Annotated in this window: 54 protein-coding genes and 1 tRNA gene (2 of these 55 only partly in view); 35 read left to right on the forward strand and 20 right to left on the reverse strand. The window is 38.4% G+C overall.

Going from position 1 to position 57,671, the window contains the following annotated elements; all coding sequences use genetic code 11:
- The 3 genes in view from K0B81_00745 to ribE are tightly spaced (at most 24 nt apart) and all read right to left on the reverse strand, a layout consistent with a single transcriptional unit that may run on beyond the window.
- Positions 1 to 156: the 5' end (the start) of a glycosyltransferase gene (locus K0B81_00745; protein MBW6515127.1), read on the reverse strand. 735 nt of this gene lie to the left of the window's left edge; the window shows 156 of its 891 coding nt (coding positions 1–156); its start codon is at positions 154 to 156; its stop codon lies off the left edge, out of view.
- Positions 157 to 180: 24 nt separating this feature from the next.
- Positions 181 to 642 carry a transcription antitermination factor NusB gene (gene nusB / locus K0B81_00750; protein MBW6515128.1) on the reverse strand — a complete coding sequence of 154 codons (462 nt, stop codon included), beginning with the start codon at positions 640 to 642 and terminating at the stop codon, positions 181 to 183.
- 2 nt (positions 643 to 644) lie between these two features.
- On the reverse strand, positions 645 to 1,112 hold the full coding sequence (gene ribE, locus K0B81_00755) for a 6,7-dimethyl-8-ribityllumazine synthase (protein MBW6515129.1): 468 nt from the start codon (positions 1,110 to 1,112) through the stop codon (positions 645 to 647).
- A gap of 229 nt (positions 1,113 to 1,341) precedes the next feature.
- Here ribE and K0B81_00760 point away from each other — a divergent pair, with 229 nt between their 5' ends.
- From K0B81_00760 to K0B81_00805, 10 genes are all read left to right on the forward strand, one after another.
- A complete protein-coding gene (locus K0B81_00760; protein ID MBW6515130.1) occupies positions 1,342 to 2,871 on the forward strand; it encodes a PDZ domain-containing protein in 1,530 nt (509 codons plus the stop codon).
- Between the two features lie 78 nt (positions 2,872 to 2,949).
- Positions 2,950 to 4,266, forward strand: coding sequence for a hypothetical protein (locus tag K0B81_00765; protein ID MBW6515131.1), 1,317 nt, complete (start codon positions 2,950 to 2,952; stop codon positions 4,264 to 4,266).
- Positions 4,267 to 4,452: 186 nt separating this feature from the next.
- The gene (locus K0B81_00770; protein MBW6515132.1) at positions 4,453 to 5,961 is read left to right on the forward strand and encodes a hypothetical protein; all 1,509 of its coding nucleotides are present in this window, start codon (positions 4,453 to 4,455) and stop codon (positions 5,959 to 5,961) included.
- A 187-nt stretch (positions 5,962 to 6,148) separates the two neighbouring features.
- Entirely contained in the window at positions 6,149 to 6,499 is a 351-nt protein-coding gene (locus K0B81_00775; protein ID MBW6515133.1) for a metalloregulator ArsR/SmtB family transcription factor, read from the forward strand.
- Position 6,500: 1 nt separating this feature from the next.
- On the forward strand, positions 6,501 to 7,787 hold the full coding sequence (locus K0B81_00780) for a permease (protein MBW6515134.1): 1,287 nt from the start codon (positions 6,501 to 6,503) through the stop codon (positions 7,785 to 7,787).
- Between the two features lie 130 nt (positions 7,788 to 7,917).
- Complete coding sequence (locus K0B81_00785; GenBank protein ID MBW6515135.1) at positions 7,918 to 8,319, forward strand: putative zinc-binding protein; 402 nt, start codon at positions 7,918 to 7,920, stop codon at positions 8,317 to 8,319.
- Positions 8,320 to 8,451: 132 nt separating this feature from the next.
- Positions 8,452 to 8,682 carry a TM0996/MTH895 family glutaredoxin-like protein gene (locus K0B81_00790; protein MBW6515136.1) on the forward strand — a complete coding sequence of 77 codons (231 nt, stop codon included), beginning with the start codon at positions 8,452 to 8,454 and terminating at the stop codon, positions 8,680 to 8,682.
- 9 nt (positions 8,683 to 8,691) lie between these two features.
- Entirely contained in the window at positions 8,692 to 9,672 is a 981-nt protein-coding gene (locus tag K0B81_00795) for a thioredoxin family protein (protein MBW6515137.1), read from the forward strand.
- Positions 9,645 to 10,127 carry a hypothetical protein gene (locus K0B81_00800; protein MBW6515138.1) on the forward strand — a complete coding sequence of 161 codons (483 nt, stop codon included), beginning with the start codon at positions 9,645 to 9,647 and terminating at the stop codon, positions 10,125 to 10,127. The genes K0B81_00795 and K0B81_00800 overlap by 28 nt, the downstream gene beginning before the upstream one ends.
- 25 nt (positions 10,128 to 10,152) lie before the next feature.
- The gene (locus K0B81_00805; GenBank protein MBW6515139.1) at positions 10,153 to 10,872 is read left to right on the forward strand and encodes a sulfite exporter TauE/SafE family protein; all 720 of its coding nucleotides are present in this window, start codon (positions 10,153 to 10,155) and stop codon (positions 10,870 to 10,872) included.
- Between the two features lie 87 nt (positions 10,873 to 10,959).
- On the opposite strand, the gene arsB is transcribed toward K0B81_00805, so the two are convergent.
- A complete protein-coding gene (gene arsB, locus K0B81_00810; protein MBW6515140.1) occupies positions 10,960 to 12,021 on the reverse strand; it encodes an ACR3 family arsenite efflux transporter in 1,062 nt (353 codons plus the stop codon).
- Between the two features lie 58 nt (positions 12,022 to 12,079).
- Positions 12,080 to 12,400 (reverse strand): metalloregulator ArsR/SmtB family transcription factor, encoded by a 321-nt coding sequence (locus tag K0B81_00815; GenBank protein ID MBW6515141.1) that lies wholly within the window; start codon positions 12,398 to 12,400, stop codon positions 12,080 to 12,082.
- Between the two features lie 254 nt (positions 12,401 to 12,654).
- Between K0B81_00815 and K0B81_00820 the strand changes: the two genes are divergently transcribed.
- Positions 12,655 to 12,888 (forward strand): TM0996/MTH895 family glutaredoxin-like protein, encoded by a 234-nt coding sequence (locus K0B81_00820; protein MBW6515142.1) that lies wholly within the window; start codon positions 12,655 to 12,657, stop codon positions 12,886 to 12,888.
- A 19-nt stretch (positions 12,889 to 12,907) separates the two neighbouring features.
- Positions 12,908 to 15,256, forward strand: coding sequence for an ATP-dependent DNA helicase (locus K0B81_00825; protein ID MBW6515143.1), 2,349 nt, complete (start codon positions 12,908 to 12,910; stop codon positions 15,254 to 15,256).
- 827 nt (positions 15,257 to 16,083) lie between these two features.
- On the opposite strand, the gene K0B81_00830 is transcribed toward K0B81_00825, so the two are convergent.
- Entirely contained in the window at positions 16,084 to 16,278 is a 195-nt protein-coding gene (locus K0B81_00830; GenBank protein ID MBW6515144.1) for a hypothetical protein, read from the reverse strand.
- A gap of 353 nt (positions 16,279 to 16,631) precedes the next feature.
- On the opposite strand from K0B81_00830, the gene K0B81_00835 reads away from it, so the two are divergent.
- From K0B81_00835 to K0B81_00915, 17 genes are all read left to right on the forward strand, one after another.
- Complete coding sequence (locus K0B81_00835; GenBank protein MBW6515145.1) at positions 16,632 to 17,534, forward strand: phosphate butyryltransferase; 903 nt, start codon at positions 16,632 to 16,634, stop codon at positions 17,532 to 17,534.
- Between the two features lie 89 nt (positions 17,535 to 17,623).
- Positions 17,624 to 18,067, forward strand: a complete 444-nt coding sequence (locus K0B81_00840; GenBank protein MBW6515146.1) for an RpiB/LacA/LacB family sugar-phosphate isomerase — start codon at positions 17,624 to 17,626, stop codon at positions 18,065 to 18,067.
- 2 nt (positions 18,068 to 18,069) lie between these two features.
- Entirely contained in the window at positions 18,070 to 19,383 is a 1,314-nt protein-coding gene (locus tag K0B81_00845) for a serine hydroxymethyltransferase (protein MBW6515147.1), read from the forward strand.
- 206 nt (positions 19,384 to 19,589) lie between these two features.
- The gene (locus tag K0B81_00850; GenBank protein ID MBW6515148.1) at positions 19,590 to 21,329 is read left to right on the forward strand and encodes a chitobiase/beta-hexosaminidase C-terminal domain-containing protein; all 1,740 of its coding nucleotides are present in this window, start codon (positions 19,590 to 19,592) and stop codon (positions 21,327 to 21,329) included.
- Between the two features lie 161 nt (positions 21,330 to 21,490).
- Positions 21,491 to 21,922, forward strand: coding sequence for a pyridoxamine 5'-phosphate oxidase family protein (locus tag K0B81_00855; GenBank protein ID MBW6515149.1), 432 nt, complete (start codon positions 21,491 to 21,493; stop codon positions 21,920 to 21,922).
- 896 nt (positions 21,923 to 22,818) lie between these two features.
- A tRNA-Thr gene (locus tag K0B81_00860) sits at positions 22,819 to 22,894 on the forward strand.
- Positions 22,895 to 23,181: 287 nt separating this feature from the next.
- The gene (locus tag K0B81_00865; protein MBW6515150.1) at positions 23,182 to 23,589 is read left to right on the forward strand and encodes a DUF2141 domain-containing protein; all 408 of its coding nucleotides are present in this window, start codon (positions 23,182 to 23,184) and stop codon (positions 23,587 to 23,589) included.
- Positions 23,590 to 23,663: 74 nt separating this feature from the next.
- Positions 23,664 to 24,083 (forward strand): nuclear transport factor 2 family protein, encoded by a 420-nt coding sequence (locus K0B81_00870; GenBank protein MBW6515151.1) that lies wholly within the window; start codon positions 23,664 to 23,666, stop codon positions 24,081 to 24,083.
- A 9-nt stretch (positions 24,084 to 24,092) separates the two neighbouring features.
- Complete coding sequence (locus K0B81_00875) at positions 24,093 to 25,046, forward strand: SDR family NAD(P)-dependent oxidoreductase (GenBank protein ID MBW6515152.1); 954 nt, start codon at positions 24,093 to 24,095, stop codon at positions 25,044 to 25,046.
- 49 nt (positions 25,047 to 25,095) lie between these two features.
- On the forward strand, positions 25,096 to 26,694 hold the full coding sequence (locus K0B81_00880; GenBank protein ID MBW6515153.1) for an NAD(P)/FAD-dependent oxidoreductase: 1,599 nt from the start codon (positions 25,096 to 25,098) through the stop codon (positions 26,692 to 26,694).
- 285 nt (positions 26,695 to 26,979) lie between these two features.
- Positions 26,980 to 27,705 (forward strand): NAD(P)H-dependent oxidoreductase, encoded by a 726-nt coding sequence (locus tag K0B81_00885; GenBank protein MBW6515154.1) that lies wholly within the window; start codon positions 26,980 to 26,982, stop codon positions 27,703 to 27,705.
- A gap of 77 nt (positions 27,706 to 27,782) precedes the next feature.
- A complete protein-coding gene (locus K0B81_00890; GenBank protein ID MBW6515155.1) occupies positions 27,783 to 29,084 on the forward strand; it encodes a thiosulfate sulfurtransferase in 1,302 nt (433 codons plus the stop codon).
- Positions 29,059 to 30,096 (forward strand): L-histidine N(alpha)-methyltransferase, encoded by a 1,038-nt coding sequence (gene egtD, locus K0B81_00895; protein MBW6515156.1) that lies wholly within the window; start codon positions 29,059 to 29,061, stop codon positions 30,094 to 30,096. The genes K0B81_00890 and egtD overlap by 26 nt, the downstream gene beginning before the upstream one ends.
- An 8-nt stretch (positions 30,097 to 30,104) precedes the next feature.
- Positions 30,105 to 31,319, forward strand: a complete 1,215-nt coding sequence (locus tag K0B81_00900) for a SufS family cysteine desulfurase (protein ID MBW6515157.1) — start codon at positions 30,105 to 30,107, stop codon at positions 31,317 to 31,319.
- A gap of 10 nt (positions 31,320 to 31,329) precedes the next feature.
- The gene (locus K0B81_00905) at positions 31,330 to 31,740 is read left to right on the forward strand and encodes a SufE family protein (protein ID MBW6515158.1); all 411 of its coding nucleotides are present in this window, start codon (positions 31,330 to 31,332) and stop codon (positions 31,738 to 31,740) included.
- Positions 31,741 to 32,163: 423 nt separating this feature from the next.
- Positions 32,164 to 32,667 carry a hypothetical protein gene (locus K0B81_00910; GenBank protein MBW6515159.1) on the forward strand — a complete coding sequence of 168 codons (504 nt, stop codon included), beginning with the start codon at positions 32,164 to 32,166 and terminating at the stop codon, positions 32,665 to 32,667.
- A 121-nt stretch (positions 32,668 to 32,788) separates the two neighbouring features.
- Positions 32,789 to 32,974 (forward strand): zinc ribbon domain-containing protein, encoded by a 186-nt coding sequence (locus K0B81_00915; protein ID MBW6515160.1) that lies wholly within the window; start codon positions 32,789 to 32,791, stop codon positions 32,972 to 32,974.
- Positions 32,975 to 33,084: 110 nt separating this feature from the next.
- Here K0B81_00915 and K0B81_00920 read toward each other — a convergent pair whose 3' ends face one another.
- From K0B81_00920 to K0B81_00940, 5 genes are all read right to left on the reverse strand, one after another.
- A complete protein-coding gene (locus K0B81_00920) occupies positions 33,085 to 33,399 on the reverse strand; it encodes a nucleotidyltransferase domain-containing protein (GenBank protein MBW6515161.1) in 315 nt (104 codons plus the stop codon).
- Positions 33,400 to 33,414: 15 nt separating this feature from the next.
- Positions 33,415 to 33,861: a nucleotidyltransferase domain-containing protein gene (locus K0B81_00925; GenBank protein MBW6515162.1), complete on the reverse strand. Its 447-nt coding sequence runs from the start codon at positions 33,859 to 33,861 to the stop codon at positions 33,415 to 33,417.
- Between the two features lie 123 nt (positions 33,862 to 33,984).
- Positions 33,985 to 34,686, reverse strand: coding sequence for a hypothetical protein (locus K0B81_00930; protein ID MBW6515163.1), 702 nt, complete (start codon positions 34,684 to 34,686; stop codon positions 33,985 to 33,987).
- A 179-nt stretch (positions 34,687 to 34,865) separates the two neighbouring features.
- Complete coding sequence (locus tag K0B81_00935; GenBank protein MBW6515164.1) at positions 34,866 to 35,114, reverse strand: DUF2628 domain-containing protein; 249 nt, start codon at positions 35,112 to 35,114, stop codon at positions 34,866 to 34,868.
- 44 nt (positions 35,115 to 35,158) lie between these two features.
- Positions 35,159 to 35,476, reverse strand: a complete 318-nt coding sequence (locus K0B81_00940; protein ID MBW6515165.1) for a hypothetical protein — start codon at positions 35,474 to 35,476, stop codon at positions 35,159 to 35,161.
- 732 nt (positions 35,477 to 36,208) lie between these two features.
- On the opposite strand from K0B81_00940, the gene K0B81_00945 reads away from it, so the two are divergent.
- Together K0B81_00945 and K0B81_00950 are read left to right on the forward strand one after the other, a co-directional pair.
- On the forward strand, positions 36,209 to 40,423 hold the full coding sequence (locus K0B81_00945) for a tetratricopeptide repeat protein (protein MBW6515166.1): 4,215 nt from the start codon (positions 36,209 to 36,211) through the stop codon (positions 40,421 to 40,423).
- Between the two features lie 113 nt (positions 40,424 to 40,536).
- Positions 40,537 to 41,430 carry a GNAT family N-acetyltransferase gene (locus K0B81_00950; protein ID MBW6515167.1) on the forward strand — a complete coding sequence of 298 codons (894 nt, stop codon included), beginning with the start codon at positions 40,537 to 40,539 and terminating at the stop codon, positions 41,428 to 41,430.
- A 134-nt stretch (positions 41,431 to 41,564) separates the two neighbouring features.
- Here the strand turns inward: K0B81_00950 and K0B81_00955 are convergent, their stop codons facing one another.
- Positions 41,565 to 41,993: an OsmC family protein gene (locus K0B81_00955; GenBank protein ID MBW6515168.1), complete on the reverse strand. Its 429-nt coding sequence runs from the start codon at positions 41,991 to 41,993 to the stop codon at positions 41,565 to 41,567.
- Between the two features lie 161 nt (positions 41,994 to 42,154).
- Complete coding sequence (locus K0B81_00960) at positions 42,155 to 43,348, reverse strand: glycine C-acetyltransferase (GenBank protein ID MBW6515169.1); 1,194 nt, start codon at positions 43,346 to 43,348, stop codon at positions 42,155 to 42,157.
- 630 nt (positions 43,349 to 43,978) lie between these two features.
- Here K0B81_00960 and K0B81_00965 point away from each other — a divergent pair.
- The 4 genes from K0B81_00965 to K0B81_00980 are packed head-to-tail and all read left to right on the forward strand — an operon-like array spanning position 43,979 to position 46,977.
- Positions 43,979 to 44,896, forward strand: a complete 918-nt coding sequence (locus K0B81_00965) for a molybdopterin-dependent oxidoreductase (protein MBW6515170.1) — start codon at positions 43,979 to 43,981, stop codon at positions 44,894 to 44,896.
- Complete coding sequence (locus K0B81_00970; protein MBW6515171.1) at positions 44,884 to 45,330, forward strand: hypothetical protein; 447 nt, start codon at positions 44,884 to 44,886, stop codon at positions 45,328 to 45,330. Before K0B81_00965 ends, K0B81_00970 begins: the two co-directional genes overlap by 13 nt.
- A gap of 4 nt (positions 45,331 to 45,334) precedes the next feature.
- Entirely contained in the window at positions 45,335 to 46,333 is a 999-nt protein-coding gene (locus K0B81_00975; GenBank protein MBW6515172.1) for a hypothetical protein, read from the forward strand.
- Between the two features lie 8 nt (positions 46,334 to 46,341).
- A complete protein-coding gene (locus tag K0B81_00980; protein ID MBW6515173.1) occupies positions 46,342 to 46,977 on the forward strand; it encodes an MBL fold metallo-hydrolase in 636 nt (211 codons plus the stop codon).
- An 83-nt stretch (positions 46,978 to 47,060) separates the two neighbouring features.
- Here K0B81_00980 and K0B81_00985 read toward each other — a convergent pair whose 3' ends face one another.
- The 7 genes in view from K0B81_00985 to K0B81_01015 are tightly spaced (at most 54 nt apart) and all read right to left on the reverse strand, a layout consistent with a single transcriptional unit that may run on beyond the window.
- A complete protein-coding gene (locus K0B81_00985) occupies positions 47,061 to 49,328 on the reverse strand; it encodes a T9SS type A sorting domain-containing protein (protein MBW6515174.1) in 2,268 nt (755 codons plus the stop codon).
- A gap of 21 nt (positions 49,329 to 49,349) precedes the next feature.
- Positions 49,350 to 51,398, reverse strand: a complete 2,049-nt coding sequence (locus K0B81_00990; protein MBW6515175.1) for a hypothetical protein — start codon at positions 51,396 to 51,398, stop codon at positions 49,350 to 49,352.
- A gap of 51 nt (positions 51,399 to 51,449) precedes the next feature.
- A complete protein-coding gene (locus K0B81_00995) occupies positions 51,450 to 52,895 on the reverse strand; it encodes a hypothetical protein (GenBank protein ID MBW6515176.1) in 1,446 nt (481 codons plus the stop codon).
- Positions 52,892 to 53,431: a TlpA family protein disulfide reductase gene (locus tag K0B81_01000; protein ID MBW6515177.1), complete on the reverse strand. Its 540-nt coding sequence runs from the start codon at positions 53,429 to 53,431 to the stop codon at positions 52,892 to 52,894. Before K0B81_01000 ends, K0B81_00995 begins: the two co-directional genes overlap by 4 nt.
- Before the next feature lie 15 nt (positions 53,432 to 53,446).
- Positions 53,447 to 54,547, reverse strand: coding sequence for a hypothetical protein (locus K0B81_01005; GenBank protein MBW6515178.1), 1,101 nt, complete (start codon positions 54,545 to 54,547; stop codon positions 53,447 to 53,449).
- 47 nt (positions 54,548 to 54,594) lie between these two features.
- Positions 54,595 to 56,331, reverse strand: a complete 1,737-nt coding sequence (locus K0B81_01010) for a thioredoxin family protein (protein MBW6515179.1) — start codon at positions 56,329 to 56,331, stop codon at positions 54,595 to 54,597.
- A 54-nt stretch (positions 56,332 to 56,385) separates the two neighbouring features.
- A protein-coding gene (locus K0B81_01015) for a hypothetical protein (protein ID MBW6515180.1) crosses the window boundary here: on the reverse strand, positions 56,386 to 57,671 show its 3' portion. It continues 445 nt past the right edge of the window; the window shows 1,286 of its 1,731 coding nt (coding positions 446–1,731); its start codon lies off the right edge, out of view; it ends in the stop codon at positions 56,386 to 56,388.

Genomic DNA, 57,671 nt, shown 5'->3' on the forward strand with positions numbered 1-57,671 from the left:
ATCAGAACCATCTGTTGAGTCACTTGAAATAACTATGATTTCCGCTATTTCTACCTTTTCCAGCTTCTGATTAAGCAAAGCTTTCAGTAGTTTACCAATGTTTTCGGCTTCGTTATGTATCAAGATACCGATGCTGCATCTGAGTTGGTTTTTCATCATCAGTAATCCATAAAATAACTATTACTCAGTCTTATGAGGTTGCTGTGGCAAATCTTTGGCTATATGATCCAAAACTCCATTTATCAATTTACTCGATTTGTCACAGCAGAACTTTTTGGCTATTTCAACAGCTTCATCAATTGCTATAGGTGGTGGTGTATTCTGATACAAAATATCGGCTATAGCAAGACGTAGCAGATTTCTATCGAGTACACCGAGTTTATCAATATTCCAATGCTCAAGATGAGTTTTAATCAAATTATCTATTGTCTGCAGATTTTCTATAACAGAAACTATCAGCTCATTACAAAACGGGTAGATTCTGCTGGTCGGTTTAATAGAATTAGTCTCGAAGATGTTATTTAAGATCGGTTCGAACATCTCCCTATCTACCTCTCTTTCGGTAAGAGCAGATTCATGGTCGAAATCGAGACTATACAACGTCTGTAAAACGATCTCTCGTCCTTTGCGGCGTAAACCCATCCCTATTTTATACTCCGGTAGAGATTTACCATTTCGATCGCTGAAAGAGCTGCATCCCAACCTTTATTTCCGGATTTAGTACCTGCTCTTTCGATTGCTTGTTCAATGGTATCTGCAGTTATAACTCCAAAGATTACTGGAATACCCGATTGTAGTGCAACCTGAGCTATTCCTTTGCTCACTTCAGATGAGACATATTCGAAATGGGGAGTTGAACCACGAATAACGGCTCCTAAACATATTATTGCTTCATATTTACCGGTTTTAGCCAGTTTTTGCGCTACTGCTGGAAGTTCAAAAGCACCAGGTGTCCAGACAACCTCGATCTCTTTTTCAGCTACATTATGACGCTGTAAACAGTCTAAACTCCCTTCTAAAAGTTTGTTGCCGATAAACTCATTGAAACGACTGATCACGATACAGTATTTTGCCTTATCGGATACTAGTTTACCTTCATAGATCTTATACATAGGTACTCCTTGTCAAAAGAATATATTTCTATATATTAATGATAACAAAAATATCCGACTATATTAAGCAAGATATTTTTCTTCCCAAACTATCAAGACCGCTGACAGTTAGAGAAAAACTTAATATTTCAATACTACGATGATGATCTTCTAATATATCATTTAATTAACTAATTTATATTGACGTGTTTTTTATCGTATCGACTTCTCTATCCAATTGGGAGGTTTTATGAAGCGTTTCTTGTGTCTAACGATACCAGTACTTATTCTTTGTATTGTTTGCCAGATAACTGCAATGAGTTTAGAGCAATTTGTAAAGGAGCAATATAATAACGAATCGATAAGTTCTGATTCTCTTTATACCGTTTTTAAAAACTACACAGATTTTGAGCAACCTGAAGAATTAGCAATTCTTATTAAGGATTACCACACAATCAATGATACTCTACAAGCACCTTTTGTTTACTACCTGCCATCAGGTTATAGAGCAGATAAGAAAACTCCGCTCTTGATATATCTTCATGGCGGAGTATCTCGTCCTGAGTTTATCGAAGATTATTATGATAACTTACATCATAGCCCCTTCCTTAAAATAGCCAATGAAAAGAATTGGATTCTACTCTTTCCCATGGCTAATATTCAGACGGCTTGGTGGTCTGAAAAAGGTATAGAGAACATCATGTATCAGATCCGGTTTTTAAAAGAGAGATTTAATGTTGATGACAACAGGATTTATCTAAGCGGTTTTTCTGATGGAGCTTCCGGTTCCTTTCATCTCGGCATGACTACTCCCAACGATTTTGCAGCTTTTTATCCCTTGAACGGTAATATGCTGGTTGGAACAATAGTAACAGGATATCCTACCTACACAACTAATCTGCGTAACCGTTATCATCGAGTAATCAATACCGATCTAGATTTTCTTTATCCTGCTGATAAGATGCGGTTATTAATCAAAACAGCTCAAGATATGGGGGCAAATATCTTTTACTTGGAGTATTGGGGAATAGGGCATACTTACGACTACGCAGAGTACGATCTTCCACTAATGATCGAGGATATGGAAAAACAAGTTCGTAATATCTTTCAACCATCACTCTACTGGGAAACTACAGATCCAAGATGGGGGAGATGCGACTGGTTAGAGATTCTTGAGATCGACACATTAAGTGCAGCTCAGGATTGGCATTGTCATAATACAGTTCTCCTACCCGATGACAGAGTTACCTTTGGATTCTATGACGACAACGATTTTACAGGATATGGAGTGAGAATATCTAATATTGTCGATAATTCGGTTTCTGAAGAGATCGGACTTATAAGTGGTGATGTCATAATTTCTATGGATGGTATAGAAACTGAAACAATTAATGATTTACTGAATATTCGCAATGATAAGAAACGGGGAGATGAGTTTCATTTGACTATCATCAGAGACCAAGAGGAAATTATTCTTGAAGGTGCTTTCCCTCCCGTTACCTATCATGAGCATTTTAATTATCAACAGAAGTCCGGAGCTTTGAAAGCTCTTTATAGAGGCAATGTTTTCCATATTGAAAGTTCCCGTGTTGCAAAACTAGCTGTCTATATTCATCCTGGAATGGTAAATCTCGATATACCTATAAGAATATTTGTGAACGAAAGAGAGATTTTTAATGATTTCATCGAGATCGACAGAGAGTTCATGACGGTTAATTTCCTTAACAATAAAGATCGTTCTGTACTTTGGATAAAGAAGCTAGTTCTTAAAATCCCATAAAAAATTTAAGATATTTATTCAGTCAATCCAGCAACGACCTAAACTGGAATTGATGGTTTAGCTAGAAGCACGGGAGATATGACATATCCCTATGCATCCAATACCTATGTCGGTTGGGATTTTGTAGATACCTGGCAAGAGGACCCTCTCTACCTGAATGATGGTTATCCATACTTAGAGTGGCAAACTTTCGAAATTTATCCAGAAGCGGAAGCTCCTACTGCTGGAGATGGAACACCAAGCAACCCCTATGAAATTTCTTCTCTCGAAAATCTCTACTGGATAGCGGCGAGCGAAGACGTTGTCCCCGATCCCGATCAGGCAACACGGTGGTCAAGTCACTATATTCAAATTGCTGATATTGATGCTTCTTCAACGAGCGGTTGGTTTGCAGGTCAGGGGTGGACTCCCATTGGTGATAATAGTGATATTAGTAATGAAACGAGATTTACTGGTACTTATGACGGGCAGGATTACACTATTAACGGTTTGTTTATCAATCGTCCTGATATGGATCATGTCGGTCTGTTTGGCTATGCGTCGGGATCTTTATTAGAGAATATTGGCACTATTGATTTTAACATTAATGGTCACTACTATGTGGGAGGTCTGGTCGGTATGACCGAAAGTTATACATTGATCAGTAATTGTTTTAGTGATGGTATAGTAAATGGTGATTATTATGTCGGTGGACTTGTCGGAGCTCATACATTTCATTCCACGGTCAGTAATAGTTTTAGTTCCTGTAATGTTTCGGGGTATTCAGAGGTTGGTGGTTTATCTGGTCGCACTGCTCAATCTACCCATAGCAACAGTTACAGCATCAGTAGTGTTGGCGGCAATTCATATGTTGGTGGTTTTATAGGGCGTGATCTGGGTTATTGTACAATAGTTAACTGCTATAGTAAAGGTAGTGTAAATGGAATATCTTGGGTTGGTGGTTTTATTGGTCATCAGTTTGGCACCACTTTTACCAACTGCTATTGGGATATGGAAACATCCGGACAGCCGAGCTCTGCAGCAGGCGAAGGGCGAACAACCGAGGAGATGACTTACACATATGCAGCTAACACTTATGTTGACTGGGATTTTATAAATACCTGGAAAGCTGATCCTCAATATCTCAACGATGGCTATCCTTATCTGCATTGGCAAGACTCCGGAATTGAGTTATTAACCCCGGAAAATCTAATTACTAATATTGCTGACGGGTACATCTATCTTCATTGGGAGGCAGTCGAAAATGCAAACTCCTATAAGGTCTATGCATGCTATGATCCTTATTCGGAAGATTGGCAATTGTTAGATGTTGTTCATGAACCTATTTTTTCGGAATCGATCTCAGGGGCGATGAAGTTTTATAGGATAGTAGCTTCGACAGAAACTATGGAATAACAGTTGCTCATTAATCATTGTGCAAGTGTTAGAGGTGTCTTATTATTAGGTTATCGTATAAGCCAGAAATCAGCGATAATTTTTCTATACCAAGTAGGGTGGGAGAGTCCTTAAGGTATTATTTGAGTTGACAGATTTCTCTTATTTCGCATTAATAATACCTAATATAATAACAAGGGGTATTGCATGCAAAGTTTAAACAATCTCATGATAAACGACAAACTCTTCATGGTTCTTATCATTCTGTTCGCATTTGTACTAACACCTATCCTGATACATTCTCTGGAGTTGTCATATATAGAAAAATTTCATTGGATACGAGAAACATTCGAAGAGAATGATGCCGGAGCACAGTTGATTATTGAACAGAAGGGTCATGCAGAGTTTCAGAAGCACAATGAAATTTATGAAGAGAGATTACAGGAAGTTGAGACACTCTCTGAAGCTGTAGCGATCTATCGAGAATGGTTAAGATTCTTCAGACCATGGCATCACGCCGTTAGTATTAATTGGGAAGTAGTCGAGAGAGAACTTAGTGATCCGGTTGATCCGACAGGTTGGGAGAGATATGAGATCAATGAAGAGGATTTTGTAGAATATCTATCAAGTTTGGAAGAAGCCGGTTTTGAAGGTGTTTGGATTTCTCAGCCCTACACTATTGGAATAATCATTCATGACGATGAATATCTTGGTTTTGTTATTGACGAAGGGAGTACAAGATGGCAGAAGCAGCATATTAAATTGAGATTTACCCCACCTGAGCAGGATGGATCAACCAACGGTATTTGGTACATGGGTGACTATTCCCCTTTCGAATTTACTTCGGCTGAATTGCTTGGAAATAATAATCTTCTTTTAGGCAGGTTTAATCTGAAAAGATCCTTTCCGGACTATCCTGTTACCGAAGATGATCAACAAGTTAGCTTCCATTTCGAACTAATGAATGTCAACACTCCAGTTTTTATGGAATTATCGGATGACACCATACTTCTCCGTTTTCCCTCTTTTTTGATCGAACATAAACCTGTTGTGGATGAATTCTTGGTTCAACATCACGAAAAAATTATTAGTACCCCAAACCTGATCATAGATATACGAAACAATGGAGGTGGTTCTGATATGACATATAGAAATCTTTTACCCTATCTTTATACCAATCCGATCAGAGCATACGGTACTGAGTTTTTGGCGTCCCCCTTGAACATTATATTCATGGAGAATCAGTTGGCAAATATTCCTGCAGATCAAACAGAATTGAGAGAATTGCTTACAAAGAAACTCGCTGAATTTTATGATAACATAGGTGAGTTTGTCAACCTGTATGATATTGAAGTATTTGATATTGAATTAGAGGACAAGTACCCCTTACCTGAAAGAATTGCTGTTATCATCAACGAAAATGTCGGTAGTGCTGCCGAACTATTTGCCTTCGAAGCAAGGCAGAGTAGCAAAACAAAACTTTTCGGCAGAACTACTGTCGGGGCTCTCGATACGGCAGATATGATCTCAGTTGATTCCCCCTGTGGTGAAATAAGCTTATCATATTGTATTGCCAGAAGCTTGAGACTCCCTGAACAGGTTTTCGATAATATCGGCATTCAACCGGATATCTTTATCGACAGAACTGTCCCAGATCATAAATGGATCGATTATGTAAAGGGGATTTTAACTTATGAACTAGAAGGGGAAAAATAGCGATTTTTTCTGTTATTAAACCATCAATAAGATTACAAGATATGACCCTTCTTTTAATATACAATAGAGAGTATATCCAATAGATACGATATCTTTAAAATCTCATCAAAACAGCCCCAAACATTACAAAACCTCTTGACAGTATTTGGCTCTTTGACCAAATATCTTCTCAATAAAACTTGAGGTAATGATGCAGAATTTGAAGAGTAAGGCGTTGATTTATAAGGCATTAGGGCATCCGACCCGTCTGTTTATCATTGAGTATCTTAATAATAATGGAGAACGTTGTGTCTGTGAATTAACAGATATACTTCGCTTTGATATTTCGACCATATCTAAGCATCTCGATGTGTTACGGAAGGCAGGATTAGTTACGAGCCGTAAAGATGGTCAGATGGTTTTATATAAGTCGAATATTCCTTGTCTTAACGAAATACTCGATTGTGTAGAGTGTGTCAGTCAGCAGGAATGCACCAGGAAAGTGATGACTAATGAAAAACTTATAATGAATAAAAGAAGGATAAATAGTAGAGGTTAATATGGATTGGAAGCAGGAGTGGAAAACACTTTTAATCATGGCAGCTGTTTTCTTAGGTGCTTATTTTATGCCTGTAGGAACAGCTCGTTTTGATTTTGCTTTTCGTGAGGGGCTCTTTCTCTTAAAGGATTATGCTCGGGAGCATATACTACTTTGCTTGATCCCGGCTTTCTTCATTGCCGGAGCAATATCTGTCTTTATCAGTCAGGGTGCGGTAATGAAGTATCTGGGGAGTAAGGCAAAAAAAGTAATAGCTTATTCAGTCGCTTCAGTTTCGGGGAGTATATTGGCAGTTTGTTCCTGTACAGTATTACCATTATTTAGCGGAATTTATAAGAGAGGAGCGGGATTAGGTCCGGCAACAACTTTCCTCTATTCGGGACCGGCGATAAATATTATGGCTATCATTCTGACCGCAAGAGTACTGGGGATGGAATTGGGAGTAGCCAGAGCAGTCGGAGCTATCTTGTTCAGTATCATTATCGGCTTAATGATGCAATTGATTTTCCGGAAAGAGAAGACAGAAGAGGGTGGTTTCGTTATGCCTGAAAACGAAAAACCACTTTGGCAGAATGTTTCTTTGATGGTTCTGCTGGTTTTGATCCTGGTCGCAGTCAATTGGGGAAAGCCAGTTGATGATGTAGGTGTCTGGAGCTTTATCTATCAGATTAAATGGTTGATAACAGCAGGATTAGCGCTTATGTTGGGAGTTGTATTAATAAAATATTTTGCTATGAAATTATGGAAGATTGGTGTATCTGCAGGGATAACGTTACTGTTTGCTGTTATTTTGCCTCAATTTCCGACCATCGCCTTTGCTGCAGCATTCATAAGTTTATCTTTTTTCATCAGCAGAAAAGAGGATGAATTGGGTGATTGGTTTTTAGCTACCTGGGATTTTGCTAAGCAGATACTACCGTTGTTGCTCTTTGGTGTACTAATTGCCGGAATGCTACTCGGTAGACCGGAAGAAGAGGGATTGATCCCCTCCCAATGGGTATATGCAGCAGTAGGGGGTAATTCCCTGGGAGCAAACTTCTTTGCTGCTATTGCCGGTGCATTTATGTACTTTGCTACTCTGACTGAAGTGCCGATCTTACAAGGTCTGATAGGCAATGGTATGGGGAAGGGACCAGCGTTGGCTCTGTTGTTAGCAGGACCTGCACTCTCACTGCCTAATATGTTAGTGATCAGAAGTGTTCTCGGAACTAAAAAAACTCTTGTTTTTGTTACTTTGGTAGTTGTGATGTCAACGATAGCAGGTGTAGTCTATGGTTATCTGTTTTAGAAAGACTTGTAATCTACTTATCCTTATCATATTTTATGAACAGAATTATGAGAGTATCCATAACATGGTAATTGTATAGATAATATCTTTAAAAGCAACTATTTATTAAAGAAATTTTATGGAGAAAAATATGACTGAATGTAATTGCAGTTGCTCGAGTGCTTGTGCTGTTAATACAGCTCATAGTAATGTGTATGCCTGTGCCGGGGCGAGTAATGTCGGCAAGATATCTGTGGAGTTAGCAATAGCCCTGCACAAAGCAAACAAGTATCGAATGGGTTGTGCTGCAGGGGTAGGAGCAGACATTTGCGGTTTTAAAGAAGCTGCCGAAGAGACCGAGACAGCTAATCTAGTAATTGATGGATGTGCTGTATCCTGTTTGAAGAATATGTTTGATAAGAAAGAGATTGGAAACTACCAACACATTATTTTAACCGAGTTCGGTATAGAGAAAGAACCACATTTTGACTATGATCAGAATGTTATTAAACGATTAGTTGAGCAGATAGATGATGTAAAGAGAGCAAAATAGCTTGTAGATATCTAATGACAAACAAGTAATGTCACTCATTAGTTAGGATTCTAAAAGAAGCTATATATATTTACTTGTAGGTTTGCTATAGATCTTTTGAAACACGAAAAAAAACTCAGATATGGAGGAAAAATGATTATTAAAGTACTTGGTTCGGGTTGTCCGAAATGCAAGAAACTGGAAGAAAATGTCCGTAAGGCGTTAGAAGAGAAAGGAATTAAAGCTCAGGTCGAGAAAGTGACAGATATTACTAAGATCATGAATTACGGAGTAATGATGACTCCAGGGTTGGTGATTGATGAGAAAGTTGTTTCGGTCGGTAAGGTTCTGGGACCTGATAAAATTGTTCCCTTATTGAAGTGAGGTTTTTGGATGCGTTCAAAGTTAAAACCTACATTAGTAATATCTAAGAAATTTCTGAATCTGCTCCAGATTCTTTTTCTCGTTACTTTAACCATTACAATTGCCTGTAGTAAAGTAGAGAGTAAGACAAGAGAAGGTAATCTGCAAGGAACAGTCGCTGAAAACTATCCTCTGCTTTCATCAACACCATTGGCTTCTGCAACTTTTACCAAGTTACCGAATGATCTTCTTCTTCGTTCGGTTGATATCACTATAACCAAACAGGAGATAGATAATGATCTAGCACAAACAAGGGCAAATATCAGAGAACAACTCCAAGATAATGTTTTTTTCATCTTAGAGCAGAAATTCACTGAAAAAGTAATACTTCAAGAGAGTCGCAATTCTCTGACTAAAGATGGTCATGACATAACAAATATATCTGATATGGATGTTATCCAAACATTTGTCTATGGTTTGGTTAAAGATATTGAACCCTCGGAAGCGGAGATCAATGAATTTTATGAAGCCAATAAGGCGTTAATGGGTGATATGCCTTTTGACCAAGTTCGCGGGCAGATTGTAGGATTTTTGAAGCAACAACAACAACAAGAGTATGTACAGGAATACATAACAAATATTTTATCTAATAGAAAAGTCGAGATCTCGGGTAGTTGGGCTGCTGAGAAGATCAGTTTAGCAATGAATAATGATGTTGATCAAGCCAGATTGAGTAGTATTCCTACTATGGCAAACTTTGGTTCAGACAGTTGTGTTCCCTGTCAAATGATGATACCGGCAAGAGAAGCTGTAAGAGAGTCGTTTGGCGATACTGCTCATGTTGTGTATGTTCATACAGACAGAGACCAGATCCTCTCCAGCCGCTACGGGATCCAGAGTATTCCTACTCTCATCTTCTTCGATAAACAGGGTGCAGAAGTACACAGACACGTTGGGATAATGAGTCAGGATGAAATGGAAGAATGGCTAAACAGGTTGCTCAGGGATTAGTTTTGAAGATCATCAGAAATCTGTTGCTCGCCTTTATCATCTTCAGCATCGGTTTTGCTATAGGCAAAGAATTTGCTTTGAGAGGAGTTCAAAGTGATCTAACCTCTCTGACAGGAAGAGATAAAAAAATAGTCGTTTATTATCTTCGTTCAACTTTTCGTTGTTGGCAGTGTAACATGATAGAGATCTACACAGATAAGCTGATCAGAATAGAATTTGCTGAATACCTTGAAGACAGAAGACTCGATTGGAGAGTCGTTGATTATCTGCAAGATAGTCAATTAGCAAATCGCTATAATATCTCCGGTAATACGATTATAGTAGCCAGATTTGAAGATGGGGTAGAGGTAAGTCATACCCGACTCGATCAGGTCATGGAGAAAGTACTCAATCAATATGAATTTATGAATTACTTGCGAAATGCCATTAAAGAACAGTTTGAAGACAAGAAGTAACAAACTGAATAAGAGGAATTAACAGATGACTTCGATTTTGGTTATGTGGAGTGCTTTAACATTGGGGGTTATAACTTCTATCAGTCCCTGTCCGTTAGCCACTAATGTTGCTGCGATCTCTTTTTTAAGTCGTTCATTGAACAATACCCAAAGAGTCTTATTGTCAGGTTTATTATATACACTGGGAAGAATGTTCGTCTATGTCGGGATAGGGGTTCTCATCTTAATTTTCTTCCAGACCTCATCTCCTTCTGAAGCAACATTAGTGTCTAATATATCCCGTTTTCTACAAAGTTATATGGGGATTTTTTTAGGACCATTACTTATTTTAGCCGGTATGTTCATCTTGGGTATGCTGCAAACATCCGTCTCTTTCAGTATGAATGGACAATCTTTGCAGAGAAGATTTCAAGATGGAGGTATTATTTGGTCATTTCCCATGGGAGTGGTTTTTGCCCTCTCTTTCTGTCCGGTTTCTGCGAGTCTCTTTTTTATAGGTTTATTAGGGCTTTCTACCCAATATTCATCTCCAGTTTTGTTACCTACTCTGTTTGGGATCGGTACGGCACTTCCGGTCATTATTTTTGCTTTGATCATTGCCTTTGCCGGTAAAATGGTAGGGAAAGCTTTTAACCGACTCTCTCAGATCGAAAGATGGGTCAGGATCGTCACCGGGATGATCTTTATTGGAGCCGGGATCTATTATATTCTCACCCACATTTACGGATTGTCACTTCTAATTTAGAGTTTATCACTTACTATCTGGAGACTGATCAAGCAACAGACGAGTTTTAGGCTCGTCTTTTGAATTTATAAGAGCTTTTCCGGAAGTTTAACTTACTACTCTTTCAGCCGGGAAACAGTGCGTAGTTTTATTAGCTATCTTAACTAATGTCAGCATCACCGGTACTTCTACCAAGACACCGACTATGGTGGCAAGGGCAACCGGAGAAGCAGCTCCAAAAAGTGCGATGGCTACTGCCACTGCTAATTCGAAGAAATTGGAAGCCCCGATCATACCGGCTGGTGCAGCGATACAATGCCGAAGCTTGAGTTTCATTGCTCCAAAATAAGCAATTGCGAAGATAAGAAATGTTTGAATGGTCAAAGGTACTGCGATCAGAATGATATGAAGCGGGTTTTGCAAAATAACTCTTCCTTGAAATGAGAAGATGATTACTAAAGTTAAGAGTAGTCCACCGATCGTAATGTTGTTGAACTTAGGCAGAAAAGTGCCGGTAAAATATTCAATTCCTCTCGATTTGATGATACTAACTCTGGTTATAACACCACCGGCAAGCGGAATAACAACAAACAAGACTACCGAAAGTATCAAAGTATTCCAAGGGATACGGATACCGCTGATCCCTAATAATAGTGCTACGATAGGAGTAAAAGCAAAGAGGATTATTAAGTCGTTCGTAGCAACTTGAACTACTGTATATGCAGGATTACCTTTGGTCAAATGACTCCAGACAAAGACCATGGCTGTACAGGGTGCAGCTCCCAAAAGAATTGCCCCGGCTAAATAATCTCTCGCCAGATCACCCGGAATAAAACTTCTAAAGATATAGAAGAAGAAGAGGTAAGCTATCCCATACATAGTAAAAGGTTTGATGAGCCAGTTCACTACCCAAGTTAAATAAAGACCTTGGGGATTTTTACCTACATTCTTGATACTGGTAAAATCAACTTTCATCATCATCGGATAAATCATTAGCCAGATCAGGACCGCTATCGGTATTGAGACATTGGCATACTCGAATTTTCCTAAAAATCTCGGAATGAATGATAAGTATTGACCAATAAGTATTCCTGCCACCATACAGCCAGCAACCCAGATAGTTAAATATCTCTCAAAAAAACTAATACCACTTATTTGTTTATTCTTCATATACTTTTCCTACCGTTATCATAGATTAACGATTTCTGTTTTTGTTTCATTATCGTGTTCATCGTCTATTCTCTTCCGAATTGCTATTGCAAATGCAGTTCTCTTTCGGCAGAGTTATATTGTCTAAAAGATCATGTAAATCCTTAACTCTTGCTTGATCCAATGAGTAATGCATCCAAGTTGATTTTTTTTCGCCGATAACCAAACCACAATCCATCAATACTTTCATATGATGGGAGAGAGTAGATTGACTGATCCGTAAACTCTCTAAAATATCACAAGCACAGAGAGTACCGCAGGATAAGATATCCAGTATTTGTATACGTGTCGGATCACTCAATACCTTGAAAAGTTTTGACAGATCATTATATTTATCCATTAATAGCTCCTTTGCAAATCAAAATCAAGAAAACCATTATATCGACACCTGTCAATATTTATCTTCATCGATATTGACGTTACTTTGATCAACAACCAGGTAATATTTTAACCGATAAACAACAGGACATCTAAGTTCCTTACTTACATTAAATGGGCTCAATAACTCCCTGAAAAAATAATAATAGTTGACTACTTAGCGGATTAGTGATTATAATGTTTGAAATGATTATTGATGATAATCAGGAGTTAGATATGGTCATCAAGATATTAGGTGGCGGCTGCAGTAAATGCAAGAAGCTTGAGCAGAATGCCATCAAAGCAGCCGAAGAAGCCGGATTAGACTACAAGATCGTGAAAGTAACCGATATGAATGATATAATGGCTTATGGTGTGCCAATGACTCCCGCTCTCATTATAGATGAAGTAGTCAAGTCAGTTGGTCATGTAATTTCGTCAGATAAAATCAAACAATTCTTCAACAAATAATTACTGATGAGAGGTGATAATGAAGATCTCAGTACGTAATTTAGTCGAGTTCGTTTATAGAACAGGCGATATCTCCTTTGAATTTTCCAGTTCCTCAAGAAACACTGCCGGAGTCAAAGGTCATCAGAAGGTACAACGCAATAGAGGAGCCGGATATCAGGCAGAGGTTGCTCTTGAGCATACTGCAGTATATGACGGACTAACCATCAGCGTTGGTGGGAGATTAGACGGTCTATGGCAGACAGATGAAGGCGTGATCTTAGAAGAGATCAAGACAACAACCCTTCCCCTGAAAGAGATTCTCTCCGATTCGTTCTTTCTGCATTGGGCTCAAGTCAAGACCTATGCCTATATCTACATGGTGAAGGAAGAGTTAAAATCCATAGCAATTCAACTGACTTATTATAACATTGATACTGATCAAACTAAAGAATTCCGGGAGAAGATCACACTCAAAGAGGCCACCTCTTTTTTCCAAAAAATGGTAAAAAAGTACATCGCTTTTGCTCAGAAAGTCGAAAACCGCAAGAGGACAAGAGACATCTCAGCAGCTTCTATGACTTTTCCCTTCAAGAAATATCGTCCCGGTCAGAGAGAGCTGGCAGTTACTGTTTATAAAACTATTGAGCGGAGTGAGAGGTTTTTCTTCCAAGCAGCGACCGGGATCGGTAAGACTGTTGCTGTTCTCTTTCCTGCCTTTAAGGCGCTCGGCAATAATCTCTGCGATAAGATCTTCTATCTGACAGCCAAGACAATGGGCAAGACCATAGCTGAACAGTGTTTGGGACTACTTGGCGAGCAGGGATTGAACTCTCTGGCTGTGACTCTAACAGCCAAGGACAAAATATGCTTCAAACCTGATGCTGCCTGTCACCCCGATGAGTGTGAATATGCTAAGGGTTATTATGATAGAGTAAGAAAAGCGATCAATGATGGTTTAGGTCTTAATATTGTAACCCGCCAGAAGATCATCGAAATAGCAGAAAATCACCAAGTTTGTCCTTTTGAGTTTTCGTTAGATCTTTCGCTTTGGGCTGATATAATCATCTGCGACTATAATTACGCCTTTGATCCACGTGTTTATTTACGACGTTTCTTTCAGGATGAAAGAGAATCTTATACTTTCCTGATCGATGAAGCTCATAATCTTGTAGATCGTTCCAGAGCTATGTACTCAGTAGAATTGTTCAAGAAAGATTTTCTTGCCGTTCGCAGAAGTATCAAAAAATCATCACCCGGTTTATATAAACAACTAACTGCTCTTAATACTTATCTACTCAATCTAAAGAAAGATCTTGTTGCCAATAAAAAGGAGCTCTCTATTAACAGGGTAATTCCCGATGATTTACTCAAATTATTACGCCAGTTCTGCTATACTGCTGAGGCACAGCTTGTCAAAGACAAGATCAAAACAGGGAAAGATGAACTTATTGATCTCTATTTCGCAGTGACTGCGTTTCTCCGCATTAGTGAGATCTTCGATAATTATTTCGTCTTTTATTACGAGTTAATGAAAGAAAATGATCTGCGAATAAAGATCTTTTGTCTCGATCCTTCCAAAGTGATGAAAGAGAATCTGAAGAGAGCTAAATCTTCCATCTTCTTTTCTGCAACAATGACTCCGCTCGGATATTTTAATGAACTTCTTGGTGGTGAACCGGGAGACAGAAAGAGTATTATCAATTCTCCATTTCCTCTCGATAACAGAGAAGTTATTATCTGTCCTCAAGTAGTCACGATCTACAAAAAAAGAAAAGAGACCTTACAGGATGTTGCCGACTATATCAAAGCGGCAGTTTCAGCTAAAAAAGGAAATTATATCACATACTTCTCCTCGTATGAGTATATGAATCAGGTATTAGAGATCTTGTCTGAGGATAAAGATGATCCTGACCTGCAGATGAGTATTGTGCAGAAGCAGGATATGACAGAAGAAGCCAGAGAAGAATATGTCACTCAATTCAATAATGGAAAGGGTGAAAATCTCCTCGCCTTTGCTGTATTGGGTGGTGTCTTCGGAGAAGGTATCGATCTGATCGGAGATAAGCTGATTGGTGCCATTATAGTCGGGGTTGGACTGCCACAGTTATCATTGGAGAGAGAACTGATCAGAGAGTTCTTTCAGGCAAAAAACGGTAAAGGTTATGATTATGCTTACAAGTTCCCCGGTATGAACCGGGTATTGCAGGCAGCAGGGAGAGTGATCAGATCGGAGAATGATACCGGAGTGGTCATTCTGCTTGATCAACGGTTTGCTAATCTGGAGTATCAAAGACTATTTCCTAATGAATGGTCTAATTTTGTTGCTGTTCAGTCTCCGGAAACTTTATACAATGTACTGCTCGGTTTTTGGGGCAAGAAGGAGTAGTTTATCGAGAGAGAGAGGGAGAGAGTGATTGAGGGAGCGAACATAAAGAAAGAATAGCAAGTCCATTGGGTGCAGAGCAAGAAATAAAAGGGTTTTTTCATGCCCCGAATGGGGTATGACATAAGATAGCCAGACACTTCAGTGCCTGGTCATGGATCGAATCCCGCCCACCACCCAATGGGTCTTCGACCCATTACCAGCGGTTAAAACCGCTTGCTATCATATGGCACCCGTCGCTCTGCTCAGGGTGCAGAAAGATGCAAAGCAAGTCCATTGTGTGCAGAGCAAGAAGTAAAAAAGGGTTTTTTCATGCCCCGAATGGGGTATGAAATAAGATAGCCAGACACTTCAGTGTCTGGTCATGGATCGAATCCCGCCCACCACCCAATAGCTCTACGACCCATTACCAGCGGTTAAAACCGCTGGCTATCATATGGCACCCGTCGCTCTGCTCAGGGCGCAGAAAGATGCAAAGCAAGTCCATTGGAAGGATAGCTTCGAAGAGGTAAATAACCACAGAACCGAGGAAATCGCTTCTTCGTGGCTGCATCCGAGCTCGGCGAAGCCATCCACGGAGAGCACAGAGGACACGGAGAAAAATAGGTTCTAGGTTTTAGGTGTTAGAACATTAGGTTAATAAATTAAAGGAAGAAATTCTTCATCTGGGTAGTTGACAGACTATTGTCATCCTGAGTATTCTGCTGGTTTCTTCTTGCTTCTCCTAACAGCAGAATGTATCGAAGGATAGCTAATTCTGATAAGTTTTCATTATTCTTCACCCTTCGATACAATTCTTGGGAATCTAAAGCAAGAAAACATTCCAAGAATCACTCAGGGTGACATTTATTGGTAATAAAGACTTCAGTCTGTGCTTTGTTCCGCCTTCCAGACCGGCTGAAGCCGGTGATACTGCCGGCTAAAGCCAGCGTTCTGATCTTCATACTATTCTTCCGCAGGTTTTTCCCTTCACTCATAACACGTAACACGTAACCTTTTTTACTAATAGCTACATAGCTAATCACTAATATCTATTTTCCTTGCTTATCCTCCCTTTGGTTTTTCCCTTCACTCATAACACGTAACACGTAACCTTTTTTACTAATAGCTACATAGCTAATCACTAATATCTATTTTCCTTTCTTATCCTCCCTTTGGTTTTTTTTCTGATCACTGATTACTGATCACTGATCACTCTTTTCCCCTGCTTCTCCTTCCTGTGGAACCTCTACCTTTTTCTCCGTGTCCTCCGTACCTCTGTGGTAATAATATTTTTTTTCCAACTTTACAGCGGCGAATATTTACCTAAAGTCAATAAAGTTCTTGACCTGCAGATAGATGAAGAGTTTTTTGCTAAAAAAAATCTTTTGGAGGAATAGTGAACATCAGGAAATTGGACGATATGTTCGAGTATCTAAAAGCTCGTCCACGCAAACGGTTAATAGTAGCTTATGGTCAGGACCCTTATACGATAGGAGCCGTTCATGACGCAGTAACAATGGGATTAATAGACGCTACTATTGTCGGTGATGAAACCAAGATCAAGAAATTATGTGAGAAGAAGGGGTTTGATGCTGCGGTTTTTCATATAGTGAATGAAAAGAATGAGGCTAAATCGGGAGTTGTTTCTGTAGATTTGATAAATGCAGGTGAAGGTGATTTTCTGATGAAGGGCTTGATCGGTACCGAAAAATACATGCATGCTATCCTCAACAAGCAGAAAGGTCTGTTACCGCCCGGTGGAGTTTTAAGCCATATCTCCGTTTTTGAATGTCCTCGCTATCATAAATTACTCATAGCTAGTGATGTTGCCGTTATTCCTGCTCCCGATCTGCAACAGAAGATCGCTATTGCCAACTATCTGGTCGGAGCTGCCAAATCTCTCGGAATAGAAAAACCGAAAATTGCCGTTATTAGCGCTACCGAGAAAGTCAATTATAAGATGCCCTCCTGTGTTGACGGGGCAATTTTATCTAAGATGGCACAGCGAGGTCAGATAAAGGATGCCATCATTGACGGACCCTTTGCTCTTGATGTAGCAGTAGATAAAGAGGGAGCCGATATTAAGGGTATTAATAGTCCCGTAGCAGGTGATGCCGATTGCCTTCTTTTCCCGAATATAGAAGCCGGTAATGTCTTTTATAAGACCATGACCAAACTGGCTAATTCGGAAGTAGGTGCCTATGTCGTTGGTGCAAAAGCTCCGGCAATTCTTCCTTCACGTGGTGATTGCGAAAAGAGCAAGCTCTATTCGATAGCTTTATCTGCCTTATACGCCTAAAAATCATTTATCAAATATAGAATAAGTATTTATCTGGCTCTAAGTTACTTAGAGCCAGTAATTTCTTAATCTATGGATCGGGAGAAATAATGAAAATAGCTTTAGCGTCAGATCATGCCGGATTTGAGATGAAAGTTTTTTTAAAGAAGAATCTGGTAAAAGAACATGAGATCACTGATATTGGAACTTTTAGTTGTGAACCGGTAGATTATGCACCCTTATCAATCAGAGCAGCAGAAGAAGTCGCTGCAGGACGTTGCGAAAGAGCTGTGATAATCTGCGGAACCGGCATTGGCAGCTCGATTGCAGCCAATAAGGTGAAAGGGATCAGAGCTGCTCTCTGTCACTGTAAGGATTTTGCCTTACTGAGCCGCGAACATAATAACGCCAATGTGCTTGTCTTACCGGGCAGATTTATCGCTCATCAACTCGCTGCCGAAATAGTATCGCTATGGCTCGCAACTCCCTTTAGTAATGCAGAAAGGCATATTAAACGTATCGAACAAATAAAAGATTATGAAGAGAGGAGATAATTATGAAACATATCAAAATGCAGGATCCTGAAATTTTTGCAGCTATTTTGAATGAAATAAATCGTCAGACCGAGAATCTGGAACTCATCGCCTCTGAGAACTTCGTTTCCAGAGCAGTTCTGGAAGCAGCTGGTTCAGTTCTGACCAATAAGTATGCTGAAGGTTACCCCTATCGCTGGAGTAAAAAGACCGGACAAATAAATTATAATCTTTACGGCAGATATTACGGTGGTTGTGAAAATGTCGATGTCGTAGAACGATTAGCGATTGAGCGAGCTAAGGAGTTGTTTAAAGCCGAGCACGCCAATGTTCAACCACATTCCGGCTCACAGGCAAATATGGCTGCCTACTTTGCTCTTGTTAAACCGGGTGATACAATTCTAACTCTGGAATTGGCTCATGGTGGACATCTAACCCACGGACATCCCCTCAGCTTCTCCGGGGCATTATATAACGTTATCCATTATGGTGTTAATAAAGAGACCGAAGTTTTCGATTATGACCACCTGATGCAAATGGCTCAGGAAGTGAAACCGAAGATGATCTTAGCCGGAGCAAGTGCCTATCCGAGAGCAATGGATTTTGCTAAATTCAGAGAGATAGCCGATAGTGTCGGAGCGACTCTGATGGTTGATATGGCTCATATTGCCGGACTCGTAGCTGCCGGTCTACACCAGAGCCCGATACCTTATGCTGACGTTGTTACCACTACGACTCATAAAACCCTCAGAGGACCTCGTTCAGGGCTGATCCTCTGTAAAGAGAAATTTGCCAAAGAAATTGACAGAGAAGTTTTCCCCGGTGTTCAGGGCGGTCCTTTAATGCATGTGATCGCTGCCAAAGCAGTTGCCTTCAAAGAGGCACTATCACCCGAATTCAAGCAATATCAGCAGCAGGTCAAGAATAACGCCGCAGCACTAGCTGAAGCGTTGAAAGATAAAGGGTTCAAACTCGTTTCCGATGGCACAGATACTCATCTTATGCTGATCAATCTCGGCACAGAAGAAGAGGGGGGACCATCCGGGAAGGTAATGGAAGGGGCATTAGACAAAGCTTCTATCACATCCAATAAAAATACAGTTCCCTTTGATACCAGAACTCCTTTTGTTGCCTCAGGTATCAGATTAGGTACTCCGGCAGTTACTTCACGCAAGATGAAAGAACCGGAGATGGTCAAAATTGCCGAGTTCATCAGAAAGGTCTATGATAACTTCGAGAATGAAGAGATCTTACAGAATATCAAGGGTGAAGTAAACGAATTCTGTTATAAATTTCCCCTTTATGATGATATATTGGAAGAGTTAAAAGAGGTCTGATAACGACTACAACAAAAAGAATATTGACTACTGACAAGTAACTATTACATGATTAATAGTTAGTTTATGTAATTAGTATCATTATCAATAAGAGTCTCTTTTGTCAGAAGATTGACACTTGACAAAAAAAATGTCGTAATGATACTAAGTAATAAGTTGAACATATTAGGACGAAGATAATCAATAATAGCAAAAAGGAGTTAGCTATGAAAAAAATCATTTTTACTCTCATCAGCTTAGGATTGTTGACCATGATGTTTGCCTCTGTCGCAACGATAGAGGGCATTAACAACTCATCAACAATGGATTTAAGACAAGAATATTTCGTTGATTTTGAGGGTCCCGGGGAAACTAAAACCAGTTATGCTGCCGGGAATGTTAACCTGAGTGGTAAAGACTGGCATCTTGATAATGTTCTTATTGGAACAGATAACAATGACATGAAATTCGATTCTCGATCAGCCAGATTTAGACACCAAGAAGCTTTAGCAGCTACTATGACAATGTTGGAAGATAAAGCAAATGGTTTAGGGACTATCTCTTTCTACTATGCCAGATCAAATTTCTCCAATGATAGACAACCGACTGCTCCGATTTTTGTTGTCGAGTACAGCTTAAATCAGGGTAGCACATGGACTCAGATCGGAAACGATATCAATCTTGACGGCATTGATCAGCTTACCCTCTTTTCCCAGACGGTCAATGTTGAAGGTAATGTCAGAGTCAGATTCCGCTCAATTTCAGGAACAGATGGTAGAAGATTTAATATTGATAACATTCTGCTCACCGACTTTGGTGATGAAGAAGCTGTTGCTCCACCTGCTTTCAGTCCACCCGGTGGTTCCTATTTCGGTTCGATCATGGTCTCGATAACAACTGTCACTCCCGATGCCACTATCCATTATACAATGGACGGAACAGATCCGACTGACCAATCTCCTATCTTTACCGATCCGATTGAGGTTACCGATGACGTCACCATCAAAGCACGCGGCTATGCTACAGGATTGAATCCCAGTATCATTTCTACTGCCAATTATACAATTGAAGTTCCGATTGATGTTGATAATATTGCTGAGCTGAAAGCCAGTCCTCAAGGTGAAATCTACCGACTGACCGAAGAGGTCATTCTTACCTATCAACAGACTTTCCGTAATCAAAAGTATATTCAAGACGATACAGGAGGAATTCTCATCGATGATAATACTGGTATTATTACTACTCAATATCAAGTCTATGATGGCATTACAGGTCTAGTGGGAACTTTGGGTGAATATGGAAATATGATCCAGTTTGTTCCTGCTCAAAACGGTCCACCGGCTTCTTCTCACGATAATGTTGTTCATCCGATTGTTATTACTATGAATGACTATCTCAATGACTTTATGACTTATCAGTCATGGCTGGTCAAGATCGAAAATGTTTACTTCCCTGATGCCGACGGGTCTGCAACTTTTGCCAATGGGCAGGTTTATACACTAAGTGACGGAACTAATACAATTGACTTCAGAACTACATTTTACGATGTAGATTATATCGGTGATGTCATTCCGACAGATACTATTGACCTGACAGGAATTCCAAATTCCAGAACTGAAGGACATTTTATTACCTCTCGAGATACTAATGATCTCTATTCGGTTACATCTATTGATCTGCCTTTCACTCAGCCATTAGAGTTGAAAGGTAACTATCCTAATCCTTTCAATCCTTCAACCTTGATTCATTTCACACTACCGGAAGAAGCAGAGATCAACCTCACGATCTACAATATCAGAGGTCAAAAGATCAGAGAATTGTATAACGGTTACCTTCCTGCTGGTGAACATCGGGTTGAATGGAACGGTAGAGACGACAGCAACAGAATTCAGTCTTCTGGTGTCTATTTCTATCAGCTCCAGTCGGGAGACCAGACATTGATCCGCAAAGCGCTTATGATCAAGTAATGTTCTTGATGTGTAGGATATCAGGTTTGCTGTATGAAATAGTTTAACTCGGCAGTATGGACAAATCTGCACAAATGACTATTAAAAATAGAAGAGGGGCAAGTTTATTACTTGTCCCTTTTCTTGTTTGAGTTATCTTTTAGACAGGAGAATTGAAACAAATGGAAAAACATGACGAAGCAATAAGAAATGAGGTTTGGCAGTTTTTTAAACCTCTGCAGATTGTCTATTTTGCTACGGTAGATAAAAACGAACCCAAAGTAAGACCGGTGACCATGCTTTACCTGGAAAAGAGATTTTGGATCTTGACCGGAACTATAGATCAAAAGGTAATCCAGATTAAAGGTAACCCAAATATCGAACTCTGCATACCATTGTATCAGGACAATCATAACGGCTGTATCCGTCTTGCCGGTAAAGGGTACATTGTCGAAAGCAAAGAAACAAGAGCCAGAATTGCCGGACAATGTGAATATTTCCATAACTACTGGCAGGATACCAATGACCCTAATTACACCCTGATCGAACTGGAATTCTCCGAAGTTGATTACCTAAGACCCGGAGAAATGGAAACCCACCGCTTCAACATCTAAAACTTCATGTTTAACTTACAGCTTCCAATATCACTTCCCGTAGGTTTTTAACTATTGACCAACAATAGATACTCTTTGTAGGGGCGGTTGTCTTCGTCGAGCTCGAGAGCAGCATCAATGAAGCGAATCCTCGGTTCACGAACCGCCCTTTTTCAAACAGCTAATCACCGAAGATCTTTCCGAGTTATCACCACAATTCTCCTTATCCCAACTCTCATTCTTAACTCAACATCATTTTTCGTAGGTAGTTGCAATCGCTGATAACAATTAGAACTTCTTTGTAGGGGCGGTTCACGAACCGCCCTTTTTACATAATGATATCAACCGACCATCGTATGAACTTAAGATCACTACCTTCTTGATTCCGCCTGCATCGTTTTTTAAAAACTCCCCCCATCTTTTTATCTATAATCAATCAATAGTCATCTATATAGTCGGATCTATCCGACTATATCCCTCCCTAATGATACAATACTACTAAAATCCTTTATTAGCTTGTATAGTAACCCTTTTTGATGTTGTCATAATTTATTGGTTATTTTGTATCCAAATGATCTATCTCTTGATAGTTACCAAACACTTGTCACCCTGAGTGATTCTTGGAATTACTTCTTGCTCTGTCCTAACAAGAATCGTATCGAACCGAGGAAAACACTTCTTCGTGGCTACTTCCGAGCTCGGCGAAGCCAACAAAGGGTCTCTTCCCTTTGTCTCGTGGCTGCTTCCGAACTCGACGGAGTCAACTAAGGATAGATCAATCTAACAAACCTTGGTAAGAGATATAGAATCAAATAACGCTGTGATTGGAATTGACAAATAACACGAAATATTCCAACCCCAGAATTGGATTGACAAAATACTTTCCCTTTTTTGATTAAATCAAACCTTTCAGGAAAGCTAAAATAGCTCAGTCGGTAGAGCAACTGATTCGTAATCAGTAGGTCGGGGGTTCGAATCCCCCTTTTAGCTCCATCTGTTCTGGTCTATTTTGAGTGCTTCGAACCTCGTTATATAAAGTATAACAATCTGTTACTTGCCCTATATACTCAAATTACCTTTATGGGAAAAATCTGAGATGTTTGTTAAGTTAGTACTCTCTATATACCCTTTGTAATGGTGCTGGTCTAGAGAGTGCTTCATTCTTTACTGCTGTAACTTTAAAAAATCTTGGTTCAGTAATTGGAGTCATTGACTGTGGAGAAAATTATTGACAGTTATCTAAATTAAAAGAGATGTATGCTAAAAAAAAGGGTATGGTAATGGGAAAGAAAATAATTCTATTGTTGTTTTATTGTTTACTTCCGATGCTATCGATAGCGCAGATAACCCTGACAATTGAAATAAGCGATTTACGTAATAATGACGGGCAGATTCTGTTTGAACTTAGTAAAGAAGACGAGGAAAGGGTTTTTGCTGTAACCGGTGATATATTAGAGAACAGTTGTGTAATAGTGATCGAAAACTTAGAGCCGGGTATGTATGCTTTTAGATATTTTCATGACGAGAACATGAATGAGAAACTCGATACTAATTGGCTGGGTATTCCCAAAGAGGGGTTTGGTTTTTCCAATGATCCCAAAATGACTTTCGGACCGCCATCATTTGAAAAGACGTTGTTTGAGTTAAACGGTTCAGAAGTTCTGACGAGTAAACCAAAGTATTTTTAACCTGTTCAATTAAGGAGATCATTATTCAGGATCAGGAACATTTCAATAAAGTGGAGGAGAGGGTGACGTTAAACATGGAGACGATCAGGGAGTTATGGTCGAAGACATATAACCGTGAGGGGAAACCGGACTGGTCACATATTTTTCAATACTATCACAAGGATATAGTTTTTCAGGATACTATTCAGCGCATAGAGGGGATTGACGATTTTATCGCTATGTGCAAGCGGCTTACCAAACGGACGAAGCAGTTGCAATTGGAGATAGTATCCATGGCTCAGAACGACAAGGTGATCATGTTCGACTGGGTGATGACCATGATGTTCAAGAAATATCCCAACACTCCGATCTATGGGTCAACAAAACTTGTTCTGAGTGAAGATGGTTTTATAAAGGAACAACGTGACTATTACGATCTGTGGGGGGATATTTTCAATAACATTCCTCACTTTGGCAAGATGTACCGAAAGTTCCTGATCAAAAAGTTCGGATAACATCTCCAGATGAGAAAGAAAACATTCCAATACTTCCGGGAATACAAGTGGTCTAACATCTTCGCCATGATGAGAAACAGCCGTTTAGACCCCAAAATCTGCCCAGATGAATTTCCGGAAAAGCTGGTGGTTATTACCGGTGCCACATCGGGCATCGGAAGAGTCACTGCCCGAAAGTTTGCCACCAGAGGAGCAAATTTGCTCTGTATCAACAGAAATAGGGAAAAATCGCAAGAACTTCGGCATGAAATTGAGAATGAGTTCGGTGTCAAATGTGATTTTAAGATCGCCGATTTAAGCGTCTTAGATGATATATTCAGGGTTTCCCATGAACTGATTCTTTTGGAGAGTCGTATCGACGTGCTGATCCACAATGCGGGAGTTTACCTGACAAGGCGAGAATTAACGCCGGATGGACTTGAAAAGGTCTTTGTCGTGCATTACCTCTCCTCATTCATAATGAATTACCTCTTAATGGATAAGCTAAAAGAGCAGGGTAAAGGGCGGATCATCATGGTTGGTTCCGAAGGACATCGTTTTGCTGTTTGGGGGTTAAGACCTGATGATCTAAACTGGGAGAAACGAAGATATACAGGATTGAAGAGCTATGGCTCGGCAAAAACCGCACAGTTACTCTCGATGATTATATTTAATGAAAACTTCCGGAGCAGTGGGGTTACGATCAATACGATGCATCCCGGGGCGGTAAGAACAGATACAGGGCGGGAGAACGGTCCTGTTTACCGCTGGTTTAAAAGAAATATCTTCGACAGAACTCTGAAATCGTCTGAAATGTCGGCGGAAGCTTTATACTATCTGGGTGTTTCGCCAGATCTCAATGGTATTAGTGGAAAATTCTTTAACTTAACAACAGAAGAGATACCGGCACCTCCTGCCATGGATCGGGAAGCGGCTTGTGAATTATGGGACGAGACGCTAAAACTGACAGGACTAAAGGAATAGAACCGATGAAAAATCTATTTGCGTCATATTTTGCCGATATAGAGATGTTATGGATGAAATGATTTACGATACCATAATCGTTGGAGGTGGAATTGCCGGCTTAACAGCCACCGCATACCTGGCACGCCGTGGTCAGAAGGTTCTTTTAATAGAAAAGAACAAAGAACTTGGTGGGTTAGTTAATACCTTTGAACACAATGGTTTTTATTTCGATGCCGGAGTCAGGGCTTTAGAAGACGCAGGGATAATCTTTCCGATGTTGAAAGAACTTAACATAGAACTTGAAGTAGTTAAAAGTCCTGTTTCTCTCGGTATTGAAAATGAAATCATGCATATCGAGAATATTGAGAGCCTTTCTCAATACAGTGATCTACTAAAGAAATTCTATCCTGGAAGCTCTGCTGAGATTGATTCGTTGGTGAAAATGATCAGAAAGATCATGAAGTACATGGAAGTGCTATATGGCGTTGAGAATCCACTTTTCAAGGATCTGAAGCACGACACATCATTCCTATTCAAGAAGCTTATCCCCTGGTTACCCCGCTTTTTGTTTACAGTCAGGAAGATAAACCGTATGCAGATTTCTGTTGAAGATTATCTGGAATCAATTATTACTGATCACTCACTGAGGGATATTATCTCACAACATTTCTTTAAGAATACACCAACCTTCTTTGCCCTGAGCTACTTTTCACTCTATCTCGACTACTTCTACCCCAAAGGGGGCGTCGGTAAGCTTTCGGAAGCGTTAAGGGATAAGATAACTGAGTTCGGAGGCAGGATCACAACCGGAACTATTGTAAAACGGGTCTATCCTCACGAAAAGAGAGTTGCAGATAACAAGAATATCAGCTACAGATACAGTAACCTGATCTGGGCAGCCGATCTTAAGACACTCTACAGCATAGTCGAAACGGATAAACTGCCACCTGAGACCATATTTAGGTTCGAAGAACAAAAGTTCGAAATCTTACGCAGTAAGAGTGGTGAATCGGTGTTTACGCTGTTTATCGAAGTTGATGAACCTCTTGAAAGTTTCCGGAGAATCACTAACGGTCACTTCTTCTATACTCCGTCGCGAAAGGGGTTAGGCGAAACCCACCGTGGAAATCTTGACCAAATCCTGAGTAACTTTGCCGAGATCAGCAAAAAGGAGATACTCGATTGGCTAAATAAGTTCACTTCTCTTAATACATACGAAATATCCATACCCGGTCTGAAAGACCAAGAACTTGCTCCTTCCGGTAAAACGGGACTGATCATCAGTTTCCTTACAGAATATGATTTATTCAGAAAGATAGAGGAGAGAGGCTGGCTTGAGGAATTTACCAAAGAGATCGAGGAGCGTGTCCTGAAGATCTTCCGGGAGTCGGTATTCCCGATGCTAAAGGAGAAGATAATATCCCGCTTCTCATTTACACCAATCAGCATCCATGACAGAATAGCCAGCTCCGGTGGGGCAATTGTGGGGTGGAGATTTGGTAAAGAGTTGCCTGTCATAAATAAGATCCAGTTTGCTGCCCGGTCAGTTGTAACACCTCTTCCGTCAATTTATAAAGCCGGTCAATGGGCATACAGCCCGGCAGGTATTCCTATGTCAATACTAACAGGGAAACTGGCTGCGAACAAGATTATTAAAGCAAAATAATGCTTTCTTGTCATTTAACGGGAGAGTGTGGTGTTCTGAAAATCGGTTGTTTTTTAATCGGTGAGTCGGGGGTTCGAATCCCCCTTTAAGCTCCAGAATGCGATTACTTGCAATTTTTTTCAAAGCCCTTTACAGTATTAGATTCAAAGATAGCAGAATTTTTATGTTTTTAGAAAAAACTGCTGGATAACTAAATTTTAGTAAAAGAAATTGACGAATAACAGTCGAGAATTTCTGTTCAATAAATTGTAGATACACGCTCAAAGAGTAACAAGGAGGTATTATATGTTGAATAATTCAATCAAGGGAATAGATTATTCATATCTTCGAGCTCTATATATCAATTGCACTCTCAAACCATCTCCTGAACTATCGCATACTGAAGGTCTAATGAAGAAATCAATGTATATCATGGAAAAGCTGGGGATCAAAGTTGAATATCTTCGTTTTATTGATTTTGATATTGCTCCGGGAGTTTATCCGGATATGACAGAACACGGCTTTGAAAAAGATGATTGGCCTATTATCAGTGAAAAAGTATTTGCTTCCAATATTCTGATCGTAGGAACTCCCATTTGGTTAGGAGATAAGTCCTCAGTTTGTACACATCTAATAGAACGTCTTTATTCTGAATCTGGAAAATTGAACAAACAGGGGCAGTACAAATATTATGGTAAAACAGGGGGTTGTATTATTACAGGTAATGAAGATGGTGCAAAACACTGTGCCATGAATATTCTTTACTCATTGCAGCATATTGGTTACACAATACCGCCTCAAGCAGATGCGGCATGGTTAGGTGAAATTGGACCCGGTCCTTCATATCTTGATGAAGATTCTGGGGCACAAAGTAATAATTTTACCAACAGAAATACTACTTTTATGACCTGGAATCTTATACATCTGGCACATATGTTAGAGCAATCAGGTGGAATAACAGCTTATGGTAATCAAAGGTCTGAATGGGATGCAGGTGAAAGATTCGGTTATCCCAATCCGGAATATCGATAAGGATAACAAACTGTCGTAAACAAATTTCTGTTATCAGCTATAGATAATTATTTTTTTGAGGATAATTACAATCGGATATGAGTGAAGTTAGGGAAAAATATCATCTGATCGAAACAGAAGAATTACAGGGAAAACTGGAAGATGAGAACCTGATAATTTTAGATGTACGTTCAATCGATGCCTATAATGGCTGGAAATTACAGAGGGAGATAAGGGGCGGACATATTAAAAGAGCTAAAAGTCTTCCGGTTAAATGGACAAAATATATTGATTGGATAGAAGTAGTTCGGCATAAACATATTCATCCTGAGAATGAGATTGTAATCTACGGCTATACTCAAGATGACATGCTAAAGGTTGCAGAAATGTTTAGGGCAACCGGATATAAAAAAATATCGTTGTACTATGATTTTATTTCTGAATGGGTGCCCAAAGAAAAGTATCCGATGGAAAAACTGAAACGTTATCGTCATTTAGTTCCAGCTGAATGGGTTAAAAGTTTAACAATGGGAGAACCAACATCAGAATATGATAATAATCAATTTGTGATCGTACATGCTCATTACCGTAATCGAAACGCTTATTTAAGTGGTCATATACGTGGTGCTATTGATATGGATACTTTAGCACTGGAGGCACCTGAAACATGGAACCGTCGTACTCCTGAAGAACTGAGAAAAGCTCTGGAATTACATGGAATAACTGCCGATACTACAGTTATTTTATATGGTAAGTATATGTCACCTGACAATAACGATGAATTTCCCGGCAGTGCAGCCGGAGATATTGGTGCTATGCGTTGTGCACTCATTATGTTATACTCTGGAGTTAAGGACGTTAGAATACTTAATGGGGGTTTTCAGTCTTGGATTGATGCCGGTTTTGAAATTTCAACAATAGATGAGCCCAAAAAACCTGTTATAAGTTTCGGTATCAATATTCCTGCTATACCCGAGTTAATAGTTGATACTGCTGAGGCAAAGGAAATGCTCGCTTCTCCAAAATCTGAACTGGTCTGTGTCAGAAGTTATCCGGAATACATTGGTGATGTGAGTGGTTATAACTATATAGAAGCCAAAGGTCGTATTCCCGGCGCAATTTTTGCAAATTGTGGAAGTGATGCCTATCACATGGAGAATTATCGGAATGTTGATCATACTGCTCGAGAGTATCATGAGATAGAAGCTATTTGGAGCAAGTTGGGTATAACTTCCGATAAACGATTAGCTTTCTATTGCGGAACCGGTTGGAGAGGAAGTGAAGCGTTTATCAACGCTTGGCTCCTGGGTTGGCAAAATATAGCAGTATATGACGGTGGTTGGTTTGAATGGAGTAAAGATAAAACAAATCCTTATGAAACAGGCATACCAAAAGAATAAAAAAATATTTATGCATCCCTCTACCAGTTCAGAAAACTTTCAAACTTTCGAAATAACTAACCTTTTACCGGAAGTCGGGAATGATGAATTTATTAAAACTATCTTAGATGGGCTTCTCTCTCCCAGGAAATATATTTCCAGTATATTTTTCTATGATGAACTGGGATCGAAATTATTCAAAGAGATAACAAATTTACCCGAATATTATATCCCAAAGCTGGAAATGCAGTTAATAAAAGAAACAGCGAGTAATTTACAAAAGTCATTGAAAGGTGTAGATATAATTGAGTTTGGTTGTGGTGATTGTTCAAAAATCTCAATCATATTGGATGCTATTTCAAAAGAAGATCTCGCTTCTATTCGCTATATTCCGATAGATATCAGCAGAAATTCTGTAGTTGAAACGGCTAATATTCTTTCTCAACGTTATGCTAATCTCAGAATTCATGGCATTCTGGCTGATTTTATCCAACAATTGGATTTGATAACGTATAGGGAAAGAAAGATATTTTGTTTCTTTGGTAGCACAATAGGAAATCTTTACCCAGATCAGAGAGTTGAATTTTGTTCTAAGATTAGTAATATAATGCAAAATGATGATATTCTATTGCTGGGTGTTGACATGGTTAAAGATAGAAAAATACTCAACAATGCGTACAACGATAGTCTTAAGATCACTGAGCGTTTTAACAAAAATATCCTCAACGTAATCAATAACCTTGTGGGGACTACTTTCAATCCAAATTATTTTGAACATGTTGCCTTCTTCAATGAAAAAGATTCTCGCATAGAAATGCATCTAAAAGCTACTGAGAATATCGAAACTTATTCCCCTTATTCAAACAAAGTAATTCGGATCAAGAGAGGAGAAACAATACATACGGAAAATTCCTATAAATTTACCTACGATCATATTAAACATCTGAGTGAGTATGCTAATCTTACTATCGATCAAATATTCACTGATAAAGATAGTTGGTTTTCTCTGGTTAAGTTTGGCAAAAGTAGTTAAATAATATGATTGATGTTGATAAGATTCGGGATGATTTCCCCATATTAAATAGTAAAGTTTATGGGAAACCTCTCGTATATCTTGATAATGCAGCTACAACCCAAAAACCTCGCTGTGTAATAGAAAAAGTAAGAGACTTTTATTATCATTCAAATAGCAATATTCATCGAGGAGTTTATTATTTAAGTGAAATTGCTACTGAAGGGTATGAAGAAGCTCGTGTTAAAGTACAAAAATTTATCAATGCTAACACAGCAAACGAGATAGTATTTACCAGTGGGACAACCGGAGCCATTAACCTTTTAGCTGATTCATTTGGAAGAGCTTTCATTACTAAAGGTGATGAGATAATAATTACAGAGATGGAACATCATTCCAATATTGAACCCTGGAGAGTTCTATGCAAACGAAATGAAGCTTCTCTCAAAGTAATCCCCTTCGAAGATTCAGGTAAGCTAATGATTGAAAAAATCCCGGCTATGATTAATGAGAGAACAAAATTAATCGCTGTATGTCATGTATCTAATGTGCTGGGTGTTATAAATCCGGTAAAGAGAATAACTCAAATTGCTCACCGAGAAGGAATCCCCGTGCTAATAGATGGTGCTCAGTCAGCACCTCACATATCAGTAGATGTACAGGATGTTGACTGTGATTTTTTTACTTTCTCAGGGCATAAAATGTATGCAGAAACCGGTATTGGTGTCCTCTACGGTAAAGAAAAGTATTTGGAAAAGATGCCTCCCTATCAAACAGGTGGTGGAATGATTCAGAGCATGGATAATTTTAAGACTACTTATGAGGATTTACCCTTGAAATTTGAAGCTGGTACACCAAATTATGTTGGCGCAATAAGTCTTGCCAATGCGATTGATTATATGCAGAGTATTGGAATTGCTAATATCTTTAATCACGAGCTTGACGTTATTAATTACGCTTTAGAAAAACTTAAAAGAGAAGAACACTTAATCATTTATGGTAAAATATCCCCTCACTGTGGATCTGTTTCATTCAATATTGCAGGTATTCATCCTCAAGATGTAACCTCAATATTAGACAAGTTTGGTATTGCCGTACGTTCAGGTTATCTTTGTGCTCAACCAACAATTGATCATTTTAAGATTAAAAGTTTAATTCGTTTGAGTGTTGGCATTTATAATACTCGAAAAGAAATTGATCTCTTCATAGAGGGAGTTAATAAAGCAAAAAGTCTATTATTATAAGCAACTGTTTATGAAAATCAAAGAAAACCAAGATATCATGATCAAAGAATTCACCTCTCTCAATGGCTGGTTAGAGAAATACGAATATCTTATAGATATGGGAAAGAAACTTCCTGAGATGGATAAAAAACATAAAACTCAAGAAAATCTAGTCAGTGGTTGCCAATCTCAACTCTGGATTACTGCTGAATTAGTAAATGACAAGCTTGTTATTTTTGCTGACAGTGATGCAATGATAACAAAAGGCATTATTGCAATGGTACTAAGTTTTATAAATAATCATACCCCGAAAGAGATTTATGACTCACATTTTTCTTTTCTTGATGAAATGGGTTTAACAACCAATCTCTCCCCTTCCCGTGTCAACGGATTAAAATCCATAATTAAACGAATCAATGAACTCTGCTTATCCTATATGTAGCTATTACTTGTAAGTCACAGGAGGGAAATAGAACTATAATTGCTATCGAAGTAGTTTGATTAAATGTCCTGTCTTTATAGCTTAATTTTTCATAATACAGCAAAATCGACTGGGAACATCATTTCGTTTGTCCATAATAGTTAGGATAGTAATTCCTGTTATTGAAGCAAGAAAAAACAAGAACAGTGAAAGATGAAGAAACTAAACGTTAAAAATGCCTATTAACTTAACAAACTACATGTTTTGCCTGATTTGATTTGGTTGCTGGGCAATAAGTAGTGAGCTCGCATTTTGATAATCAAGGTAATATTCTATGTTTATGATAAGAAAAAACAATGCAAAGAATCTAGAGAAAGCTAGACTGTAATAAGAGAAATATTTTGAATCTCTATTAGCAAAAAATCTTATTGTAGGTACTTTATCATGAGAAAAAAGGTTGTGGTTAATGATTCAATGCAGAAGGGATACGAATACTTTCTGACAGAACCAGTTGGCAAAAACTTTCATAGTGAAATCGTTCCTGAATTGACTCCGGCTCAAATGCTGGAGCTTGGTGTCTTTGGTGGCAAGTATATGACAGATTGTCGGAATGAATTTCCAGAGGAGTGGTTTAAGAATGCCAAGTTATGTCATGAAAGACATGATCCGGATTTAAACTTTTTTAAGATCAATGCCTCGCAGCCATTGAGTTATTGGAGAAAGATGGGTTGGATTTACTGGGAAGATCCACGAGGATGGTTTCAATGGTACTGTAGGTACTACCTGGGCAGGAGATGTCCTGATGACATTAGGCAAATCAAGCGGTGGAAAGGGATGAGAAGACATGTTGCTCAAATCATGAGGCATTGTAAGTCAGGTGATTGGTCATGCAGACAGAAGCAAAGGCAGGCACTCTTGCATTGGGCATATGATAGCCGCAAGATTTAACACCATACTTACAAATCGATAGTCATATCTACGGATAGATGATGTCCCATATTAGGATCAAAGAAAGATGATAATGTGTTCAGACGACAAATATATATTGATAGCTCATTGGAGGTGAAGAATGGAACTGTTTTTAATGTTATTACCGACTATTGTCTTTAGTCTGGTATTAGGTGGAATCCTTCTTGCGATTGTGACAATATTCCGGAGACAGAATCAAAAGAGGTGTTATTATTGTGGCGAGTTGGTGCAAAAGGTTGCAAAAGTTTGTAAGTATTGCGGTAAAGATATTGGAGAAAAAGTATGAAGAAAACAAGCAATAATCAATTCGATTATTAGCAAGATATCTTCTTAAAATACGCTGTGTATCCTTAGTCTCTGAAGCATCAATTCTGATACATTATTCATCTTTACCGATCATATATTATTGCCCAGTTCAAAGATTATCTCCCTGAATAGTTTATTTAAGGGTTCTGGGTCTGGTGATTTTTTATCCGGTAGTAATCGTAACCTTTCCTTATAGTACTCCAACTTCTCGATCAGATATTCATGTAGAAGAGTATTTTGCTTGATTAAATCCTGTTCATTACCGGCAGTCTTTATTTCGATCAGTCTGGAAATCTCATCGAAGATCTTTCTATCTTTTACCTGACTCTGCAGAAGGGTTTTAAACTCAACCGGAACAGGCATATTCTTTTCCTCAAGCCATGAACAGGCAAGCAGGGGTCGAATTACATAAAAGAACTTCTATAGTTTCATATTACCATTACTCAGGTATTGTGCAAAACTGTTGGCTGCTATATTATAGTAATGGTTCATACAAGTCCTTCGATCAAAATAGAACGGTATTAGTTCTCTTATTCTATCAACTACTGAACTATGCTGACGATATACTATCGGACTTCTCAGCCATTCTAAAAAGGGAGTATTGGATTTGACCAATAGCTGGAAAGCTTTTCTTAATTCCCAACCGGTAATGTCTATATTATCCGGAGTGATCTCACCCATATTATCTTTTACTTTTTCTATTTGAAGATACCAATCCGGATGGTGGATATAGATGAATCTTACATCCCAGTCACTGTCCTGGGAAGCAAAACCCCAAGCTCTGCTGCCACTCTCGACAGCATAGAGAATTCTTATCTGCTTTTCATGCTCGAGCTTTTCAATCTTCCTTAGTATCATGTCTCGCAAGTCTTTTCTCCTATATCTTATCTGATAAACATTAATACTCTGTTCCTTTTTGTTACAGTTAAGTTGCTTCCCTCTATCCAAGGGTAAAATTATTATATTATCAAGTTTGTCTTTAGTACTTCACTAATCCAATCTTCTGCTGGCAGCTTGATGAATGGTCTTATCATCGGAAAAACTCTGGATTATTACCACAGTATTAGCTTTAGCCATATTCCACCAGGGCTCAAGATCAAAAGTTTTGGTGTATCGACCAGTTTGACCGGTAGTATTTAAGGGAAAATCATCAGCATCATACCTGAGAACATTAGCAAAATAACGCTCTCCCGGCATATCTTCTTCCAGATCATAAGTTACCACAAACTGAATTTTGTTGTCTGTTGTAGTTATAGATTGTATCATTTCCACGTCTGCTGTTATCATTAATTGACCATCAGCAGTAATCTCATAATCAAGAGCTATTTGTATAGGACTAGGATTGTTGGCTATCTGGTTGTATCTCTGAACATACTGTTCGTAAACATCGTCTCTAGCTCCTGCATAAGCAAGCGTACCACCCCAACGGGCATAGGGGATACCAGACAATTGGTATAAAACTCTCCTTTGTGAAGTGTTAGGGCTTGTATAATTACCTGATCCTACCCATATCAATGGGATCAAATTCCCAAAGTTTTCAGTATCCTCATACATCTGAAGCAGCGCCGACCGCGCTGGCAAACAGGGGCCGCAACCCGGCCAGGTGATGATCTCTCCAACGACCTGAAGCTGCATTGATAACAGCGAAGCAGTAAGAGAGATAATCCAGATAAGAATCAAATATCTCTTCATATTACCTCCCAACATATCAGTATTTTGAACATTAATAATAGTTGTCAAGAGGTTATATCTTGATCATAACTTTGATACTTTATTGTATATTCTTATAGAAAACTAGTCCTATACTAAATAGAATTTAATGTGAAACAGTTGAAAGGGACGAACCAGAATCATCTTAGTCGTTTCTCTATCTATGACTCCTCAATCTTGTTTGGTGAGTATTTTGAATGTGTTTTTAACTGTTTCTCAAAGTAATCTGAATTAGCACGTATACCACAATAGATCCATATTATTGGAAAGCCAAAACCAAAAGTAGCTATTGTAATCAAGATCATTATTATTCCCTTTAAGATTAAACCATGGGCTAGATACCATAATGGACCAAAAATAAATGCTAACCAATTCCAACCTTCCGACTTCAAATTATGTCTATTTACCATAATCTTTTTCCACAGTTAGAACATGTCTTTTCATCTTTTTCTAATTAATTTCCACAATGATAACAGAATGTGATAGATTCATCGATTTTATTAGCTTCAGTGCTGTTATCTGGTTGATATTCATCGCTATTTTCTTCTAGTACTTCTTCAGTTTCATTATCTAAATCTTCTTGAGTGAATTGTTTGGTCTGATCCCTGATATCAAGGAGAATTTTGATCATAGCATCTTGTCTTTTCACCATCTTTTTATAAAGCTTAACTGATACGAGGACGAATTGAATCACCTTGAAGATAAAGTAAATACAAAATATAATAGCAACTGCAATAGGTAAGATTAGTAAAATACCTACTATTTCATTCATAGTTCGATTCTCCTTTTTTCAGATCTAAATAACATCTTGTTAACAAGCTAGAATGTTTAAACAGCTTATCATATAGCTGATATCAGCAAATAAAAGTGGTTATAGTTGTTAATTCTATCTATTTGTTTCTTATTAATGAATAGATTGTTCTCAGCTTCAATTACGAAAATATTCATTTTACACTCTCAAAAATAGCTTTCTTTATATTATTACAATTTATAGCTAATATCCGAATACTGTCAAGAAGAAAACACAATATGCAAAGTGATCGTCTTGACCTTTGTTAAGTCCCTTGTTAAGTGTAAGGTGTCAATGATATGTTAATCAAACTAACAGTGTTAAGGTAAAAATTACTTAATCGCTCCAGTGAAACTGATCGCAGCATATTAATAAACTTTTCATCAGAATCTATGCATATACCTAATACCTAAGTCGATTCAATCTAATAGAGAGCTATGGAATGAGTAAAATACTTAGAAGTTGCTGGAATGATATACGATTTAGTGGTGATAAAAAAGTGTGTGATTTCTTTACCCCCAAAATATGGTTTGCAAATCAACTTTATGCTGGATATGAGATTAGATGATTAACTTTCCTATTAACCAAACAGATCAAGAGAAACTTATCTTGACAATAATAAAAGTTAGTAAGAAAAAATCATCAGTGTGATCTATAATAAAGGAAAATATTCTGGAGTTTTGAGGTGAAAGTTTGTTATATGTCGGAGGTTGAATGCGATCATTAGTTCCTGATTTTATATTACGTAAAGCAAGAGATAAGCATTATCGCGGTAGTATTAATGGCTGTGTTTTGAGAGTGACCCTGAGAGATTGTTGCGACATTTCACAGAATAAACAACCTCGATCATTATTTGAAGAAAGTGTCATACATGAAACAATACACTTAATATTAGATCCGATCTTAGAAGTTATTGATAAAAATGGTGGTTTTACTACCGGTATGGTTGGAGAATCCATTACAGGTATTTTTCCGGGTAAAAACGGGATTAGTGCCATTAATGCAGCTATCAGTATCAGGGATTTGTTACAGAAGATCAACATTCAGCATCCAGAATGTGAGGAAAAGGAAGTTCCAGCTTTTATTGGTTTAGCTTTTGGACAAGTCAGTTGGCAGATCCTACCAGCAAAAGAGCAATCATTATACTGGTTTAGTGGTCCTGCTATGAAAAAAGCAGTTGAATCACAGAACTTGTCAATTCCGAACCAGATTTTATTGGATCAGAGTATTCTTTCGGTTTTGGATGACAAGAAGATCAAAACAAAAAAGATCTATGACAAATTCAGTACCCTGATATCTTCAGACCTACCCAAAGTAGAGAATAAGATTTTGCGAAGCTGTTTGTCTGCCAAAGCATTTGTTCCTCGCTATATTTTGGATAAAGATAATATAAGAGAGTTTAGAAACGTAATCTGCTGTATAGTTAATCTCAAAAAACCATTAGAAAAGCAAATTCAAGCAATAAAAGATCTCAGTGCAAAATATGACGGCTATATCAATAACATAGAGTATTCAGATAAAGGTTGGACGGGTTTAATTGCTTTCGGGATATCAGAGACCAATGAGGATATTGCTAAACAAGAATTAGATTTTATTAATGAATTGATTACTATCTGCAAGAACAATTTGAGAGTTGGATTAACCTACGGCAAAGTATATGCTGGTATCATCGGCACAGAAAATGTTTCTAATTATTGCATACTCGGTATTCCTGTTAAAATAGCTTATCAATCTATGGTGCAGGCTAAGTGGGGCGAGATCAGGTGCGGTAAGAATTTTTTCAAAAAACTTAGAAACCGTGTAGCATTTGAACCTCTCGGTCCATTATTAACTGAAGGTTATTACAAATTCACAGATAACTTTCTACTGTTGCTCAGACATGACAGTTTGAGGGATACCCAATATCAAACCGATTTTATTGGCAGGACGAGGGAGTTAGATCAATTAGAGAAATCATGCAAACCTTTATGGCAAAATCGTTATGCAGGGATAACTTATATTTTTGGAGAAGCGGGGCAGGGTAAGACAAGAATTGTTCATGAGTTTAAAAAGAAAGTGGGAGAAAAAGCCGAGTGTTTTACTCTTAAAACATTTGCTGACCATCAGATTGCACTCAATCCATTTGCTAACTGGATCAGACAGATTTTTTCCAGTAATATTACCGGTAGTTTGTCAGCACGGCGGAAGGATTTCCGCGAACATTGGTCTAAATTCCGTCAGAAGATCATCGAGCTACCCTGTGCACCAGAAACTATTAAAGAGTTGGATAGGATTGAATCTATAATTGCCGGAATTATTGGCTTAGATTGGAAAGGGAGTATTTATACCAAATTAGATTCCAAGCAAAGATTGTCTGGCAAGATTTTTGCTCTGAAGTCATTATTAGAGATCTTCTGCCTATTTAAACCGGTCATCTTAGTTATGGAGGATCTACATTGGTTGGATCAAGAATCAATAGAGATCATAAAAGTTCTATCAGGTAAAGGGACAAAAACACCTTTCAAATTCATAATCACCTCCCGCAAGCTTGAAAATGGTGAGTATCCGCATCTACAAATCGATGATGAAACTGAAGCAGAGAAGATTTATCTTAAAGGTTTGGAATTGAATCAGGTTGGTTCGGTAATGAAGTCCATTCTGCAGAAAGATGTCTCCCACGATATTGTTGAACATGTATATTCGATATCTAATGGAAATCCTTTTATAGTAGAGGAGATCACCCGATATTTTCATGATGCAGACAAGTTGATCTTATTGGGTGACCGATATTACCAAAAAGATTCGCTATTAGATCTTCCGAAAAGGGTGAAATCTTTTATTCAAGGGCGAATAAATCGACTGGAACCACAATTAAAAAAGACAATTCAAATAGCCAGTATTCTGGGAAATGAATTTTCAGTCGAATTATTATGTAAAATTGTCGCTAGTGTAGCCAAACAGGGGAATGATCTGAATGAATCATTGATTAAAGAGTATGTAGAACTTGGAGAAAAGGAGTATATCTGGCATGTCTTGAGTGATAATAAGTATGCCTTCAACCACGCACTCTTACGTGATGTCATATACCAGATGCTGTTGAAAAAAGAGCAAAAGATACTAAACCTATTAGCTGCTAAGATTTTAAATGATATATATCCGGGAGATCAATCAATATCAGAGAAAATTGCTGAACATTATGAAAAAGCAAATGAGAGGGAGAAAGCAATTCTTTATTATACCAAAGCGGGTTACTATGAGAAAGAGCAGTATAATATCGAAACCAGCTTAGAGAATTATCATAAAGCTTTGCGATTATTGAAAAAAGTTCGTAAACTTGACGAAATCGATGAAAGCGAAATTCTCAATAGCATCGGTTCTGTTTTTTTTCTCAAGGACAATCACGACGATGCCTTGACTTATTATAAACGAGCATTAGATATTCGCAAAAAGAATCTCGGTTCACACCATCCGGAGACAGCCACAATACACAAAAATATCGGTAAAGCTTATCTTCAGAAAGGAGAATTAGAAAAGGCGTTCCAAAGTATTGAATTAGCTCACTCAATTCATAACGAGGTTTTGGGGGCTAAGCATCCAGAAACAACCGATAGTCTCTACAATCTAGGTGCTGTTTATAAAGAAAAGGGAGATTTTGACAAAGCCCTTAACTGCTTTAATGAAGCATTATCAATCAATGAAGAAATTCCCGGTGAGCATAGTATAAGAATCAGTGATAATCTTAATGCTATTGGGGTCATCTATATCAATAAGGGAGATTTTGATAAAGCCCTTGAATACTTCCAACTGGCAAAAAAGAATAACGAGCAAGTCTTGAGAAAAAGACATCCGAAAATAGCAATAAATTTGTATAATATGGGGATTGCTTATTATTACAAAGGGAATTATCAAGGTGCAATTGAGTATTTCGAAATGGCTTTATCTATCTGGAGAGACGTTCTGGGTGAACGAAATTCGAATACAGCTGATTGTATTATATGTATTGCCTCGATATTATCGAAAACTAGTCAGTATAAAAAATCTCTAAACTATCTCGAGCAGGCATTATCAATTATTAGAGAAACACTGGGTGAAGATCATCCGGACACAGCTTATGTTTTGGATAGAATTAGTGCTGTCCATATTCGTAACGGAGATTATAACAATGCTCTGATTTATAGTCAAAAAGCTCTCTCTATCGATAAAAAATACCATGGTGACCGACATATCAAAATAGCAGATGATCTAACGAATTTGGGGGTTATTTATGCTAATAAAGCTGAGTTTAAAAAGTCCCTTGATTGCCTTGAAGAGGCATTATCAATCAATAAAGAAATTTTTGGGGTGATGCATCAACGCGCCGCTTATTGTATCAGTCTTTTAGGTGAGGTTTATCAAGAACAGGGAGATATCGAAACAGCATTGAAATATCATACTAAGGCAATATCAATAAGGAAAAAAGTATTGGGGGATCGTCATCCGGATACAGCCGACAGTATAACGAATCTTGGTGTTACCCTCATCCACAAAGGGGATTATGACAGGGCTATGAGGTATCTTGAACAGTCAATGAGTATCTATCAGGAAGTTATCGGAGATAAAGGCATCAAAACAGCAGTCATTCTAAAAAGTATCGGCACTATTTATCTGCATAAAGGAGAGTTTGATAAGTCGTTACAATATTTAGAGCAGTCACTTTCTATCTTGAATGATATTACCGATGATAATCACCCTGAGAGGGCTAACTGTCTTTTCGAGGTTGGGAAAGTCTATTATCGGCAAAAAAAATATGATAGGGCATTAGAGTTTTTCACTCAAGCTTTGTCGATAAGAACCCATATTCTGGGAAAGAATCATCCTGATACAATTAAAGCCAAAACCAGTTTAGCTAAAACCTACGCAAAAAAAAGGATAAAGAAAAAGATTGGCAAGGTTTCCCGCAAAGGTGCATAAGTAGATTTAGATAAACCCGCTGATTTATGTTTTATTTAGGAGTGAATTTTTAATGCATCTGATCTTGATTTTTCCTGAGAACATCAGATGACATAAAGAACTGAAAGAGAAATATGAGTATCAACTTGAGAAAGTATCGAAATAAAGAACGCTTTGGTGATGATTACCATCAAGTTTGTGATTTTCTTGTCCGGATTAATGAAGGAATTGTCACTAAACCAAATTTTCTTTGGGGTAGATGGGTTTGGATGATCAGTCGACCTGTTGATAATGAGGATCAGAGGAACCTGATAGGTTTATGGGAAGATAATGGCGTAATAGTTGCTTTAGCTACTTTTGAACTCTGTTTCGGAGAGATCCATATCTGTATTGATAATAACTATCGGTTTCTGCTTCCTGAAATCATTGACTATACTGAAGAAAACCTTTCAGCAGAGGGAAGATCGAGGATCATTATCTCTGACAATGACAGAGATCTACAGAGAATAGCAATAGTGAAGGGCTACTTACCAAGTCAGGACAGAGAGCCGGTGTCGGTTTTGGATATGAGGACTGATCTTAACTATACCTTACCCGATGGTTTTAGAATAATCAGTATGGCAGATGGCTGGGATTTTTACCAATATAACCGCGTCATGTGGCGTGGTTTCGATCATGATGGTGAACCTTCACAAGAGCGAGAAGATATTGAATGGAGAGAGACTATGCTGAGCAGTCCTCATATCATTCCTGAATTGGTTCTGGCTGTCGTTGAACCTAATGGTAATTATGCTTCTCATTGTGCACTCTGGTATATTCCCGGTACTAATTATGCCTATGTTGAACCGGTTGCTACTGATCATACATATAGAAAAATGGGTTTAGGAAAGGCCGTTGTTTTAGAAGCTATTATGCGAGCTGGCAAGTTAGGAGCAAAAGAGATCTATGTCTATTCAGACCAGCAATTTTATTGCAATCTCGGTTTTTATCCAGTTGTTTCTGAAACATGGTGGGAGAAGAGACTTTGATTTTCTTCTAATTTAGAGGACAGATTTTTTGGGTTAGTTATCTAATTATCTTATGAAACTAGAAAGATAATTTGTAATGAAAACCCCACTCAGTTTGCTAAGTGGGGTTTTTCTATTATAATGCAAATTAAGGATCAAGATTCCTTGACTTGAACTCCACAGAGAGTATCTGATACCGGGCATTTTTGTTTGATGTACTTTTTAAGCTTCTCGATGTTTTCTTTTGGTGAAGGGGAATCGAAATGCATTTTATATCTGATCACCTGGTATCCGGGTCTGACATCTTGATTGATGCCGAGAAACCCTTCCGGATCAAGATCACCTTCCAAATCGACATGAAATCCTTTCAGATCAACATCGAATTTTTTAGCAAAGGCGGCTGCACAAATCGACATACATCCACCCAGTGAGTTAAGTAACATCTCAACCGGGTTCATTGCCTTATCATCTCCACCTAATTGTGGCGGTTCGTCTATCCCGACTTTAAATCCTCTGGAAGTACCTTCGCAGTAAGTTTTATCTCCTAACCACTTTACAGTTGCTTTAAATGTTGTAGTTGCCATATTATTACTCCTTAATCTTTTTCTTCCGATAATATAAGGAGTTAAATGAATAAAGCAACCAGAACTCATACTTAATGAGCTCATCTTTTACCGATTCTGTTGCAGAGCGAATACTATATATATCAGCAAGAGTAAGAATAAAATATCTAAAAAAGGTAGGTCTATTTCAGTACGTTCAGTTCTTTCCCGACCTTGACAAATGATTCAATTGCTCTGTCCAGATGATAAAGCGAATGAGCAGCCGAGAGTTGGACACGAATACGTGCTTGTCCTACCGGAACTACCGGATAAGTAAAGCCGATCACATAAACCCCTTCCTGTAGAAGTTTATCAGCCATCTGAATAGCCAGAGGTTCATTGTAGATCATAACGGGAACAATTGCTGTATCTCCATGAATTATGTCAAAACCCGCCTCGATCATTCCTTTTCTGAAATACTTGGCATTGGTCATCAGGTGAGCTCTGAAGTTGTTAGATTCTGTTAGTATATCAATGATCTTAATAACTGTTGCCACAATTGGCGGAGCTATAGTATTGGAGAAGATATAGGGGCGTGATCTTTGCCGAAGAAATTCGATAAGCTCTCGAGAACCTGAAATACATCCTCCAGAAGAACCACCAAGAGCTTTACCGAAAGTAGTACTGATAATATCAACTCGACCTTGCACCCCACAATGCTCGATAGTACCTCGCCCTGTCGGTCCTATATATCCGGTAGCATGTGAATCATCTACCATAACCAAGGCATCATATTTTTCAGCCAGATCACATATCTCCGGTAATTTGGCAATATCACCATCCATGGAAAATACTCCATCAGTCACAATGAGTCGGAATTTGCAGTTAGCTGATCGCTTCAGATCTTCTTCCAGTTCATTCATGTCGGAATGTTTATAACGAAATCTTTGTGCTTTACACAATCTCACGCCATCAATTATGGATGCATGATTGAGGGCATCTGAGATAATAGCGCTATCTTCTGCGAATAAGGGTTCAAAGAGACCACCGTTGGCATCGAAACAGGATGAGTAAAGGATAGTATCTTCCATACCGAGGTAGTTAGACATTTTTGCTTCCAGCTCTTTGTGGATCTTTTGCGTACCACAAATAAATCGCACTGAAGCCATACCATAGCCCCAGATCTCTAATGCTCTTTTAGCTTTTTTGATCACTTCCGGATGGTTTGCCAACCCCAGATAGTTATTGGAACAAAGATTTATTACCTTTTGACCATTAGCCAGCTCTATTTCAGGGCTTTGGGGAGTAACCAGAATACGTTCGGTTTTGTATGTACCTGTACCCATTATACTATCAAGCTGTTGTCTGATCTCTTTCGTAAATTTTTCTGACATCATAGGAAACTCTCTTATAAAAGTATTTGACTATAAATGCTTTTAAGGAGGCATTAAGTGTCAATATAATTCATGATGGGTTTATAAGCCGAGCCAAGCAAAGCTTAGTCAAGGCATCTTATAACTTGTATTGGTATAGTAAACAGCAATATGTTTGTTTATTGCTCTGGTCGTTGCTGAGATCTCTCCGTTACGCTTCGCTTCAGTCGAGATGACAAAAAGACGGAATTTAAGTCGAGATCACAAAACAGACGCAAGTAGGTCATGATAGCAATAGTTAAGAATACTCCAAAAGTGTCACCCTGAGTGATTCCTGAAAAGCTTCTTGTTAACTCTTCCGGGAATATTATCGAAGGGTGAGTTAAACAGGAAACTGGTTCTGTGTAGACTATCCATTGTTTATTTCGGCGAGCATGAAAGCAGTCATGAAGAAGTATCTTCCACGGTTCGATACATTCTACCCGTGACAAAGCAAGAAGTATAGGTCAGAATACTAAGGATGATATTAAATTGTTGCTAAATAAATTAATAGAGGATGTGGTTAAATGTTTGGAAAACGGTTGACACTATAATTTAAAGAAATAATTTTCCCTGCTGTTAGAAAAAAGAATACACTTTTGAATTGGAGGTAGAATGAATAGATTTAAAGTGATCATATTAGTTGCTATTTTGCTTTATATGTGGTCATTGGCTTTGTCGATTATGATAATAGACAGTTCCAGACAGTTTACCTTAGAGATTGAGGATTTAAGGCAATTAGAACTGGTTGATTTGGAAACTAAACGAGAACGTGGCGAGCGAATTAGAACTGATAATTGGCAAGGAGTCTATTTAGATCAGATACTACAATCATTAGAAGTTTTAGAATACGATCAGATAAAGATCATCTCTTATGATAATTATCAGGTTAGACTAACCAGACAGGATTTGCTAGATAGTAAAGCTCTGATAGCTCTTCGGAGAAATGATGAAATATTAGATGAAGACAATATCCGTCTGGTAGTACCCGGAATGCGTGATATGTATTGGATTGACGGGATCAGAACGATTGAAACAGAAGGACATCACCAATCAATATTGCCTAATTATATCTTCTTTGCCGAAGACCTGTTAACAAGATTAGAAGTAATTGAAGACCCGGAACCGTTTAAGAGGGTACAGGGTATTTATTTCAGGGATTTGATAACTTTCGTATATCCCATACAGGGAGAAGAATTTCTGTTAGTAGGCAGAGATGGTGTCTCTCATCAACTTGACTTCGATACATATCTCAAAAACGGAGTTCTGATAATTAATGATGATGACTGGCATTTTCGCAGTCCTGATATGCCGGCAGGAATGTGGATAAAATCCCTTGCCTATGTTCAGTTTTTTGACAGGGCGATAATTTTCCGCACACAGTTTAATAATCTGAATGAGGTTGCACAACTCTTAGAATGGAGCAGAATACCTGAGCTTCTCTGGGATGATAATCAAATTGCTATGCCGGTTGATATTGACTTTTCTGATCCGGTTTGGGAAGGGATAGGGATTTTACGATGGCGAAAATGATAACTTTAGTACCATTAATATTTTTTTTGATCTCCTGTTCGAGTAAAGGATATATAATTACGGGCAATATAGACAGTACAATAAGTACAAGGCAAACCGGAAGGTTAGATAATATATTAAAACAAAATGCTGTCGATGCTGAATATGTGTTACTCATAGCTTATGATGGTGTAGCTGTACTTCTAACAGAGCAATCTATACCATATTTGAATATTGTAAAGCAACAGGGTAGATTTAATTCTTATTCGGGGAACATGTTACCCCCTGTTTGCGATCTAAATGATCTGAGAGAAATCTATGTTTATCGTACTGAATACAGTCTAAATGAAGGTCATACACCTTTCTCTTTACGAATGCAGGATCTTAAATATTTAGGAGAGAGTGCCAAGAGTGAACATGTTGTTCGAAAATATCAAGTAAAAGACAAAGAGTGATAGAATGAAGATAAAATTAAAAAGAGCTTATGCTCTATTTTCCGGAGGGTTGGATAGTCTATTAAGCGTACTTTGGATGAAGAAATTAGGTTATGAAATTATTCCACTCTTCTTTGAGAGTTATTTTTTCTCTGCCGATAAAGCAGAAAAGATAGCTAGTTCTGCAGGGCTGGGATTGAGAGTCATTGATATCGGAGAAAAGTTGTTAGAGATAATTAAGAATCCACGCTATGGATTTGGTAAGAATCTCAATCCCTGCATTGATTGTCATTCGTTAATGTTCAGAGAAGCGGGTAAACTAATGGAGCAGGAAGGTGTAGATTTCCTGATCTCAGGAGAAGTGCTTGGACAGAGACCGATGTCTCAGAGAATGGATGCCATGAATGCCGTTAAGAAGTATAGCGGTTACGGTGATCTGATCATCAGACCTCTATCCCAAAAACTATTGCCCGATACTAAACCGATCAGAGAGGGATGGATCAATAAAGCAGATATGCTTGATATCCAAGGAAGAGGACGTCATAGACAAATTGAAATGGCTGAAGAGTTTGGTTTACATGAATATAGTACTCCGGGTGGAGGTTGTTTGCTTACTGATAAGGGTTATTCTAACCGCTTAAAAGATCTAATGAATTATAATATGCTGGAAAAGAGATTCATTCAATTTCTCCGTTTCGGCAGGCATTTTCGCATTAATAGTGAAGTTAAGTTGATCATAGGAAGAAATAGGGAAGAGCTGGAAGAGATCTTCGGATTTGTCGAAGATGAGTTAGTATTACGGGCAGCGAATTGTTTAGGGCCAATAGGTCTTGTTAACAGTAAAAGAATGTTATCAGACGATGAGATCAAATTAGCAGCAGAGATTGTCTTGAGCTATACTAATAAAGCTGCTGATAGAGATATAGTTGCTTTTGGTACTGATAACAATTATCATAGTCAGATAGAGGTAGAGAAGTTACCAAAGAGCAGGGTTCGAGAACTAATAATCAAAGCAGATAAATAATGAGGTTTATAATGAAGTATGAAAAATTCATTCTGTTAAAGGATTTTGAGACAAATAGCTATCTTCTCTGGGATGAAGAGAGTTGTGAAGCAATGCTGATAGATCCCGGTGCACCAGGAGAGAAAGTGATTAGTTTCATTAAAGATAACAAACTTATTCTAAAATACATAGTCAACACTCATGGGCATGGTGATCATATAGGAGGTAATCGTTATTTCAAAGAAAGATTTCCTGATGCTAAAATAGGTGTTCATAAAGCTGATGAGATGATGCTCTACAAGGCAGATCTTAATTTGAGTCTCTTTTATGAGCAAAACACTGTTTCACCATCTGCAGATATAGTTCTGGAAGATGGTATGTCTCTCTTTTTAGGGAAAGAAGAGATCAAAGTTATCCATACTCCGGGTCATACTAAAGGTGGGGCGGCACTGTTAACTGGTAACTATTTGTTTAGCGGAGATACCTTGTTTGCTGAGAATGTAGGAAGAACTGATCTTCCCGGTGGCAGCTTTGCAGAATTAGCAGCTTCTATTCAGAAAAAGCTATTTATACTTCCGGAGGATACGTTAGTGTTACCCGGGCATGGAGACGCAACCACCATAGGAGAAGAGAAGAGTTTCAATCCTTATGTTGGAGAAGAGTAAGGTTAGATAAGTAATTTATATAAGAAAAGAGCGATAACCGAGGGGATGGTTATCGCTCTTTCTATTTGAGGGGTGTGTGTGGTTTATTTCAGTAATAATACTTTATGGTTCACCTGTAGATTGTCAGATGCGAAACGAATGAAGTAAATCCCTGATGGAACAGCTCTGTTTTCTTCATCTAAGCCGTTCCAAACGAATTCTGTTCGGTTTGTTAACTCATTTTCAAGCATCGTTTTCACTAACTGACCTCTGATATTATAAATTCTTAAGTTTATAGGTCTGTCAAGTGAAAATTCAATTTGACTCAGTGAGATATTTACTGTCGGATTGAAGGGGTTAGGATAGGCAATAATCCTATTCATTACTGATGGTTGAACAATTAAGTTGTCGTCAACACTGACCCAGTAAGAAGTACCTGATCCACCGTAAGCACCCATATCGTTTCGAATAGTTCCTTTAGCTGGGTATTGAGCGTAACCCGGATTATAAGGATCCTCGGGATCATTATAAGTTGCTGCTGGGTTACCGGCATCTATACATGGTGATTCATCTGATAAATACCAGATCGCCTCTAAACCATTATACTCAATTCCCGATCCCTCTGTGGAGTTTTCAAAGAGTGGATCAGTATCAATATTATCAACTCCGGAATAACCACCGGTTATATTACTGTACTCTACTAAGGTGCTGGATCCGGTAAAAGCAGAAATGATCGATCCTTCACCTCTGACGATAGAATTTCTTATCTGTAGGAATGAGTTGTGATTAAAGACATGGAATCCATTGCTTGAGAGATATTCGTTATTAGCTATTGTATTGTTATTGAAGATAATCGCTGAACCGGATCTGATCCCAAATGAAGAGCCAAAGAATCCTGTGTTATTAACGAAGAGATTGTTTTTTACTTCAAAATTAGAAGTATAGATATCTACTGCTCCAATACCGTTAGTACTATGATTATTGGCAAAAGTGTTGTTTCTCATAACGATGTTCTCAGAATTGGTTATCTTGACAGCTCCGGGATCAGCAGCACCGGAGTTTTCATAAAAAGTGTTTCCTATGATATTAACCCGGGCGTTGTTAATGATCATCGCAGTCTGATTTGCTTTAGATATCATACAGTTATTAAATGTATTTTCAGCGATAGTACTATCTATACGTATTCCCTTCCAATTAGTGTCAGAAGTCAAAGTTATCGGGTCATCATCTTCAGCATTGGCATATATATAGCCACTCCCTTCAATAATTATAGCACTGTTCGAAGACCTTACTTCGACACCCGGTTGTAAGATCAGATATGATTCATCAGATATTGTTATATCATCGTTTATATAGTAAACACCATGATCTGGATTCCATATCCCGCTAACGTTACCAGAAACATTGTCCGGAGAGGTAACCGTTATATAATTCTCCATTGTTAACTCGACTGTATCTGTCCCGTCAAAGATCTGTAAGGTTACATCATAAGTACCGACTTCCGTATAAACGAAAAACGGATTTTGCTCTGTACTGTCTATAGTTCCATCACCATTTAGATCCCAAGCCCATGATTCGATATCTTGAGCAGGGAATGAAAAGTCATAGAATTGTACATGCAGCTCAGGTGGTCCTTGCTGCACATTACTGGAGAACATGGATGTAAGCTGTGAAAAATCTGCTTTAGCTGCTTGATGGATTACGGCATTACCATTAACAAGATTTTGTACTATTACTACACCTGTAACTTTGAATAGATCCCATGTCGGATCAATATCAAAGGCATGGCTATAATTTCCCGTTTGCCCTGTAGATGTGAGAGGAAAACTAGTCTGATAGTATCTTTTAACTGAGGCAAAGTAATCGGGATCCATTACGCTGGTCAGATCATAAGTTAGTATGAAGATAATGTTATTGTTGGTTGTTGAAATATTACCGGTCATAACGGCATCAACGTTTAAAACCAGCTGATTCTGATTGTTTAGTGATATTTCAAGATTTAGGTCGATTGGACTATTGGTATTAACAATTTGGTTGTGAGCATTAACATAAGCGCCGTAAGTTCCTGTTCCGCCGCCCACAACTGCTATAGTACCACCCCATTGTCCATGTGGAATACCGGACACTCCATATAAATTTCCTCTTCCTGAGTAATTTGGGCTAGGATGAGGTCCATCCCCTTGCCAAATTAGGGGGATAAAATAAGGGAAAGTCTCTGGTTGATTGTACATCTGATGCAACGCCGACCGCGCTGCTGGGCAATAGGGGCACCACGTCTGAGTGAAGACTTCTCCCACAACGAACATTTGCGATGCCAGCAAGAAGTTTGTTGTTAGGAGAAGAAACCCCATAAATAAGAAAAGCTTCTTCATCGAATCTCCTTTTGTTTTTTGTTATTTAATAAGCAACATTTTACGAATCTGTGTTTCGTACCCGAAAGATAGTGAATAAAAATATATGCCTGAAACAACCTGTTTGTTTGTTTCATCTTTTCCATCCCAAGTTACATAATAATCATTTTTATCCATAGGTTTAATATCTGTCAAGGTTTTAATTCTTTGACCTCTTATATTGTAGATAATAATGGATACATCATCACTAAGTTTTTCTCCGTCATTAGTAAAGGGTATAGTCACAAACCGTTGTCCTTTATCTAATTCACCTGTCTGATTTAAATTAAAAGGGTTGGGATAACTGGGGAATAATTGTATATTCGGCAGATCTGATGGGTTAATCAAATCATCTGTGCTGGTCACTTCGAACCAATTCAAGACATTTGATAGCAGGTCTCGTCGATCATCATGATTATCAATTGCTTCGTAGCCAAAAGCCAGATAGACTATTTTGCTGTTATTTGCGGTTGATGCTGAGCGTATTCCGGCAACACTATTATCTTCATAATAGAATGTTTCTGTACCATTTTGCTGATAAGCATTTATGACTTCAGGGTTTTGTTGATTATCTGCTCCGTCTCCTCCCTCTATACTAAAAGAAAGTCCATCCGAGATATAATCACCGGCGACACCGTTTATTTGCCTAATGTCAGTGCTTTCCGATATCAAAAGAGCATTCAGATGATCATTGTAAAACACTAAATTACTATAGAGAGGGTTGAGTACTAAATCTTTGCCGATATTCTGACCGGTTATAAAGAGATTATTACCATTATCAAGATAATTACTAAGAAACCCAATTTCTTGTTCAGTGAGAGCCGGTTCTCTTTCTCCTGTTATCCAGAGTATGTGATTAAAGTTCTGCGTTATCATGTTATTCAAATCTGCAAACCCGGTATCCCAGATACCATAAGAATGATCAATATCTTCTAATACTGCAGCAGTATAAGTTTCATAATCAGACCAACCATCACCATCTATTATCAAATAATCAACATCATTTGTAATAAATCTAAAAGGTATTAGATAATCCTCAGCAAAATCATCACTTTGCACAAGAAAATGATAATCCATCATTCCAATACTATCAGGAATAATATTTGCGTGAAACTTATCTTCTTCTCCGCTTTGTAATGAAAAATCAAGTGGCCCAAAGTAACATAAACCATCATCATCACAATAGGTAAGAAACCACGATGGCGGGGCGTTGTCAATTTGAACAGATATAGTCAGATCTATATCCTCACCCCAGTTGAATAAAGCAAAATAATCCACTTCGAAAAGGCCGGCAGAAGGACCAATATCTATTCTCTGATTGGGAACTGCAGCGCGGATGAACTTTGTAGGAGTTGCATACGTTGATGCTGCCTGGATGATCTGCCCTGTAGAGTCACTGACATATACCAGAGCTCTGAGATTATTTTCATCCCAGGAAGGATTGATGGTCAGCGTAGTATTTAACGATACAGTATTGTTTTGTCCGGTAAGAGAGAAAGTTTGCTGCTCGACCAGACGGGCAAGATTAGTAACGTTGATATCGACATCATCTTCGATGAGAATGAATCTTGCAGTTGCATTTTGTAAACTTTCTGAACCGGAAAGCATGGTTATTAAAACTTCGACATAGCCAGTAGTATTATTGAAATCAAGAATTTCTACTTTGATCGGTACGGTATTGTAATAATCCTTTTCGATTAGTGCATGATAAGGTAATCCAGTATTCACAGGGACATTGGTACCTGAGACTCTGGAAGTGCCATTTACTATTAACGATGGGAATACCGATGGTGAGTAATCATCTATAAGATTTTCAACGGACGGTGAAGAATACTGCCCACTATTTTGTTCAGTATAGTAACGAACCGGGATCACTTCACCATAGTGATAATTATTCATTATTTCCTGGATACCTGTATATGCCTCATCCGCGTCTCCACTCCAGCTGGCAGTTAATAATTCAGCTACTATGAGTTGAGGGTAATAGTCAATATCAGCAGTTATTAGTTGTATGGTAATGAGTAATGTAATCATTAGTATGTATTTTTTCAAATCTACCTCCTTAATTTAAGGAACATTGTTTTATAATTAAACAGAGAACATCTAAAATCTCGTAGTCAGGTCTAATCTCAGACCTTTGAACGGTGAAGTATAGTAACAGACACCACTACGACAAACCTTACCACCCTTTTCTTCACCGATAAAGAGTTTCATATCTGTATGAGAAAAAAGTCCGGTTGATAGTTCCATGCCAAGCCAAGTTCGATTTTTCTCCAATTCATTGAGATCATAGAACTCTAATTCCGAGATGAGAGATAGCGAGAACTTATTAAAGAACAGATCAAACTGTAATAAGGGATTATAGATCTCAGAAGTGCTCTCTCCTTGCACTTTTTCCTTATAACCGAATTCTGTGCGGAGATGTGTGGGGAGATTCATCAAGTTAAAGTCAAACATTATTGCCGGAGTTATCTCCTTTAACCAAAGTTCCCATTCCTTATCAATTGTTTCTAATTGAGCATATTCCAGTCCCAGTGTGAAAGTTGGGAAAAATTTCCTTCCTTCCAGCAACAAGTCACTCTGCCTGATAGAGAAATCACTGTTCCATGCTTCTGAGTAAGTAACTCCCAACTGTGAGGTAATTGAGGGATTGTATCTGATTTGTCCCAATAATCCCTCTTCATCGTATCCGGGATTAAATCTTTCGGAGAGAGGTTCTTCACTGGCATTGAGTGTTGGGAGGTCATTCATTCTATCATCAAATCGGTCGTAATTTTTATAACCACCTGAGATAGTGAAAGGACCAATATAGGTATTAGCAAAACCGTAAAATGCCTGTCCTCTTCTCACCCGACCGAATGTTCTGTATGATTTCGATTCTCCATATTCGGAATTGAAGTCAAAAAAATCAGTTATAACCTCTATTCTACCACCGGCAGCTATTCTTGTGCTATATCTGTTATCAGTCCTCCTTAGCTGTTGTGAGGTCAAACTCAACCCTAACTGAGTTGTGCCGTTAATTGGAGCAGTCAGATCCAATCCGGCGATAAGATCGTTATTATTGGGAGAGAACTCATTTGGCAAGGAACCATATAGACCCTTGAATTGGTAGGAATTATGACTCATTTGCATGTTAATACCGGTTAATCTCGTATCGTGATCAAAAGTCTTGTCACGATATGAACGTAAAAGGATCCCGTTACCAAAGAATTCGGAAAAGGAACCGGCTCTTAAACGCAGATCTGTTAAATTTAATTGTATATATCTTTCATCCCAGCGATAATCAATATCAGAAGGTCGGAGATCTTGGATTGGCTGGAATTGATCATATTTAGGTAATTCTGCAATAAATGATATCCCGGCTTCGATATTTTGATAATTTAATCTGACAAGGGTTTCATTATAAAAATAGCTGGAGAGAGAATCTTGAGCAGATTTGTAGATATATTGGGCTTCATTGAGTCCCGAGATCTGGAATTGAGCATAACAGATCCCAACTGAAAAAAAGAGGATAAGCCATAAGGCAGATAATGATATGATTATTTTCATTTTTCTTCAATACACTCCTGCTCTATAACAGCTTTTTCCTCTACTTCCTGTTTTGTGATCAATGATAACAACTCTTCAATCTCTGAGGTCAGTTTTGCTTCGTCACCCCTGGTGTATCCGATATGTTCATAGACGATCTCACCATCCAAACTAATGAGAAAAGTATGGGGGATAGATGATACATTAAACTGCTTCATAACATCCTGATTAGTGTCAAAGAGTGTAGTAAATGTATATTTCTGAGAGCGGAGAAGACTTTTTGCCTTATTTACGTCACGGGGTCTGTCTATGTTAATTGTTATCACCTTTACATCTTCATATTCCCGATGGATCTTCTCGATCTCAGGTAAGAGTTGCATGCATGGTGCACACCAGCTTGCCCAGAAGTCGATGACGATGAGCCCTTTGCCGATATGATCTGCTATGTTTACGTTTTGATTGTTCACGTCCGGTAAAGTAAAATTTCTTATCGGCTCACTGTTCAAAACTCCGAACAACATTAAGATACCTATTAAAATTACTATTCTATATTTCATTATTCCTCCTTATTTTCAGGGTAAAACTATTTCATATTCAATGACATTATGTACAATGCATGTTTCACTATCATAAACGTCTTCAATGGTCTGTAACCAGACAACTAATCTCGGTTCGGTAAAAGAAAACTCCGGTAAAATAAAATCCTCTGTTACCAACACATTAAACATGTCGGGCGTCAAAGAAACTGCGTCTTTGTAAAACACAACATTGCGACAGGGTTGTCCGGCTGCATTGTTTACATCGGTCTCTTTTTCAATCAAAGCATATTTTAGCTGCAGATCTGTTAAATCTAAACTCTCAGTAGCTATTCGAACCTGAAATGATAGGTTCCCATCAGAAATAGCATAGTTAAAATCCTCAAAAAAGAACTCTGCATACTGATTAAGGAATGAAGAGATAGCGAAATTATACTCGTCATAACTATTCGGAGAACCGGTAGGAATCTCCATACTTCCCTGAATGATGCTCTTTGGCAGAGCAGTAGATAATTGATAATAATTGAGGATATCCATATTACCGATATCCAATGCATCCATAATATGGTACTCTATATAATAGAATCTATTACCGTATAGTTGCTTCAGATCATGTAAAGCTGCTTCTACATAAGGGCAATTAGGACACCAAGTAGCCGTGAAGAGTTCAACTAATACCCGCATTTCTTCAGGTTCTTCCGGAGTTTGTTGATTACCGATTAATAGGTAACCTGCATTCTTGTCGAGTGTATATTCGACTATCAAAGTATCTATGCTCGCTGAACTGTCTTCTATCCTATAGCGAAAAGAGAGAGCTGCTTGATCATGATCTTCAATAGTGATACTAAGATCCTCGGTTACGATCTCTGCTAATTGTGTAAAATAGATCTCGACGTCACTCTTAGTTAACCCATCATTCAGATAATCCTCACTATAGAAATTCATAACCGCTGAAATATTATTTTCTGATAGTGACTCGAATAGGGTGCTGCTGAACAGGTTTAAATGTTCTGTATAGCTAATATCTTCTTCAGCTGGTTGAAAACTGTTATCAAATCGATCGCACGCTATGATCAGAAGTGCGATCATTAGTATAACAATCGATAATAATAGTGTTGATCTTCTATTTATTTTCATCTTACCTCACTATATATTATTAAGCAAAATCTATTCCAATATATAACTTATGGTTCAATTCTGTCTAAGACATCAAAGACCATTCTCTTGGTTATTATTTCAGGTAATAGAATAGGTTCTTCTTCACCCGGCAGATAGAAGACATATACCGGCACACCTACTCTTCCGTAACTCTGTATCCATTGCGCAATTGTCTCATCATAGCGAGTGAAATCAGCAATGAAAAGCTCCACACCTTTTCGTTCAAATGCCTCTTGTATATCTGATGTATAGAGTACGGTTAATTCATTTGTATAGCAAGTTGTACACCATTTAGCTGTAAAATCTATAAAAATTGGAACTCCCTCTTCTCTAAGTTCATGGATCCTTTCCGGAGAGAATGACTGCCATCTGCCCGATATAACTTCAGATTGATCATCAGTTCTTAGATTCTGATCATCGAAACGGAGGGTAAGGTTTCCAACAAAGATGACGATCAGAATGGCAATGATCAGAGCTATGATCTTTGTAACAGGTTTAACTTCCGGTCGAATGAAACGACCAATGATCCAGAAGGCAAAACCTAATCCTAACAGGAAGTAAATGATAGAGATCAATGCATCACCACCGAGCTGATAGTAAAGCACTTGCAGCATTTTGATAGCCCAAAAGAGCAGGAGAAATCCCATTATTTCTTTCAGTATGTTCATCCATTCACCTGGCTTCGGTAGTTTTTTGACATAAGCAGGTTTGAAAGCAATCAGGATAAAGGGGAGTGCCATTCCTAAACCGATGAGACTGAACATGGCGATAATTAGCAGTGGTGGTTGAGCAAAGGCAAATGCCAAAGCAGCTCCCAAAATTGGTGCAGTACAGGGTGTACCGAGTAACACGGCAAAAACACCCATGAAGAAAGATCCGGCTAATCCCCTTTTACTAATCATTTTATTAGCAACCTTGCTATCGGGTGCAGTAATCACAAAAACGTCAAAAAGTGCCAGTGAAAAGGCAAAAATTATGGCTGTGAGGACCAGTACAAAAGTGGGATTCTGAAACTGGAAACCCCAACCGACCAACTCTCCAGATGCTTTAAGCGCAATCACTATAATCGCTAACAACAGGAAACAGAAGAGAATTCCTGCTGAATAAACAAGAGAGCTGATGGTGATCTTTTTTTTGTCATCTTGACTATCGCGGATCAAAGTAAACGCACGTAAAGAAAGTACCGGCAGTACACACGGCGTAAGATTGAGTATTATACCTCCAATAAGGGCAAAAAAGAGATATAAGAGGATTGGTTCACTATCTGATGACTCTACTGGAGGCAGAGCTGTTTCTATCTCAGATTCTTCAATTCTGGGCAAAACTTCCAGTCCGGCTGTTATATCAACCTCTTCCGGCATGATACAGGCACCGGAATCATAGCAAAGTTGATAACCTGCCAAGATATCGATTTCATAAAACCCGGGTACTGTAGCGGGGGAGACTGTTATCGTTCTCGTTAAAGTTGCCTGACCATAAAGGTGGATAAAACCGTCGTCTTCGATTTTACCTTCCGGATAGACAAGATCACCAAATGAAAACCCTACCTGGTCTTCAACTTCAAAGAAGAAATAATCCTCTTGCAGGATCTGATGCATTCCTTGAGGGAATACATAAGTCACCAGAATTTCACCCGAGCTGCCGGCTATTAATGCCGGTGGTTCAATCTTGACTTGTAATTCTGCTTGCTGAGCATATATATAGTTAGTAAAAAACAACAGTATTAATGCAGCTATAACAAATATTGCCTTATTTTTGATCATCTTCACTCCATTCTATAAACTATTTTTCATTTATTAGTTAATCACTCTTTTATCTTAATTATTGCCGGAAAGTGAACTGAAGAATTGAGCAATGTTGCTTTCCCAGCTCAAACTTTCTGTTGTGCTATGTGCTTGTTTTAAAAGTTCTTCTCGCACTTGATCATCTTTAGGAAGAAGATCGAAGATACGTTTACTGTGTTTCTCGAATAACTGGTGTTCCAGTTCTGTTCTTTGAGAGTAAGAGAGATTGAGTATTTTATTTTCATCTTGGATATCGATCTCTGAGAAATCGATATAGTAATAAGGTTTTATGGCTGCGTCTCGGAAAGCAACGTCCAACAGGAAGGAACAACCGCATTGCCTACTGAGAACTGCAATTCCACCAAAAGGAACCGTCTCTATCTGTGCTATGCCAAAAGGTTCATAGATAGAAAAGCCAAGTTCAACATCAGAACCGTACCGTAAATCACTAAAGCTTGTTCCTGCCGGTATTCTTTTTCCCGTTGTTTCGGGAGAAAATCCATATTGATTAATAAATACACCTTTAATTGCTCTTGATTTAGCATTGAAGATCTTGATAGAGCTGTAAACATCACGTTCGTAATCGATCAGATCAGGATATCCCTCTTGATGCAAAACAGGCCAGCCGTATTCACTTTCCATCCGCTCTATTTCTGCAGGGTCTCTACCTGTAGAGATCAAACTGGATAGAAGGATATAAAATCCCTTCATGTTATTCTCTGCAAAATACTTATCCATCTCTTCCAGAAAGCGGATGTCACGCCATAAACCTTTGCTGATCACTAAGCGGGTTACATGGGTAAATATTATGTCGGGTGTGAAATTGTAGAGATTGTTACAGTATTCGATCAACCTTTTACGGGAACTTATCTTATCATCAAATGACAAATTATTGGTAGGAACTCCATTATAAACTATATGGATCTTTTCACGATCGACTATCGGCTGTAGATAAGCATACTCTTTTTCTATCCAGTCTCCTACTGCTAAGATACTGTCAAAATTTGTCGCCAGTTTGATCAGTTCATTCCGGTAGTTATTTTTCTGAGAACCGTATCTATCTTCCATCGGCAAACTATTTTCCAGATCCCTTTTCATCAAATTGTAAAAAGTGATATCGTGTCCGGGGAGCTTTTCTACCAAAGCACGAGCAGTTGAGACCTCATGAGCATAGAAATAGGTTCTCTTATTTATATCTTCTGATAATAATAGTTTCAAGCAACAGGGGACACCCATATATTCATGAGAGAAAGCTACTATCTCGTCTTGCGGTGCAGCTAACGCTTGGATTATATCAACAAAAGGGACAGCTAATCTGA

The organism is Candidatus Cloacimonadota bacterium (assembly GCA_019429305.1).
In the GTDB taxonomy this organism is placed as follows: domain Bacteria; phylum Cloacimonadota; class Cloacimonadia; order Cloacimonadales; family JAJBBL01; genus JAHYIR01.

Coding starts and splice junctions, on each gene's coding strand:
- K0B81_00845 (MBW6515147.1), top strand. CDS start 18,070: ATGAAACATATCAAAATGCAGGATCCTGAAATTTTTGCAGCTATTTTG.
- K0B81_00905 (MBW6515158.1), top strand. CDS start 31,330: ATGAAAATCAAAGAAAACCAAGATATCATGATCAAAGAATTCACCTCT.
- K0B81_01005 (MBW6515178.1), bottom strand. CDS start 54,547: ATGAAAATAAATAGAAGATCAACACTATTATTATCGATTGTTATACTA.
- egtD (MBW6515156.1), top strand. CDS start 29,059: ATGAAACAGGCATACCAAAAGAATAAAAAAATATTTATGCATCCCTCT.
- ribE (MBW6515129.1), bottom strand. CDS start 1,112: ATGTATAAGATCTATGAAGGTAAACTAGTATCCGATAAGGCAAAATAC.
- K0B81_00780 (MBW6515134.1), top strand. CDS start 6,501: ATGGATTGGAAGCAGGAGTGGAAAACACTTTTAATCATGGCAGCTGTT.
- K0B81_00890 (MBW6515155.1), top strand. CDS start 27,783: ATGAGTGAAGTTAGGGAAAAATATCATCTGATCGAAACAGAAGAATTA.
- K0B81_00805 (MBW6515139.1), top strand. CDS start 10,153: ATGACTTCGATTTTGGTTATGTGGAGTGCTTTAACATTGGGGGTTATA.
- K0B81_00950 (MBW6515167.1), top strand. CDS start 40,537: ATGAGTATCAACTTGAGAAAGTATCGAAATAAAGAACGCTTTGGTGAT.
- K0B81_00960 (MBW6515169.1), bottom strand. CDS start 43,348: ATGATGTCAGAAAAATTTACGAAAGAGATCAGACAACAGCTTGATAGT.
- K0B81_00965 (MBW6515170.1), top strand. CDS start 43,979: ATGAATAGATTTAAAGTGATCATATTAGTTGCTATTTTGCTTTATATG.
- K0B81_00995 (MBW6515176.1), bottom strand. CDS start 52,895: ATGAAAATAATCATATCATTATCTGCCTTATGGCTTATCCTCTTTTTT.
- K0B81_00795 (MBW6515137.1), top strand. CDS start 8,692: ATGCGTTCAAAGTTAAAACCTACATTAGTAATATCTAAGAAATTTCTG.
- K0B81_01010 (MBW6515179.1), bottom strand. CDS start 56,331: ATGATCAAAAATAAGGCAATATTTGTTATAGCTGCATTAATACTGTTG.
- K0B81_00975 (MBW6515172.1), top strand. CDS start 45,335: ATGAAGATAAAATTAAAAAGAGCTTATGCTCTATTTTCCGGAGGGTTG.
- K0B81_00885 (MBW6515154.1), top strand. CDS start 26,980: ATGTTGAATAATTCAATCAAGGGAATAGATTATTCATATCTTCGAGCT.
- nusB (MBW6515128.1), bottom strand. CDS start 642: ATGGGTTTACGCCGCAAAGGACGAGAGATCGTTTTACAGACGTTGTAT.
- K0B81_00945 (MBW6515166.1), top strand. CDS start 36,209: ATGCGATCATTAGTTCCTGATTTTATATTACGTAAAGCAAGAGATAAG.
- K0B81_00940 (MBW6515165.1), bottom strand. CDS start 35,476: ATGAATGAAATAGTAGGTATTTTACTAATCTTACCTATTGCAGTTGCT.
- K0B81_00880 (MBW6515153.1), top strand. CDS start 25,096: ATGGATGAAATGATTTACGATACCATAATCGTTGGAGGTGGAATTGCC.
- K0B81_00985 (MBW6515174.1), bottom strand. CDS start 49,328: ATGAAGAAGCTTTTCTTATTTATGGGGTTTCTTCTCCTAACAACAAAC.
- K0B81_00765 (MBW6515131.1), top strand. CDS start 2,950: ATGACATATCCCTATGCATCCAATACCTATGTCGGTTGGGATTTTGTA.
- K0B81_00865 (MBW6515150.1), top strand. CDS start 23,182: ATGGGAAAGAAAATAATTCTATTGTTGTTTTATTGTTTACTTCCGATG.
- K0B81_00915 (MBW6515160.1), top strand. CDS start 32,789: ATGGAACTGTTTTTAATGTTATTACCGACTATTGTCTTTAGTCTGGTA.
- K0B81_00790 (MBW6515136.1), top strand. CDS start 8,452: ATGATTATTAAAGTACTTGGTTCGGGTTGTCCGAAATGCAAGAAACTG.
- K0B81_00770 (MBW6515132.1), top strand. CDS start 4,453: ATGCAAAGTTTAAACAATCTCATGATAAACGACAAACTCTTCATGGTT.
- K0B81_00800 (MBW6515138.1), top strand. CDS start 9,645: ATGGCTAAACAGGTTGCTCAGGGATTAGTTTTGAAGATCATCAGAAAT.
- K0B81_00955 (MBW6515168.1), bottom strand. CDS start 41,993: ATGGCAACTACAACATTTAAAGCAACTGTAAAGTGGTTAGGAGATAAA.
- K0B81_00815 (MBW6515141.1), bottom strand. CDS start 12,400: ATGGATAAATATAATGATCTGTCAAAACTTTTCAAGGTATTGAGTGAT.
- K0B81_01000 (MBW6515177.1), bottom strand. CDS start 53,431: ATGAAATATAGAATAGTAATTTTAATAGGTATCTTAATGTTGTTCGGA.
- K0B81_00825 (MBW6515143.1), top strand. CDS start 12,908: ATGAAGATCTCAGTACGTAATTTAGTCGAGTTCGTTTATAGAACAGGC.
- K0B81_00760 (MBW6515130.1), top strand. CDS start 1,342: ATGAAGCGTTTCTTGTGTCTAACGATACCAGTACTTATTCTTTGTATT.
- K0B81_00970 (MBW6515171.1), top strand. CDS start 44,884: ATGGCGAAAATGATAACTTTAGTACCATTAATATTTTTTTTGATCTCC.
- K0B81_00875 (MBW6515152.1), top strand. CDS start 24,093: ATGAGAAAGAAAACATTCCAATACTTCCGGGAATACAAGTGGTCTAAC.
- K0B81_00855 (MBW6515149.1), top strand. CDS start 21,491: ATGGAAAAACATGACGAAGCAATAAGAAATGAGGTTTGGCAGTTTTTT.
- K0B81_00850 (MBW6515148.1), top strand. CDS start 19,590: ATGAAAAAAATCATTTTTACTCTCATCAGCTTAGGATTGTTGACCATG.
- K0B81_00775 (MBW6515133.1), top strand. CDS start 6,149: ATGATGCAGAATTTGAAGAGTAAGGCGTTGATTTATAAGGCATTAGGG.
- K0B81_00910 (MBW6515159.1), top strand. CDS start 32,164: ATGAGAAAAAAGGTTGTGGTTAATGATTCAATGCAGAAGGGATACGAA.
- K0B81_00820 (MBW6515142.1), top strand. CDS start 12,655: ATGGTCATCAAGATATTAGGTGGCGGCTGCAGTAAATGCAAGAAGCTT.
- K0B81_00785 (MBW6515135.1), top strand. CDS start 7,918: ATGACTGAATGTAATTGCAGTTGCTCGAGTGCTTGTGCTGTTAATACA.
- K0B81_00840 (MBW6515146.1), top strand. CDS start 17,624: ATGAAAATAGCTTTAGCGTCAGATCATGCCGGATTTGAGATGAAAGTT.
- arsB (MBW6515140.1), bottom strand. CDS start 12,021: ATGAAGAATAAACAAATAAGTGGTATTAGTTTTTTTGAGAGATATTTA.
- K0B81_00935 (MBW6515164.1), bottom strand. CDS start 35,114: ATGGTAAATAGACATAATTTGAAGTCGGAAGGTTGGAATTGGTTAGCA.
- K0B81_00930 (MBW6515163.1), bottom strand. CDS start 34,686: ATGAAGAGATATTTGATTCTTATCTGGATTATCTCTCTTACTGCTTCG.
- K0B81_00870 (MBW6515151.1), top strand. CDS start 23,664: ATGGAGACGATCAGGGAGTTATGGTCGAAGACATATAACCGTGAGGGG.